Origin of the sequence: Sulfitobacter sp. AS92, from assembly GCF_038900015.1 — a bacterium.
In the GTDB taxonomy this organism is placed as follows: Bacteria; Pseudomonadota; Alphaproteobacteria; order Rhodobacterales; family Rhodobacteraceae; genus Sulfitobacter.
The window spans coordinates 112,037-169,707 of sequence record NZ_JBBMQL010000003.1 but is presented as its reverse complement, the minus strand read 5'-3'; the positions used below and the strand labels follow the sequence as shown (position 1 = coordinate 169,707).

The window sequence follows — 57,671 nt, the reverse complement described above, 5'->3', positions numbered from 1 at the left end:
CGTTGTAAACGATAAGCCCATCGCCCACATTCTCAAAAATGGCGTTAAATCCGCTCTGGGCCGCGCGGATCTGCTCGCGGTTCCGCTCTGAATCGCGCAAGGCTTGGGCCAATTGGGTCGATTGCCGTCGGGCGCGGATTGCCGCGTTGATCACTGTCAAAAATAGGATCGTCGCAAAGCCGCCGAACAACAAGGTACGCTGCCAATAGCTGCGCATGACCGCAGCTTTGCTGCGGGTCACGTCTACATACAGATCAAGCGCCGGGATTGCTTTGCGCGCGCGAAACACCGGCGTATCGGGGTCGCGCGACGCCCGCCCCGCGACAAAGGCGCGTTCACCCTTAGCGGTCACAACCTCGACATGCATGTCCGGTTCAAGCCCATCCGCCGCGAGCAGTTGCGCGTAATAATCCTCGCCCAGAGAAGAAGCTAAAACGCCGCGCACCCGGCCATCTATGCCAATGAGCGGCCAAGCAATTGGCGTAAGACGGCGCCCGGTCGCGCGGGACTTGATTGGCACCCCAACAGTGTATTCATCAACGCCAAGGCCGATCGCAGCCTGAAAGTAGGCGCGATCAGCTAGATAGCGCCCCATCAATGGCTTTGCCGTGGCCCAAAGCACAACCCCATCCGCACCGATAAGCCCCAATGAATCGACCTGTTCAATCGAGTTCACGGCTGCCGCCATTACAGCGCCATATTGCGCCTCGAACCGAACTGGGTTGTCCAAAAGTGCCGTCGATAATTCGTCAATCAGCCCCCGCATTTGCACGTTCGCAACCGACAGGGTGGCATCGACCGCCCGTTCATAGAGTTCGGCAAAATGCTCAAGCTCGATCTCGGCGCGGGTCGTGGCGCGGTTGTAGTCGGCCCAAGTTAGCAGGGCGAGACCCGCGAAATACGTAAGAACAACGGCAGTGATCAGACCCCGGAAAAGAGATTGCGCGCGGGATGGCGTTTCCGTCGCGCCTTTGCTGGTTGGCTCAGTGCTGACCATTCTCTTGTGGGTGTCCTATCTTAGGTAAAACGCAGAAACCCGATCCCTGCGCGCCCGACATTATCGCACTCTCTGCTTTTAAATGACCCGCGCAAGCGATGTGGCAACAGCAGCATAGAACAGCGCGGTTTGGAACGCCTAAATGCGCAAGGCATGACGCGCGCCCCTCTGCCCTCGTAAGCCCATGGTACTTTGCAGATAGCTGCTTCTAAACCGCGGTAGTCTCGGCGTTTTAGCGGCCCCAGTTCCGTCGCGGCCTAAAGCAGATGCTTGAACAGACCGAACAGATCACGCTGCGAGGAAATATTCAGCTTGCGGTAGAGATTGCGGCGGTGAACCTTGCAAGTCTCCGTGGCGATCTCCAGCGTTTTGGCGGCTGAACCGTTGGAGTGACCTTGCAAAACCAGCCCCGCAATCTGCGCCTCGCGTGCAGTCAGGGCAAGGTGCAACACGTCCTTTGCATGATTGCGGATCAGGTCTGTCAACGGCGGGCGCGTGGTAACCGTGCCACCCTGTTGCGGCGGCACCAGCAAACTGCAGTGTTGCGTCAGCAATTCGATCAAAACTGGCGCATATTTACGCAGATAGCGCAGCTCGCCCCGGCGAAATGGCCCTTGGGCATCGCGCCTGCTCATCGACAGATGCGCCACCCCGCCCTGCGCCAATGGTGCCAGCAGCCCGACTTCGTCACACAGGCCCGACCCGCGGTAATATTGCAGGTAGTATTCGCTGGAGAAGAACCGATCGGGCGCAACCTCTGACAGGCGAAAAACGCCGCCCCCCTCCGCGCGTTCTCGATACTGAAAGAACGGGTCAAATGCATAGGTGCTATCAAGATACTCGCTCAGCGCCGTGGGACGCAGGCGGCCCGGCTCGATCCAATCGTCCAAAAGGCCGGGCGGCTGGCCGGGATCAAACCGCATCATAAGGAAGGTGCTAAAAGCAACCCGCGCGCGAAACAGCACTTGATAGGTCTCGAAAAAAGCCGGGGTGCCGACCGCGCGCATGGCGTCGCGGAGCAGGGAAACTTCGCTCGCAGATAGATTGTCGCTCAAAAAATACTCACCTTTCGGGCAATATGGTCAAATTTACTACCCCAGTGGGGGTATATATTGTCGGACCCATTGCCGCAATCATGCGGGTGTGAGCTTGTTTGATCAAATAACGCAGGCCGAACAGACAGGGGGTTCAATGACCAAAGCAATTACTGCGCAGTCGCTGCGCAAGGTATATCCGGGCACACCGCCGGTTGAAGCGCTGGCGAGCATTGACGTTGAGATCAACGACAACGAATTCTTCACGCTGCTTGGGCCATCAGGTTGCGGCAAGACGACCCTGCTCAGGCTGATCGCGGGGTTTGAGCATCCGACCTCCGGCAAGCTGGATATGTTCGGAGAAAGCCTGCTCGACGCGCCCCCTTACAAACGCCCCATCAACACGGTTTTTCAAAACTACGCGCTTTTTCCGCATATGACGGTGTCAGAAAACATCGCTTTCGGGTTGCAGATGCTGGGCACACCAAAAGCATCGGTCAAGGCTACGGTGGGCGAGATGATGGAACTGGTGCAGATGTCACATCTCGCCGACCGTCAAACCGGGCAAATTTCTGGTGGGCAGCAGCAGCGCGTGGCCCTTGCCCGTGCCTTGGCCCCCCGCCCCAAGATCCTTTTGCTGGATGAGCCGCTCAGCGCGCTGGATTTTAAGCTGCGCAAGCAGATGCAGCTGGAGTTGAAGCGACTGCAAACCGAGACTGGCATCACCTTTATCTTTGTGACCCACGACCAAGAAGAAGCGCTGACCATGTCAGACCGGATCGCGGTCATGTCAAACGGCGCCATTCGCCAAATTGGCCGCCCCCGCGAGATTTATGACCGGCCCGCTGACCGCTTTGTTGCTGATTTCATCGGGGATACGAACTTCCTCCCCGCCGAGGTTATTTCAATCACCGGAGAAACCGCCCGTCTGCGCCTCGCCTCGGGTAAAGAAGTAGATGCCCACGCCAATGACGGCACGCAGAGCAAGGTCACGCTGGCGCTTCGGCCCGAGCACGCCGAGCTCACTGCCGACGGCGCGGGGCTGCTTGCAGGCACGCTCCGCGAGGTGGTCTATTTCGGCACCGATACGCATTTTCATGTTACCCTCGACGACGGCAGCGATTTCGTGCTGCGTCGGCAGAACTCTCCAACCGAGGACATCAGCTTTGCAACCGGTGACCGCGTTGGGCTGACTTTCCCCGCCGGAGCCGCGCAAGTGTTGAGGGATTAAGCCATGGCAGAGCTTTCCAACACCGTTTCTCAACGCGCTGCGCGCAACCGCTGGCTGCTGCTGACCCCAGCACTTATCATCCTAATCTTTGCCGCGAGCGGCCCGCTCCTGATCACGCTATTCTATTCCTTCCTCACCCCCGGCGATTACGGCGGCGTGGAGTGGGAGTTCTCGACCGATGCTTGGTTTGGCGTCTTGATGCAACGTGACATCTTTGACGACACGCTCGGCTGGTCTGACGCACATCTGAGCATTCTGTGGCGGTCGGTCAAACTGTCCGTTCTGACCACGATCGCCTGTCTCTTCTTTGGCTTTCCGACCGCCTATTTCATCGCCACCCGGCCCAAGAAACAGCGCGAATTCTGGATGCTGCTGATCATCATCCCGTTCTGGACAAACCTGCTGATCCGCACCTTTGCCATTCTGGAGTTGATCCGCAACGAAGGCACGATCAACACGGTTCTGATGGGCTTGGGCATCATTGATGAGCCGATCCAGATGCTGTTTACCGAATTCTCCATCATCCTCGGCATGGTCTATGTCTATCTGCCGCTGATGGTCTTGCCGATCTATGCTTCACTTGAGCGGTTGGACTTCCGGCTCGTTGAGGCGGGCTATGATCTCTATGCGACGCGGTTCAACGTGCTACGCCGGGTAATCCTGCCGCTGGTGAAACCGGGGGTCATCGCCGGGTCGATTTTGGTGCTGGTGCCGTCGCTGGGTGCCTATGTTATACCGCGCGTCATGGGCGGCGGCAACCAGTTGATGCTGGGCAATCTGATCGAGCTTCAGTTCGGTCAGGGGCGCAACTGGCCCTTGGGCGCCGCGCTGTCGATTACACTGCTGGCCATCGTGATGGTGGCGCTTCTGGCCTATGTCCGCGCGGCGGGGAATGAGGAGGTCCGTCATGGCTAAACGCGGTTTTGACATTCGCAAACTCCGGGGCTTTTCCGGCATCGCCATGGCCTGTTTCGTCATGCTTTACATGCCCATCGTCCTCTTGGTGGTCTATTCCTTCAACGCAGGCACATCCATCGCGATTTGGGAGGGGTTTTCTTGGCGCTGGTATGTCTCGGCATGGGACAATGAGATGGTGCAAGAGGCGACGGTGCGCAGCCTGATTATCGCGCTGTCTGCTGCCGCCATCGCCACGACGGCGGCGGTGCTCGCGGCGCTCGCCACCACCCGCAACCGCAAATTTCGTGGGCAAACCGCAATCTTTGCACTGATCCACCAGCCACTCATGGTGCCAGAAATCGTGACGGCGGTGGCGCTGCTGATCTTCTTCGCCACGATCAAGGTCGCCACCGGCTACACCGGGCTAATGTATCTCATCATCGCGCATTCGGCCTTCTGCATCCCCTTCGCCTATCTGCCGATCCGCGCACGGCTACAGGGCATGGACCTGAGCCTAGAGCAAGCCGCAGCCGATCTTTACGCCACACCGTTTCAGGTTTTCCGCCGGGTGACATTGCCGCAACTTTGGCCCGGCATCCTTGCCGGGGCGATGCTGGCCTTTGTGATCAGCCTCGACGACGTGGTGATTACAGAGTTTGTGAAATCCGCCGGGCAGGATACGCTGCCGACTTACATGCTGGGCCAATTACGGCGGGTGGTGACGCCAGAGATCAACGCGATTTCGACCGTGCTTTTGATGATCTCCGTCTTGATGGTGATCGCCTATACCCTGCTCAGCAGAACCAAAAAATAATCAACCAAAGGGAGCTTAAGATGAAAAAGACACTGACAGCAATCGGCCTTGTCCTCGCCGGGCCAGCCTTGGCCGAAGGGGAACTGAACCTCTACAACTGGGGCAACTACACCAGCCCTGAGATGATCGAGAAGTTCGAGAAACAGACCGGCATCAAGGTCACCATCACGGACTATGACAGCAACGACACCGCGCTGGCCAAGATCAAAGCGGGCGGGCATGGCTTTGACATCGTCGTGCCGTCGGGGACCTATGTGCCGATCTTCGTTGGTGAAGGGCTGCTGATGGAAAGCAAACCCAATGAGATGGAGAATTTTAAACATATGGACCCGCAGTGGGTCGATGTCGAATTCGATCCGGGCCGCAACTACACCGTGCCATGGCAGTGGGGCACCGTTGGTGTGACGGTAAACACGTCGGTCTATAGCGGCGACATCAACACTGCCGCCGTGATCTTTGATCCGCCGGAAGAGCTGAAAGGCAAGATCAACGTCGTGCCGGAAATGAACGACGTCATGGGCATGGCGATTCATTATGCAGGTGGCGAGCAATGCACGGCAGACAAAGAGGTCTTGAAAAAGGTCCGCGACATCATGCGCGCGGCCAAGCCCAACTGGCTATCGATGGACTATGGCAACATCGAGAAATACGCCAAGGGTGACCTCGCCGCTGGGGTGAACTGGAACGGCGCGTCCTTCCGTGCGCGCAACCAGAACGAAGACATCGCCTTTGGCTACCCACAAGAAGGCTACCCGGTCTGGATGGACAACGCCGCGATCCTCGCCGATGCGACCAATGTGGAAGAGGCGAAGACCTTCCTCAACTTTGTGATGGACCCGGAAAATGCCGCGATGTTGTCTGAGTTCGCGCGCTATGCGAACGGCATCAAAGGCTCGGAAGAGTTCATGCCCGAAGACATGAAAAGTGCGCCCGAAGTTGTGGTCCCGGAAGAGTTGAAGGGTGCTGCCTATGTCGCCAAGGTCTGCCCACCCGAGGCGCAAAAGCTCTACACCGCGATCTGGACCGACCTTCAGAAGTAAGCGCAACACCAGTGCAGGCGGGATTTGGTCCGCCTGCACCTCAACGGCCCCACTCAAGACAAAGGAACACCTCCATGCCGGCAGATATTGCCATCCACAACGGGGCCTTGATGACCTTCGATGACGCCCAGCCCAATGCGACCGCGCTGGCCATCAGTGGCGGTAAGATCACCCATGTCGGCACAGACGCCGAGGTGATGGCGCAGATCGGAACCGAAACCCGCGTCATCGACGCGCAGGGCGGCACCGTGTTGCCAGGGTTCATCGACAGCCATGTGCATCTCTTTGGTGGCTCGGTCGAACTGGAATACCTCAACCTTTATGGCGTCAAAGGTTTGGACGAGATGCGCCGCCTGATCCTGCCCTATGCCGAGGCCAATCCTGATGACAAACTGCTGTTTTGTGTGATGGCAGACTACGGCATTCTTGGCACCGGCAGCACACTGACGCGGCAGGATCTGGACACCATCCTGCCCGACCGCCCCCTCGCCATGTTCGCACCTGACCATCACACTGTCTGGGCCAATACCACCGCGCTCAAGGCCGCAGGGCTGCTTGAAGGGGGCGAAGTCGATTCGGGCTCGGAGATTGTGATGGGCCCGGATGGACTGGCAAGCGGTGAGCTGCTGGAACCCGGTGCCTATAGTCCGGTCCTTGCCCTCACCCGCCACGGTGGGCGCGACATGCTGGGGCTGACCAGCGGCAAAGACCCGGTGCCACCCGCGACCGCGCGGCAACGCGAGATGGACAAAGATGTCATCGCCCGCGGCCTGGCCCATTGCGCCGCGCAAGGCATCACCGGCCTGCATTTAATGGATGGCAACCGCTACCAGCTTGAACTGCTGTCCGAGCTTGAGACCGAAGGGCGTTTGATCTGCCGCTGCACCGTGCCCTTTCACCTTAAAGGCACCGACCCCATTGAACGGATCACGCAAGAAGCCCCCGCCATGCGCGCCGATTACCAAGGCGACAAACTGCGCTGCATCCATGTAAAAATGTTCATCGATGGCGTGATCGAAAGCGGCACCGCGCTGATGCTGCGCCCCTACCCCGGCGATCTGGGTGCGGGTGGCAACACCGGTGATGAGGTCTTTACCCAAGAGCATTTTGTTGCGGCATGTGTGGAAGCGGACCGGCTCGGCTTTCAGATCGCGGTCCATGCCATCGGCGATGCCGCCGTGCGGCGCACGATTAACGCTTTTGAAGTTGCGCAAAAGTCCAATGGCAAACGCGACAGCCGTCACCGGATTGAACATATCGAGGTGATGCATCTGGACGACCTGCCCCGCTTATCTGAGTTGGACATCGTCGCTTCGCTGCAACCGGGTCACGCCCCGCTTGGCCATATCTTCCCGCCCGAAGGCGTCACCAACTACCTACACCCCGATCAGATCGCGGGTGCCTATGCGTGGCAAACTATCCGTGAAAGCGGCGCTAAGGTCGTCTTTTCAACCGATTGGCCGGTGATCCCCGTGGATGTCATGCGCACCATCAAGGCCGCGATCGCGCCGCTGGACCTTGGCAAAGAATGGACGGATCAGAGCCAAAGCTTGGAAGACGCGCTGGCAAGCTATACCCGCGACAACGCGTGGGTTGAGTTTGCCGAAGACACTCGTGGCAGGCTCAAACCCGGCATGGATGCCGATGTGGCCGTGTTGAGCCATGACTTGACCCAGTTGCCCCCCGCGCAAATCGCCGATGCCAACGCCCGCGCGACCATCATGGGCGGTGAGCTGACGTTTCAGAGGTGAGTGTAAGTAATATTTAGGCTCAGAAGTCTGCGGAAAGACGTCTGAAATAGGCCAACTCTGATAATCTAGTGACCGGCTGAGAAGGAAAAGACGGGCGCGAGATGTCGCGCCCGTCAGAGGATTAGCTTTCTTTTGCCGCGAGGATCGCATCACCGGTGATCGGCAGATGCCGTACCCGCGCGCCCGTCGCGTTGAAGATCGCGTTGGCGATGGCAGGCGCGATGACCGTGGTGCCCGGCTCCCCAAGACCCACAGGCGCTTCCGTGCTTTCCACGAATGCAACCTCGACATCCGGCACATCGATCATCCGCAGCGGCGTGTAGGAGCCGAGGTTGAGGTCAACGACATTGCCGTTTTCGATCCGCGTGCCTTCGTGCAGCGCCATGGACAGGCCCCAAAGTGCCGCGCCAACGCATTGCGCGTGCGCCCCGTCGGGGTCGACAACCGTGCCGCAATCGAACGCCAGCCACATCTTCTGCACAGCCACCTCACCCGTCTCCGCATCCACCGCCAGCTTGACAGCGGCAGCGGTCCACGTTGGCATGCTGCGCGATTGGCCAAAGGTCGTGGCGATGCCGATTGCCGTGCCCTCGGGCAGGTCGGTTGCGCCATAGCCCGACATCTCGGCCACGCGCTGCAGAACGGTTGCCTGACGCGACGCACCGCCGACCGCGTTGGGCGCGGAGCCTGCGTTGATGCCTTCGGCCTTCAGGTGATCCAAACGGAACTGCAACGGATCGGCACCGACCTTATGCGCGGCCTCGTCCATGAAGCTTTCGACGGCAAAGTTGGTCCAGCCCGGCCCGACCGAGCGCAGCCAACCGGGACGGAAGGTCGCGTTCGCCAGATCGTTCGAGATCGCCCGCACACGGTGTGCGCCGACGGTATACCAGTGATCGGCCCCGTCGATTGCAAAGGGATCGTAAGGCTCTTCGTTGACACCTTTGGGCATGAAGCCCGGTGCCATCACCTGCGTCGGCCAACCGGCGGCGGCGTGGTGTTCCATCCCCGTGACGGCCTTGGCATCATCAAACGCCATGCGCAGCTTCTGCACCGAAGGCGAGCGGATGCTGTCGAACTGGGCGTCTTCCTCGCGGGAGAAGACCAGCTTGACGGGCTTGCCGACAGCCTTGGAGGCAAGTGCTGCAGGCACGATGTAGTCGCCATTCAAACGACGGCCAAAGCCCCCGCCCAGCATATAGCTGCGCATGACGATCTTGTCGGCAGGCACCTCAAGCGCCGTGGACAGCGTGGGCAGGATCAGCGATTGCCACTGGTTGCCCGCATGGGTTTCCCAGATGCCGTCGGCGTTCTGGAAGACGGTCGCGTTCACCGGCTCCATCTGGAAGTGCAGCACGGATTGCGTGGTGTACTCGGCCTCCAGCGTCTCGGCAGCGGCGTCGAAAACGGCGCTCGTCTCGGGCTGTTCGGTGTGCAGGATCGACCCCGCGTCGCCTCCGATCAACTCGCGCGAACGGGCTTGGATGTCATCCTCGGACACATCTGCCGTTTCGCCCGCGGTCCAATCGACGCTGATCTCATAGGTGGCCATCCGCGCTGCGTGGAGCGTTTTGCCCAGCACCACAACCCAGCCCGGCACGGTGCCCGACGGATCATCCAGCACCACGGTCTCAAGGTAGCCTTTGACCTCTTTCGCGGCGCTGTCATCGACAGAATTAACCTTGGAGCCATAGCGCGTCGGCGGCAGCATCGGCACGCCGTATACCATGCCGTCGACCTTGGCATCCAAGCCATAGATCGCCTGACCGGTGGTCTTCGTATCCAGATCAAGCGGATGCACGTCTTGGCCCACAAGGCGCAGATCGGCATGGGGTTTCAACGGCAAGGCTGCCAGTTCGTCTTCGGTGAAGCTCCGGTCGAGCCCTTCGGCCACCAGATCACCGTAGCTGATGCTTTGCGTGCCATCGGTCACAGCACCGTCGCGTGCGGTCAGGCCAGAGGCATCAACGCCCCACTTCGCCGCCGCCGCTTCGATTAGCGCGGTTCGCCCGGCAGCGCCTGCCTGACGGTAGACCGGCCAGCTTTGCCAGATCGACCAGCTGCCGCCGGTGACCATAAGGCCCCATTTCTCGGCTGAATCGACGTGGGTGATATGGACATCCTCCCACGCGACTTCCAGCTCATCCGCCAGAATGCGCGCGATGGCGGTGCCGACGTGTTGGCCCATTTCGGCGCGGATGATGTTGACGTTGACCTGACCGTCGGCGTCGATCCAATACCACATCGACGGCTCGAACGTCTGGCCGTTTGGCATGATCGGCGTGCCATCCGGCACAGCGGGGTTCATCGCGGCGTTCGACGCCTGCGGGAAGCCAAAGGCAACGCCAGCGGCGGTCATGGACACCAAAAACCCACGGCGGGTCATTTGCGATTGAGTGTCGGAGCCTTTCAGGCGGGACATCAGATTAGCCATTGTCGGAGCCTCCCATTGCGGTGGCGGCGTCGCGCACGGCTTGGCGAATACGGGGGTAGGTCATGCAGCGGCAAAGGTTGCCGGTCATCACCGCATCGATGTCTTCGTCGCTGGGGTTCGGCGTGTCTTGCAACAGCGATGCCGCCTGCATGATCTGGCCTGACTGGCAGTAGCCGCATTGCGGCACGCGCAGGTTGCGCCATGCTTCTTGAACGGGGTGATTGCCCCTCTCGTCCAGCCCTTCGATCGTGGTGACCGACAGGCCCTCTACATCCGCGAGATAGGTGATGCAGGACCGTGTGGCGGTGCCGTCGATGTGCACGGTACAAGCGCCGCAGGCACCGATGCCGCAGCCGAACTTGGTGCCGGTAAGACCGATTTCATCGCGGATCGCCCACAACAGGGGCATATCCGGGTCTGCGTCGACAGAGATTTGCCGCCCGTTCAATTCGAATTTTATCATGAAGTGGTTGTCCCTTGGGGTATGCTTTGCCTGAGGGGAGCGCGCGTATAGCTGCCCTGACGTGAGGAGCTGTACATAAGTCTAATGCCCGGCAATGACAGCCGCAGACTGCCCCGGTCACGGAATTGTCAGACCGGGCAAACGCGCGCAAACCCCCGCCTAAAGGTAGCCCCTTCGCGCGTCTTAGACGTGCTGCCCGCCATTGATCTCAATCTCGGTCCCCGAGACATAAGAGCTTTCTTCGCTGCATAGAAAATAGATCGCCCGCGCGACTTCCTCGGGCTGGCCAAGGCGGCGCATGGGAATACTGCGCACAATCTTGTCGGTGCCTTCGCTGAGGATCGCGGTTTCCACCTCGCCCGGTGCGATCGCGTTCACCCGAACGCCAAGCGGGCCGAAATCATGGGCCATCTCACGGGTCAGCGCGGCAAGCGCCGCCTTTGACGTGGCATAGGCCGCCCCGGCGAACGGATGCACCCGGTATCCAGCGATTGAGGTCACATTCACGACCGACCCGCGCCCGGCGGACAGCTCATCCTGAAGCCCGCGCGCCAGCACCACGGAGGCAAAGAAATTCACATGAAACACCTGCCCCCACGTCCGCAGATCGGTGTCGAGCGTGCTAAGTCTTGCGCCGCCCTCCCCCTTTGGCGAAATGCCTGCGTTGTTGACCAGCGCATGCAAAGGGCTGCCGTTCAGGAGCTTCTTAACCTGTGCTACGGCTTCGATGGTCTGGTTGGGATCGCTGAGATCGACCTGCACATGGTCCTGCGCCCCACCGGGCCAAGGGCATTCGGGCGAGAACGCCTGCCGCGAGCACCCAATCACCCGCCAACCCCTGCTGGCGAAGGTCTTGGCCGTGGCGTGTCCGATGCCCCGGCTTGCCCCCGTCAAAAGCAGCGTCTTTTGGTCGTGAGCCTCAGTATCCATCGCTTGATCCAAATCTGGCGTAACGCCTGAAATAGCGCCCTAGTCGGCAGCCGCCAGAGCGCGTTCATATTCCTGCCCCGGAATAGCGTCGAGCAGGCTGCGCGTATAGGCGGTATCGGGGTCGTGCAACACTTTGCTGACCGGCCCCGCTTCGACGATCTGGCCCTTTTGCATGACGATGATCCGGTCGCATATCCGCGCCGCGACGCGCAGGTCATGGGTGATAAAGAGCATCGACAGGTTCAGCCGGGTCTTCAACTCGGCCAGCAGATCAAGCACCTGCGCCTGAATGGACACATCGAGCGCCGAGACGGCCTCATCCGCGATAATGATCGACGGCTCCAGCGCCAGTGCACGGGCAATGCCGATCCGCTGCCGCTGCCCGCCTGAGAACTCATGTGGGAAGCGTTTCATCGCGCTTTCGTCCAGCCCGACGAGTTCGAGCAACTCCCGCGCCTTGGCCTTTGCCTCTTTATCCGGCGTGCCATAGGCGATCAGCCCTTCGGTGAGGATGCGCGACACGCGGGCGCGGGGGTTGAGCGAGGAAAACGGGTCTTGGAAGATCATCTGCAACTTGCGCCGCTGCGCGCGCAGTTCCGCGCCTGACATATGGGCGATGTCGACGTCATCCATCAGCACCCGACCCCCATCTGGATCGAGCAGACGCACCAGACAACGCCCGACGGTGGACTTGCCCGAACCGGACTCTCCGACGATGCCAATCGTCTCGCCTGCGTAAAGCTCAAAGCTCACGTCTTGGACGGCCTTCACCACGCGGCGCTTGCCAAAGAGCGTGCCGGAGCCGGTCGAAAAGGTCTTCTGCAACCCTTCGACCTTCAGCAGCGCTTTGCGCTCCACCTGCTTGGGCGCATCGGTCTGGGTCAGCCGGGGGATCGCGTCGATCAGGGCGCGGGTATAGGGGTGCTGAGGTTTTAGCAGCACATCCTGCGCGGGGCCGGCCTCAACGATCTCGCCCTTTTTCATGACGATCACCCGGTCAGCGATATCGGCCACCACACCAAAGTCATGGGTGATAAAGATCACCGCCATGCCACGCTTGCGCCGGAGATCTTCGATCAGCTTGAGGATCTGCGCTTGGGTGGTCACATCAAGCGCGGTGGTCGGCTCATCCGCGATCAGGATGTCCGGCTCCAGCGCCAAGGCCATGGCGATCATCACCCGCTGCCGCTGCCCGCCCGACAGTTGGAAAGGATAAGCCCGGATCGCCGCTTCGGGGTCGGGAATACCCACCTCTTCCAGCAGCTTCAGTGCACGGGCACGGCGTTCGGCCTTGGCAAGCGCGCCATGTGCCTCAAACACTTCAGCGATCTGCGCGCCGACCCGCATCAGCGGGTTCAGCGCGCTGAGCGGCTCTTGAAAGATCATCGAAATACGGCTGCCACGCAGGCTGAGCATCTCTTTCTCAGACAGGCCAAGGATCGACTGCCCATCAAAGATGATGCTGCCCTTGTCAGGCATAACCCCCTGCGGCAGCAGCCCCATCACCGCATTGGCCGACATAGATTTGCCCGACCCGCTTTCGCCCACGATGCAAAGGATCTCTCCCGGCGAAAGATCAAAGTTGATGTCCTTTGCGGCATAGAGCCGGTCGGCCCCCACCGGCAGAGCGATAGACAGGTCACGGATGCAAAGCAGGGTCATTCGGATTTCCTCGTCAATCGCGGGTTCAGCGCGTCATTCAGGCCTTCGCCGATCAGGTTCAGCGCCAGCACGGTCAGAAGGATCGCCATGCCCGGCAGGAACGACAGCCACCATGCGGTGCGGATCACAGTCCGGGCGGCACCGATCATATAGCCCCAAGACATGATGTTCGGATCGCCCAGCCCCAGAAAGGACAGCGAGCTTTCCAGCAAGATCGCCTGCGCCACCATCAGCGAGGCCAGCACGATAATGGGCGGCAGCGCATTGGGCAGAATGTGGCGGGTGATGATCTGGAAGTTACCAAGACCCGACAGGCTCGCCGCCTCGACAAACTCGCGGGTTCTGAGCGACAGCACCTCGCCGCGCACCAGACGCGCCACCGGGGGCCATGACACGATGGAGATCGCGATGATGACGAAGGTCAAGCTGGGCTGAAAGATCGCCAAGAGCACGATGGCAAGCGCAAAGCTGGGGATGGTCTGAAAGAATTCGGTAAAGCGCATGAGCGCGTCGTCAATCCGCCCCGCGAAATACCCCGCGGCTGCACCCACCGGCACGCCAATGGCCAGCGCCACGATGGTTGAGACCAGCCCGACCAGCAGGCTCACATAAGCCCCATGCGCCAGCCCCGCCAGCACGTTGCGGCCAAGGGCATCGGTGCCCAGCATCAGCCCGTCTTGGGTGAATGGCGGCAAAAATGGGCGCTGCACCATTTTCCACGGGCTTTGCGGGAAAAGGATGGGCGCAAGGATGGCAGCGGCGATGACGAAGGTCAGGATGACCAGACCGATCACCGCACCACGGTTATAGCTGAAACGTTTCCAAAAGCTCATCATGTTGTCAGCCTTATCCGCGGATCAACAATGACATAGATGACATCCGTGATCAGGTTGAACAGCAGCACCATGGCCGCCGAGATGTAAAAGACCCCGAGGATCACGTTGTAATCCCGCTGGTTGATCGCCTCGAACATCAGCCGCCCGATGCCGGGCCATGCGAAAACGGTCTCGGTCAGGATCGCCCCGCCAAAGATTTGCCCCGCCTGAAGCCCGGCCAGCGTGATGACCGGCAACAGCGCGTTGCGCAGGATATGCCGCCGTTGGATCACGCCGCGGGTCAGCCCCTTGGCGCGGGCGGTTTTGACGAAATCGAGCCGCGAGACTTCGAGCATCGAGGCCCGCGTCATGCGCATGTAAATCGCCATGAAGAACAGCCCCAACGTCGAGGCCGGGAGCACAAGATGTTTCGCCACATCAAGCACATGGGCCATACCGGTATAGCCCGCCCCGATGGTCGAATACCCAAAGCCCGGCAACCATTCGAGCCAGACGGAAAACACCAGCGTCGCCATCAGCGCCACCCAGAACAGCGGTGTCGCATAAAACAGCAGCGCGAATGTGGAGATAAGCGTGTCACCCCACCGCCCCTGCCGGGCCGAGGCCGCCACACCGGCGGTCACGCCCAACACCAGCGACAGCACAAAGGCCACGCCGGTCAGCAAAAGCGTGGCAGGCAGACGGTCGCCGATCATCTCTGCCACGGGCATTTGCTGGCGGAAGGAATAGCCCAGATCAAGCTGCACCGCGCCTTTGATGTAGAGCCAAAGCTGCATGTAGAGTGGTTGGTCCAGCCCGAAACGCGCCCGCAGGTCTGCAAGGAATTTCTCGTCTGCCGCCCCAGCTTCGCCCGCCATGACCGCCGCAGGGTCACCCGGTGCCGCATGGATCAGCAGGAAATTGAAGACAAGGATCGCCAGCAGGATAAACACTGCCTTGATCAACCTGCCCAATATGAAACGTATCACGCTATCCGCCTCGTTCTTGTTCTAAAGTGAGCCCAAGCCGCCGAAACGGCTCGGACCTTGAGCGTTGTCGCTCTTTTTATTTGTCGATCCACACGTCACGGAAACCGTCGTTCACACCAAAGGCAGTGTTGACGGGGTTTTTGATGTCACAGCGGTAGATCGTGGGGAAACCCAGTTCCAAGAGCCAAATGTTCGGCACGTCCTCGACGATTTTGTCTTGGATTTCCTTATAGGCGGCCTTGCGCTCTTCGGGGCTGGCCATCAGTGCCGCTTCGGCGAACAGCTTGTCCGTTTCGGCATTTTGATAGTTTGCCACGTTGTTCCAAGGCGAACCGGGAGCGGCATTGTCGCCCATATAGGTCCGCGAAACGCCGAGCGCCGGATCGCCGTATTGGTAGAGGTAGGTAAAGGCGAGATCAAAGTCGCGGTCTGCGACCTTCTGGTTCCAACCCGCCACGTCCGACGGCACAATCTCGGTCGTCATGCCGATCTCGCTCAGGTTTTGTTTGACCGCTTCGGCCCAGCGCTGCCAAGTCTCACCGTAAGGCAAACCCAGAATGCGGATGGTTTCACCATCATAGCTGCTTTCTTCCAGCAGGGCTTTGGCTTTCTCCGGGTCGAAGGTGATGTCCGGCGTCTCGCCATCATAGAAGCGGGTGGAAGACGAAAGCGGCCCGGTCGAGACCTTGCCCAGACCATTCCAAAGCGCGTCCTTGGCGAACTGGCGGTCGACGCCATGCATGATCGCCTTGCGCACCTTCACATCATCGAGCGGCTTGTTGTCGTTGTTCACCCACATCCAAGACAGCGGGCCGAAGTATTCCCAGCCTTTGTCTGTGATGCAGGTGTTGTCCATCGCCTGAATGCGCGCCACGTCGAAATTCTCGACCGAGCCGCCGGGCAGCACATCGACCTTGCCGGTCTCATAGGCCACCGCACGCGAGGCCGCATCGGGGATCACGTGGTAATAAACTTCATCCACATAGGGCTTGCCCTCCATGTAGTAGTCGTCATTCTTGACCAGATGGATGAAGCTGCCCTTCTCCCATGTGTCGAACTTGAAGGGGCCGGTGCCGATGGGCGTGTTGTTCGCCTCGTTGTTGGCGAAATCCGTGCCTTCATAGATGTGCTTGGGGATCATCGGCGCGGTGCCGGGCTCAAAGATACCAATGAAGGGGCCGAAGGGCTGCTTCAGGTTAAAGACAACCGTATATTCATCCGGTGTCTCAATGCTCTCGACATGCTCCATATAGGTGCGCATCCGCGAATGGCTCTCGCGCAGGAACTTATCCATGGAGAATTCGACATCCGCCGAGGTGAACGGCTCTCCGTCATGAAAAACCACGCCTTCGCGAAGCTTGAAGGTATAGGTCTTGCCGTCCTCTGAAATCTCCCAAGATTCAGCCAACTGGCCTTCGGGCTTCAGATCGAAATCATAACGCAGCAGGCTTTCATAAATATCGCCGCCGACCATCTGCGTTGGGCCGTTCTGCACGAGGCCGAGCATCAAGCTGGGCGGTTCTGGCTGGATCACGACGTTCAGCGTGCCGCCGGATTTGGGTGCGCCGTCTTGCGCCGCGAGTGGTCCGGCCATCGCCAGCGCCAAAACGGCTGCCGTTAATTTAGTGGTGTTTAGCATTTAAATCCCCATTGGTTTTTTGTTGAATCCCGCCCATTCAAAGCGTCCGATCTTTTGCCGGCTGATGCATTCGACTGGTACGAGGCCCGCGCGACGCACGGGACTTTGCTCTCTCATTCGTTGGTGGTGAATGATGCGATGTATCTGATGATCCCCTCCTTTGCGTCATCAATGTCAGCGCGCATTCCCGCGGCTGCCGCAGCAGGGTCGCGATTCTCGCAGGCTGCAATAATCGTCTGGTGATGTCTTACCAGCCCGACCTGCTCGCGCGCATAATATCCGGCAATCAGCGGCCCCATACGCAGCCACAGCCCGCTGAGAATGGCCAGCAAGATTGGCATTTCAGCTGCTTCGACCAGCGCGAAATGAAACTCTTGATTGTATTTAACCGCCTGCGGCCAGCGTCCGGCCTGTGCTGCGACCCCGTTTCGCTCCACGATCTTTTCCAGACGGCGGATTTCTTTTGGCCCCACCCTCTCGGCCGCGCGGCCTGCGGCGAAACCTTCCAACTCGCGCCGGATGCTGGCGATCTCAAGATACTGCACCTCTGTTAGCACAGGCACCCGCACATCGCGCATGCTGCGCTGCTCTAGCGCTTCCTCGCGCAGCAGCCGCTGCACCGCGTCCCGCACCGGGGTTGAACTGGTACCCAGCCGCTCTGCCAGCCCCCGAATGGTGACCTTTTCATTCGGCCGCAGCTTGCCACTAACCAAGTCCTGGCACAGCCGCTCATAGATAGCGTCGCCCAATGAAACTTGATTAATTTCGGCCATTGCGCCCTCATTCTCGCCAGTCGATTTTGACTAGTTTTGATGCATGATGCATCATTTCTATTGAGCCTGCAAATTAAAACTGCAATGCTCCGCCGCAATGACATCAGACCACAGGGAATGTGATGAAAGTCTTTTTCGACGAACGCCAGCTTGGCCATGCCCCGACCCATTACTTTCGGCGCGGCGCGGCCATGCCGCATCAAGAACAGCCCCAACGTGCTGAAATTTTACGCGATATGTTAATCAGAGAAGGGTTTGAGATTACCAAACCCCAAGATCACGGGCTTGACCCCATCAAGGCCGTGCACAATCCAAACTACGTCGACTTCCTGCCCGACGCCCACGCCCGTTTCGTCGAAAGCGCAGGCCCAGAGGCGCTGGCCATCCCAACCATGCACCCCGGTGTGCGGCGCGGAAAGGAACCCAAAGACATTCACGGCCAATTGGGTTGGTGGATGACCGACACCTCGACCCCGTTGACCGAAGGATCATGGGACGCGGCCTATTGGTCCGCGCAAACTGCCGTCCAAACCGCCGAGACCGTGGCAGCCGGTGCCCGCGCGGCCTATGCGCTTTGCCGTCCGCCCGGCCACCACGCGATGCGCGATTGCTCAAACGGGTTTTGCTTTTTCAACAACGCCTGCATTGCCGCGCATCACCTGACCCAGACCTATAAGAAAGTCGCGCTGATCGATATCGACGTGCATACCGGCAATGGCTCTCTCGACATCCTCTATGAACGGGGCGACATCTTCTTCTGCTCGCTACATCCCGACCCGGCCACCTACCCCACCTTCTACCTCGGCCACGCCGATGAAACGGGCGAAGGCGACGGGGCGAGCAAATCGCTGAACCTGCTGCTGGAACAGGGCGCAAGCCAAGACGATGTGCTGGCGTTGCTGGATAAAGGCATCGCCGCGATCCGCGATTTCGGAGCCGAGGCGCTCGTGGTCTCACTGGGCTTCGACATGGCCGCCGATGATCCGCTGGCCGCCGTAAATGTCTACCCCGACGGCTTTGCCGAAATGGCGCGGCGCTTGGCGGCACTCAACCTTCCCACAGCATTGATCCAAGAGGGCGGCTACCTTGGCCCGTCGCTGGCCGACAACGCAAAATCCTTTCTTACGACATTCCGCGAGGCCACAGCATGAGCAAGACCCCCAAAGAAATGAATGGCGCAGAAAGCGTGGTGCGCAGCCTACATGCGGGCGGGGTGGAGGTCTGTTTTGCCAATCCCGGTACCTCCGAGATGCAGTTCGTCGATGCACTGGACCGCACTAAGCTGATGCGCTGCGTCTTGGGCCTGTTTGAAGGTGTGGTCACCGGCGCCGCCGATGGCTATGCGCGCATGGCCGGGAAACCGGCGGTGACCCTGCTGCACCTCGCGCCCGGCTTTGCCAATGCCGCCGCCAACCTGCACAACGCCCGCAAGGCACGGGTGCCGATGGTGAACCTTGTGGGCGACCATGCCCTGCGGCACCAGAAATATGACGCGCCGCTGTCGGCAGATGTCGAAGGCGCCTGTGCGCCCTTCAGCGATTGGGTCCGCTCTGGCCGCGATGCGGGTAGTTTTGCCGCTGATGCGATGACAGCGCTGGCCGTGGCGCAAAGCAAGCCCGGCAAGGTCGCCACGCTGATCGCCCCTGCGGACATCGGTTGGGACGCGGGCGGCAAAATGGCCGAGGCCGTGGCCCCCGCCGCCTCTGCCCCGTTGGATGAACGCGCCCTTGATGCGGCGATCAATGCATTGGAGAGCGGCGAGAAAACTGTGCTATTGGTCGGCAGCGCGGTGCTGGAAAACCAAGAGGCAATGGCCCTGCTGCACGGCATCGCAGACAAGACTGGGGCCGACATCCTCGCCCCCACCTCGAACCGCCGAATGGAGCGTGGGCAGGGCCGCTTTGCGATCAACAAAGTCCCCTACCCGATCAACGCGGCCCTTGAATGTCTTGCCCCCTACAGCCGCGCGATCCTGATCGAGACCCCGCCCCCCGTGGCCTTCTTTGCCTATCCCGGCAAACCGAGCCTGCTGCTGCCGGTCGACTGCCACACCGTCACATTGGCGGCGGTTGATGGTAACGGGTCTGAGGCCATCGCCGCGCTGGCGGATCGTATTGGTGCCAAGTCCGCCACACCGCCCCAGCACGAACGACCCGCCGCACCGCAAGCTGGCGGCATTACCTTGCAAAACCTCGGTGCGGCCTTGGCCAATGCGCTGCCGGAAGACGCAATCGTGGTGGATGAAGCCGTATCCTCCGGCGGGGCCACCTTCCCCGCAGGCGACAGTGCCGCGCCGAACACGTGGCTGGCCCTGACCGGCGGGTCCATCGGTATCGGTATCCCCCTCTCCGCCGGAGCCGCCATCGCCTGCCCCGACCGTCCGGTGATCACTCTGCAAGCGGATGGATCGGCGATGTACACGATCCAAGGGCTTTGGACCCAAGCGCGCGAGAACTCCAAAGTCACCACGATCATCCTCGCCAACCAGTCCTATGAGATCCTCAAGGGTGAGTTGCACAACGTCGGTGCCCAACCCGGCCCCGACGCGCTGAGCATGTTGAACCTTGACCGCCCGCAATTGGATTTCGTCGCCATGGCCAAGGGCATGGGCGTGCCCGGCAAACGGGTCGAAGACATCACCGATCTGATGCGCACCATCGAAGAGGCCGCAAAAGAGCCCGGCCCCTTCCTCATCGAAGCGATGCTTTAACCCCCCGAAAGGACCTGCCATGCCCCTCGATCCAGACCTCAAGTCTCGCATCCTTCAGGCTGTCGAAGATGGGTTTGCTGAGCAAGTGAGCTTTACCCAACAACTGGTGCAGACCCCTTCCCAACGCAGCCATGAACATGCGATCCAAGACCTGTTGTTTCGCAGCCTGCAAAGCCGTGGCTACGCGATGGACCGGTTCAAAATGGACCGCGCCGCGATTGAGGCGCATCCCGGCGGCTCGAAATACTCGGACGATCACTCCGACGCGCCCATCGTCGTGGGCATCCACCGTCCGCGCGACGAGACGGGCCGCTCGCTGATCCTACAATCGCATCTCGATGTGGTCCCCGAAGGGCTGCACGACATGTGGGATGACCCGCCCCTGTCGGCCAAGATCGACGGCGACTGGATGTATGGCCGGGGCGCGGGCGATATGAAGGCAGGCGCGGCGGCGAATATCTTTGCCCTAGACGCGCTGCGCCGCATCGGGCTGCAACCAGCGGCGACCGTCTATGTGCAGTCCGTGGTCGAAGAGGAGTCCACTGGCAACGGCGCCTTGCAGACCTTCCTACAAGGCTACACCGCCGACGCGGTTTTTATCCCCGAGCCGGAAGAAGAGATGTTGGTGCGCGCCAATACCGGCGTCATCTGGTTTCAGGTGCAGGTGCGCGGCGTGCCCGTCCATGTGCGCGAAATGGGCGAAGGCGCCAATGCGATTGACGCGGCGACCCGGGTTATGACCGCCCTGCGCGAGATGGAGGAAGACTGGAACGCCGAGAAAGGCGACCACCCCCACTTCGAAGACGAAGCGCATCCGATCAACCTCAACATCGGCAAGATCGAAGGCGGCGATTGGGCGTCCTCCGTGCCGTCATGGTGCAACATCGACTGCCGCGTTTCCATCTATCCGGGCCGCAGTGCCGAGGACGCCGCGCGCGAGATTACCGAGCGCGTCAAAGCCTTTGCCCAAACCGACAGCTTCCTGTCCAACAACCCGCCCGAAGTGGTCTTTAACGGCTTTCACGCCGAAGGCTATGTGCTGGAGCCGGGCAGCGAGGCCGAAGCGGTGCTGGAACGCGCCCACGAAGACGCTATCGGCGCGCCGCTGCAATCCTTTATGACGGCGGGCTATCTCGATACGCGGGTCTATGCGCTGTATAACAAAATCCCCGCGCTTTGTTACGGGCCGAAGTCGCGCAACATCCACGGGATCAATGAATCCGTCAGTCTCAGTTCGGTGAAAAAGATCACGCAGGCCATGGCGCTCTTTATCGCGGAATGGTGCGGAACCGAGGACATCACCCCATGACCGAGGTCGGGATCACGCCTCAGGGCGGCTTGCCCCCCTTCCTCAGCGGCGCGCTGATCGAAGAGAGCGGCGAAAAGACCGATCTTCTAGCGCAAGACCCGCCCGCCTTTGACGCGGCACTCGCGGCAGAGGTCGCCTTGCAACGCTATGGCATATCGGGTGAGATCAAGCCACTGGCGGCGGAAAAGGATGCGAATTTTCTAATTACCCTGCCAAGCGGCGAAGAGGCGCTGCTGAAGATCACCAATGCCGCCGAAAAGTGTGCCGTGACCGATATGCAGACCGCCGCATTGATGCATCTGGCCGCCGCTGATCCCGACCTGCCCGTGCAGCGTATCTGCGCCAGCCTGAGCGGCCAGGCCGCCGAGGTGGCCACCGCCGCCGATGGTCAGTCGCATGTCGTGCGTTTGATGACCTTCCTTGGCGGCACTGTCCTCAGCAATGCCACGCCCCAGCCCGGCCTTCACCGCGCTTTGGGGGATTTTCACGCGCGGGTGGCACTGGGTCTGCGCGGTTTTTTCCATCCGGCTGGCGGGCATTTTCTGCAGTGGGATATCAAACAGGCGGGCCATCTGCGCCCCCTGCTGGCGGATGTGCAAGACGCCGCATTGCGCGCCCAACTGGGGCGCATCCTTGATCACTTCGATGCGGAAGTCGCGCCGCAATTGCCGCATCTACGGGCACAGGTCGTGCATAACGACTTCAATCCGCACAACATTCTGGTCGATGGGCCGGAGGCGCAGCATCCCGTTGGCCTGATTGATTTCGGCGACATGGTGCATACCCCGCTGGCCTGCGATCTGGCGGTGGCATGTTCCTACCAACTCGGTCAAGGCGCGGACCCGCTGCAAGATGTCTGCGAGATGGTCGCAGGCTTTGCCAAACGCTTGCCACTGGAGCTGGATGAGATCGCGCTGCTGCCGAGCCTGATCCGGCTGCGCCACGCCACCACATTGGCCATCGGCGCATCCCGCGCGCGGCGCTATCCCGATAACGCCCCCTATATCCTGCGCAACGCCGCCGCCTCTCAACGTGGGCTGGCCGCGTTGGACCATGTCGGCGATGCCGCCGCGATCGAAACACTGCACCGCGCTGCGGGAACGGAGTGATCCCATGACGATGATCAACGCCTACGACAGCGCTCGGGCGGACGCCCTGAGCCAAGCCGACCGCGCCCTGATCGACCGCCGTGCCAAGGCGCTCGGCCCCGCTTACCGACTATTCTATGACCAGCCGCTGCACATCCAGCGCAGCGAGGGCATTTGGCTCTGGGACAAGGACGGGCGCAAATACCTTGATGCCTATAACAACGTCGCCTCGGTCGGCCATTGCCACCCCCGCGTGGTCGAAGCCATCACCCAGCAGTTGGGCGTGTTGAACACCCACACCCGCTATCTACATGAAAATGTCGTGGCTTACGCCGAACGGCTGCTGGCCACGATGCCCGAAGCACTCGGCCATGTGATGTTCACCTGCACCGGGTCCGAGGCGAATGACATCGCCCTGCGCATCGCTCGCAGCTATACCCGGCGCGAAGGGGTCATCGTCACCCGCCTTGCCTATCATGGGCTGACCGAGGCGGTGGCGGAACTGTCCCCTTCCTTAGGCGATTTCACCCCGCGCAGCCCGCGCATTCGGCTGATCGACGCGCCCGACACGCTGCGTATCCCGGCTGCAGAACAAGGCGCTAAACTCGCCGCTGATCTGGCCCGAGCGATTGCCGAGATGCGCGCCGATGGGATCGAACCTGCGGCCTTTATCGTCGATACGATCTTCTCCAGCGATGGTTTGCACCCCGACCCAGCGGGATTCTTGCAACCGGCGGTCGAACTGATCCGCGCCGAAGGTGGGCTTTTCATCGCGGACGAGGTGCAAGCCGGTTTTGCCCGCACAGGGGATGCCTTCTGGGGGTTTCAGCGGCATGGGTTGGTGCCCGATTTGGTTACCATGGGCAAACCGATGGGCAATGGCTTCCCCCTTTCCGGCACCGCGATGCGGCCGGAACTGGTGAAGGAATTTGGTGAGAAGGCACGCTATTTCAATACCTTCGGTGGCAACCCGGTGGCCGCTGCGGCAGGCATGGCGGTGCTCGACGTGATCGCGGATGAGGGATTGCAGAACAATTCCGCAAAGGTCGGCGGTTTCCTGAAAGACGGTCTGCAAGAGATCGCCACGCGCTATCCTGAGATCGGTGATGTACGCGGCGCGGGGCTGTTTCTGGCGGTCGAATGCGTCACCTCGCGCGAGACCAACGCGCCTGACGCTGCTCGGGCAAAGTTTGTCGTCAATCATCTGCGGGAGAATGGCGTTTTGATCAGCGCCACAGGACCGGGCGCGAATATCCTGAAAATCCGCCCGCCGCTTGTGTTACAGCAGGCAGAGGCGCAGGTGTTTCTTGATGCGGTAGAGGTCGCCCTTGCCGCTGCTGGGGCCGAAGGCATTTAGCGCCAAACAGCCTGCGCCCTCACCGCCTCTCGCGCAATTCCCGCTCCCGCTCTCGGGCATTGGTGAGCCATTCGGGGCCCATCTGCGGCATGGAAGCCAAGAGGCGCTTTGTATAATCCTGCTACGGCGCGCCAAAGATATCCGCCTGTCTTGTTCGACGACGCGGCCATTTTTCCGCAAGATCACCTTAATGGCAGTCGCCTCAACCGTGGCCAGATCACGGGTGATGACGATGAAGGTCGGCTTCAACATGGGCTGCAAACGGACCAATAAGCGCAGTTTGTTTTGGGCTACCTGATTAAATCCTTCCGCACCCATCAATCCAACGCCCGCGCGGGTGGCCGAGGACAAGCACTCATCAATGTTGACACCACTACAGGCTTAGGAGCAATCCCCCAAGCCTGTAGCGAACTGTTAAATAATGCTTTTCCCATCGCGGCGCGCTTTGCGCCACTCCTTCCAGAAAGCACGCAACAAGAAGAACAGCACAGCCGCCACGATAACCGGAAAAATTAGTACATAGATCGTCAGAAAAGTCGGAGACATGGGTCTTCCTTTCGTTAAGCGGTAGGTGTGGCGTTGTCGAAATTGCTGGTCTCAGCACTGATGCGGTCGAAATCGAACCTTTCGCGTCCGGTCCACGACAGGGCCACGCAAAGGATCATGCTCACGGCATAGGCCAATAGCGACGCGGTTAGCACGGGATACTGATGCAAAAAGCCAATCCCGAAGGGCAATACCGCAAGCGCGGCGATCAACCCGGCAGCGATACCCGCGGTCCGACCAAGAAAGCCAAAGATCATAAGTCCCGCAATCACGCCGACGCCGACGACGGCCAGAAAGTCAGTTACAAATGCTGTCGCCCCCTCCAGCGCGATCCAACCAAAACGTACGGGGAAGAAGGCAGCCAGCGCCGCGATGACTGAGATCGAGAAGGCTCGGTTGGTGACCTTATCCCAGTAAAAGCTCGCGATCACCGGGAACACCAATGCCCCCCAGATCGCACCAACCAGTACCAACAGCTCCAGAATGTTGAACTTGCTGGATGCAAAGAACAGTGCTGCAACCGTCGCCGCGATCATGGTAATCCGCCCCACCAGCAGCAGAAGCCGCGGACTTGCATTGCCGTTCTTGGCGATGTTGCGCCCATAGATATCCGTCATCATGATCGAAGACATCGCCGCCAGATCCGAGTCCGCGGTTGAGGCAAGTGAGCCAATCACCATGACAAAGAAAACGCACAGTAGGATTGGACCCAGATACATCGACGCGAGCTGTGGGATGAGGTTGTTGGTATCGCCGTCCATCGGCTCTACCCCGAGGTAAAGCGCCAGCACACCAAGGATACCGACACCGATCACAGTCGCCCCATATCCGATTGTCGCGGTCACAAAGGTTTGGCGAATTTTGTCTTCGCGCACGGCAAAAAGGCGCTGCGCGATGGTCTGGTTGCCGATGGCATAGGCCAACACCGCTGCGATATAGGGCGCGCCTTGGTTAAAGAAGGCGTCGGAGGAAAAGAAGCTTTGTTGCGATGCCGTAAGGTTGACCGCACCGGCTGAGAAAATCTCAGGCCCGCCTGCGGCGAAAAACACTGCGGGAACGATGATAACTACGGCACCCAGCATGGCGCAGACTTGAATAAAATCGGTCAGGATCGACGCGCGCACCCCAGACCACAGCGTATAAAGCAGCACCCCGGTGCCGATCATCAAAATGCCTGCGCTAAACGAAACAGGCGAGAGCATCGAGATTAGCGCACCACCTGCGATGAAGTTGGACGTAAGGCTCAACAGGCTGCCCAGCAAATTGGACCCCGCAAGGATCAACTGGCTGGATCGCCCGTGACGCGCGTGCAGGATTTCGGCCAGCGTATGCGCGTTCGGCGCGATGCTGCGAATACGGCGTCCGAATGGGTATATAAAAAGGATCATCAGCGCGCCCCAGAGGCCATAGTGAATTGGCCCGGAGATGCCGTAGGTGTAGCCCGACGTGGCCGAGGCATAAAGCGACGCGGCCCAGATCCAAGTGGCGGTCATAGAGGCCGCAGAGATGCCAAAACCGACCTCGTTCCCCGCTGTCATATAGTTGTCAGCGTTCTCACGCTTGCGCCCGATGCTGAGCGACAAAAGAAACGTACCCCCAAAGAAAAAGAAGATCAGTAAAAGTATAAGCGGTGTTCCGAGGGTGTTCAGTTCCATAAGTCCTTGCCATGTTGTTGTCGCAAGCGGTCACTGGCGTTGCCGAGCACGACATCGCTTGATCAATTGCCACAGACCGCGGCTTGTTCGGGGTCGGCGCTTTGGGCACCTTCATGTCGCCCAGGTGGCGGCACGATACGCGCAGAATGCTGCGCTGACCTCAGCCTCTGTCGGGCGAGATCGGGTGCGTGTTAACGTGAATACATTGGAGATACAAATCGGTTAACCTACGGCATATACCGGAGAATTTTTCAGCATGAGCCGTGCGGGGCTTGTTGCCTGCCGCGAACCTACGATTTGCATTGCTGTTTAGGTCATGGTTCTTAGCTAGCAAATTACGGTACCGTCGGGTGTGATGGCACGCAAAAATACCTTCAGGCACCTGTCCTAACAGGCTGCGCCCCAACGCCAACTTATAGACTACCGACCATAATTTTTCATCCGTTCGCGGCTGGGTGATCTGGCAAAACTGGACCCATGGCAGAACCAAATCTGTCAGTGCGTAGAACCACACGCGGCTAAAGGCCAGCCTTTTTGGGAGGAGATAAAAAGACTGGCCTGGTGCTTTGGCCTACTCTGGGAGGAGCGAGGGCCAGCACGTTACGTATGCCCTGACGCGTAGCATTGGCGTCATTGGCAAATTTCTTCCCCGTCAATCAGCCGCGTGATCATCCGTCATGAGTTTTAGCGCGTATTGCGGGATGTCGGATCGCGTGATGCCAAGAGATTTCAACTGATCGTCCCTTAGCTCTACCAACGTCGACAGCAGCCGTGCCATTTGGAACGCTTGAACAACCCCCACCGCTTTGGCGATTAACCAGACTGCACAGGCGACAATCAAGGATGCCACGGCCTGCGCCTGTCCGTGCAGGAATGCCTTCAGGCGCACGGTGCGGGGCGCGGATGCGTCTATATGATAACTAGCAGTCATGGGCGGCCTCCATAGCCAATCGTTTGATGCTGCAGCGCGGAATTCCAAGATCACCAAGTCCGCGATCAGATACCCGGGCGAGTTCGGCATAGGTGCTGCGGTAACATTTGCGCCGGGCGTGGGATTTCTTGAGCGCGTCGTACCTTTGCCTAAAGTTTAGTCGCCAAGCGCCCATTTTGCCGTGAAGCGGATTAGATTTAAGCATTGTTGTCATGGTTCAAGTTCCCATCTTGCTGCGGCGCAGTATTTGTGCCGCACTGCAGAATTAAGCGCATTTGGTAGCGCTCTCAATTTAGCAAATCGGCATAGGCACCATGCCATTTGGGAACAGGACGACAGCGACATGGATATCTCCGCACAAATGCTGATCTTCGCGGCCGTCGTGGATCACGGCAGTATTTCAGCAGCCGCCCGTGCCATGGGGCAAACGCCTTCGGCGGTCAGCAAACAGATTGGCCTGCTTGAAAACCAAGTTCACTACCGCTTGCTGAACCGGTCCAGAACCGGTGTGTCAACGACGCAGGAGGGCCAAGCCCTCTATGAAAAATGCCATGCGATGGAAGAGAAATTTAGAGAGGCCGAAGCGCTTATTCAGAGCCTTGACGGGTCGCCACGCGGCAAGCTCAAGATTGTCTCCAGCGTCGCCTTTGGCAAATCCCAACTGCTGCCCATGTTGCCAAAGTTCTTGGAGACATTCCCAGAAATCCAAGTGTCATTGGACCTGACCGACCGGGATGTCGACGTGGAGAGCGATGGGTTTGATGTCGCCCTCGGATTTGCCGAACAGTGGCGGAACCCTGATATGATTGTCCGGCGCATCATGCAAAGCCGTCGCGTTCTTTGTGCGTCTCCTGCCTATCTAAAACGTTGCGGTACGCCGGTCACTTTCGACGCACTTGCCGAACACAATTGCCTGCAGATTTCTGGTAACCGAGGGCGCAATGCCTGGAACACGGCAGAAGGTTTGGGGGCAAAGGGGCTGTTTGAAGCCAAGGGTAATTTTGAAGGCAACAGCACGGATGTGATATTTCGCGCAGCGCTCGCCGGCATCGGTATCGCGCGCCTTCCTTGCTATATGACCGATCCCAAATTTGCCGCGGGGGAATTGATCCACGTTTTGCCGGAGTACTCGCTTCCGAATACGGATATCGCCATCATGTTCGCAGATACCCGCAACCTTGCACCAAAAACCCGGGCATTTATTGACTTCACGGTCAGCTATTTTCGCGCAGGACAGAGCAAGGGTGACAGCCCCGTATCGCGAGAAACGCGCCGTCTGGCCGCGCCTGTATCAGAGTATTGATCGACGCGCGCCCATTGCGGCAAGGGCACAATTTCAGCGCGCCGCTTTCAGGCGGGTTGCACATTAGGTAGCCCCGACGGGACTTGCGACGTCTCAGCCCGCCCGGCGCGCCCTTAAAGAACAAGCGTCTGGAATAACCGACCCAACTGGAGAATACCCCTTCACTGCGAGCGTGGTCGGAGCGAAGGGGAATCCTCCGCGGGTGTTTAGGTCGACAGCCGGTTCGAGATGCGCAGTGACGGCTCTCAGGTTGCAGAAGGCAGCGTGCCGATCATGACCGAGCGGTCGTTCAGTGCTAAAAGTCTTACCCTCAAAGCTGACCGCCCATTTTGTGGTCGGCGCAGTCGTCCTCAGCACCGGCGCGCGGCGTCGGCACTTGGCACTTGGCACTTGGCACTTGGCACTTGGCGGCAGAGGAATTTTAGCCAAGCTGATGGACAAGCGGCGGCCCGTTCATTCCCCTTCGGTTTAGCATGGTCTACAACAGCAAATGATTGACAGTTCCAGCTGCAAACCGCACCACCTGTGTATGAGAGTTTGGTTCTTCATTACCGCGCTGGTCTGGGCGCAGGCGGCATGGTCCGAGCCGCCGGACCGTCAGTGTTCCAGCACCAAGTGGGGGCAATCCCATTGTATCCGTAGCGCCCATTTCGTTTACGATACTTGCAATGCCATCGCTGTGTTCTCCGAACGCCACGGACTGAACACCGACTTTTTCGCACGCCTGATTTGGCAGGAAAGCCGGTTTGATCCTAATGCGCTAAGCCAGGCGAATGCCCGTGGTATCGCACAGTTCATCCCCTCAACTGCCGCTCTGCGCGGTCTTAATGATCCCTATAACGCCGCTGACGCGCTGGAACATTCCGCGCAGTATCTGGCCGAAATGTCGCGCCGTTATGGCAACGAAGGGCTGGCTGCAATCGGCTACAACGGCGGCGAGCGACGGGTCGAAGGCTTTTTGCAAGGGGGCGGCTTGGCTGGTGAGACAATCGCTTACGTCCCCATCATCACAGGGTCCTACGCCGAAATATGGCGCGATGCACCGCCAAAGAACCCAGACTTCCGCCTGTCCAAAACCGAAGACTTTCTGCCCGCCTGTTACGCCATGGGCAAGGGCCGCCGCCTGACCCCGCTGAAACTGCCGGAACCGCCGCTGAAACCTTGGGGCGTGCAGATCGCCTTCGGCAAATCAAAGACGCTGGCGCAGGCCGCCTATGCGCGGCGCGTGGCGATGTGCCCCTCTACCCTCGCGGGCGAGAGGGCAGATTACATCAAGGTCAAACACCGTGCCAGCGGGCAAAAGGGTTTCGTTATGGCCCGTGTCGGGCGCAACAGCCGCGCAGCGGCGGATAAGCTTTGCACAACAGTGCGGGCTTCGGGCTGCCCTTGCGCCGTCTACGCCAATAAATAGAAATGCCCGCTGTTTCCGCTGTGCGCTGAATGGACGACGCGACGCTTTGATGCCGTGCACGCAGATTTCCAAATCAGGGGGCATGCAGCCCTTTGAAACCTCTAGGACCTCCGACCAAATTATTGAGAGGCATGAAGGAAGCGGGCGATCTGCCTCCGCAGATTGGCTGGAATTACCCGTACAATTAACGCCGCAGAAAGAAATGCGGCCAGTGCGAATGCCCAAGCGATGGCCCAAACCGGCCCGTCAGCCATCACCTCAACAGCGAAAGCAAAAATGAAAGCCACGAGGCTGGAAACCGACGCAATCAGGGAGGACGCCAAACCTGCAAGGTTGCCAAGGGGTCTCATCGCCAAAGCGTTCAGGTTTCCAAACAAAAGGCCAAGAGCGAAGAACCCCAGCCAGCCGAAGCCCAGAAAAATCCCGAACGTTGGGTGGCCATTGGTGAGTGCGGCTGCAGCCAACAACAAGGTTCCCGAAAGGGCGAGCAATGCCAGACCCATCAGAACCGGAGCCTCCATCCCCGTGCGCCCTACAAACCGGCTGTTGAGAAGAAGTGCCGCCCCCGTGCCCGTGGCGAAGAGTGCAAAGAACGCGGGCATCAATGTCGAAACGCCGTAAACCGCAGTGAACAGCTCTGCCGCCACTGCAAAATAGGTAAGCTGCGCGCCGAAAATCAGTCCGGTTGCGATGATGACCGGCGTCACATCAGAACGCGCGAGCACGGCCCGAGTGTTCGTTACAAGTGCGCGAAACTGAAGAGGGACCCGATTTTCGACCGGGAGCGTTTCAGGGTGACGCAGCCAAAGCCAAGCACCGAGCCCCACCGCCATCACCAGATAGGCCCAAAACACACCGCGCCAGCCACTCGTGGCTGCAATTGCGGCCCCGATGGCGGGCGCGACCATCGGGATGAAAATCAGCAAGGTAAAGATTACGGACATAACCTGCGCCATATCGGTTCCGGCATATCTATCGCGGATCATCGCGCGCGTTCCGATCTTCGGCCCAGCAACGCCAACCCCTTGCACGAAACGCCCCAATACGACCGCTTCGTAGGTGTCGGCTGTCCCTGCCAAGATCGTGGCAAAAGCGAAGATAACAAGCCCTGCGATCACAGCGGGGCGCCGTCCTGTTGCGTCTATGATCGGGCCGATCAAAAGCTCTCCGAGCGCCATCCCAAGCACGAAAACAGTAACAATCTGCCCGCCGGAATAAGGAGGTATCAATGCGAAATCGGCTTCGATCATCGGCATCGCGGGCAGCACCCCGTCGATGGCCAATGCGGTCATCGCCGTCAGCGCGACATATAGGGCAAAGCGCTCAGTCCTGTGCAACGGTTTGTCCCAAAATCGTTCTTTTAAATAATATCAGCCTCAGCTTAGCGGCTTTGGGGCGAGGCTGCAGCATCCGTTTTTGTTGGCTAGGGGTCGTACCTCGACTGGTACGCCTGCAGCTCAGCAGCGAATGACGCGACAAGCGCTTGGTCTGCGGGACTTTTCGCATCTCCCGTCTTTAATGCATGTGCGATGATCCGCGCTTCAGAACCTCCCATCACCACACACACACATCTCATTTGGGGGGCAGGTATTCCGCCCTCAGCAACCGCTTGTGCAGTTTTCCCGTCTCCGTCCGGGGTAAACTGCTGCGAAACTCGATACTGCGTGGGCATTTAATCGACGACAGCCTTGATCGGCAAAATTCAAATAAGACTTCACGCAATGCGTCTGACGCTTCGGTTTTGGGGATAAGCTGCACAACCGCATGGACCGCTTCTCCGAAGTCCTCGTGGGGAATGCCAATCACTGCCGCATCAAGAACGGCTGGATGGTTCAATAAAGCGTCTTCGGTTTCTTGCGGATAAACGTTTACGCCACCGGAGATAATCATAAATGATTTTCTGTCGGTTAGATAAAGATAGCCCTGTGCGTCGACCCTGCCGATGTCCCCCAAGGTCGTCCAGCCTTTCTGATTGGTGGCGCGCCGGGTCTTTTCGGGATCTTTATGATAGGCAAACTGGTGGCCGTTCTCAAAGAATATCTCGCCTTCCTCCCCGGCAGGAAGCTCTTCTCCCGCCTCGTTGCAAATGTGGATGACCCCCAGTTTTGCCCGACCCACTGAGCCGGGATGGTCCCGCCATTCGCCGCTGGTGATGGCAGTAAAGCCATTGTTCTCAGTGCCTGCATAATACTCGTGAATGATATCACCCCACCAAGCCAGCATCTCGCGCTTTGTCTCAACCGGACAGGGCGCAGCAGCATGGACGGCCATTTCCATCGACGATAGGTCGTATTTCCGGCGCGTCTCTTCTGGCAGCTTGAGCAACCGCACAAACATTGTCGGCACCCATTGGCTGTGGGTAATCCGGTATTGTTGGGTAAAGCGCAGTGCCAATTCGGCGTCGAAGCGATCCATGATGACGGCAGTGCCCCCCGCTTTGATCGTCACCATCGAATGGCGCAACGGGGCTGCGTGATAAAGCGGCGCGGTCGAAAGATAACGGGCCTGCGGGCCGTAGCCGAAAAGAGTGGTCAGCAAGTCGACCAGCATCGTTCGTGTGCCAATCGGCGCGGGTTCAAGCTCCCATTTGATCCCCTTGGGACGTCCCGTCGTGCCCGATGAATAGAGCATATCAAGCCCCTGCGCCTCATCCGGGATCGGGGTTTCGGGCACGTCCGCGATGGCCGCGTCCCAACTGCAAAGCCAGGGGTCGTCCGTGCCAACCACCATGAAATCGCATGCGTCGCCAAGATTTGCACGCAGCGCCGGGACCAGCCCGGAATAGCGTCCACTGGTGATCAGCAGCCGCGCATCACAGTCGCCAAGAATATAGGCTACCTCGTCCGGCCCTAGATGGGTGCTGATGGTGGTATAATACACCCCTGCCCGGTCGGCGGCGAAACAGATCTCCAGCATTTCCCGCCGGTTTTCCATAAGGATGGCCAAATGCATCCCCGCTTTGATCCCCATCCTCCGCAGCACATGCGCGCCTTGATTGGCCCGAGCTTCGAGCGTTCCAAAGCTGACGCTTTCACCAGTTGCGGCCATGACGAAGGCTGCCTTATCCGCCGGATGATGGCGAGGCTGCCAAGAAGTATCAATGTGAGACATGTTAGAACTCGATTAGGGTTTTGCCAAAGTGACCGCCGGCGCGCAGATGCGTTAGCGCCTCTTTCAGCTGCTCGAACTTAAAGGTCTCGCCCAGAACGGGACGCATTTCATGCTGGGCCATGGCGCGCAGCATCGCTTCGAACCCGTCGCGGTGGCCCACAGTGACCCCTTGGAGACGGACCTGCCGGGCAACAATCGGGCCCAGCGAGGCTTCGATGTTCAGACCCGATAGCACACCGATCATCGACAATGTGCCGCCCGGCCGCACGGCCCGCAAAGACAGGGGCAGCGTTTTCGCCCCGCCCAATTCGATGATGTTGTCATAGCCACCGCGGTCGGCGGTGATGGGCCGACTGGCGCGTGCCCAGTCTTCTTCGCTGCGGTAATTGATCGTCGCGTCGGCGCCCATTTCAGAGACTTTCGCGAGTTTGTCGTCGCTGGAGGAAATCACCGTGACATGCGCCCCCTGCATCTTGGCAAAGGCCAAGGCGAAGAGCGCAACACTGCCTGTGCCTTGGACCAGCAACTTGTCCCCGGCGCGGGTCTGGCCGTGGGTGACCACCGCGCTCCATGCCGTGACCGCGGCACAGGGCAAGGTCGCGGCCTCGGCGTCGGTCAAGTAGTCGGGGACTTTCACCACCCCTTCCGCAGACAGGCAGATGCGGTCGGCCATGACACCGTCGAGTGGCCCCCCGAGGGCCGAGGAAAACCGCTCAGGCGTGGGCGTACCGCCGGTCCAATTCTGAAAATACGTTGGGCAAACCCGATCGCCGATAGCCACACGGGTCACGCCCGCGCCGATTTCGACCACCTCGCCCACACCGTCGGATACGGGGATCAGGGGCAATTCACCTGTCGCACGGCCATAGCCCCGTTCAGGCACGATAAGATCACGCGAGTTGAGCGACGCCATCCGCATCTCAACAATGACCTGCCCTGGTCCGCACCTTGGCTCATCGCGCTCGGTCAAACTGAGGTTGTCGAATCCCCAGTCGCCTTCAATTTGGAATACACGCATGGTTCAGGTCTCCTTTCGGGCGGTCAAACGTGCCACCCTATCTTTGAGGATATTTGTCGCCCCATCGGTGAAGCCCGCGATCTGCGCGGCGGCGATGTGGCGGGTAAAGGGGTGCTCCGGGCGCAAACCTTCGGCCCCCATCAGTTGCAAAAGCCTTGGAAGATGAGTCTGCGCACAGCTAACCGAACCGATCTTGGCCTCGGCAGCCGCAAGCTGGGCATCCGCGCCTTGTGTCACCTTTTCGACAGCCTGCCGCGTGGCAGTGCGGGCCTGCATTAGAGCGGTCTGTGCCGCCTCGAACTCTGTCTGCCAGCGCGGAATGGCGTTCAGCGGCTTACCGAAGCTGCAACGTTCAGCGCCATAGGCCGCAGCGCTATCGAGTGCCGCTTGCATCATGCCGTCGCACATTGCGGCGACATAGGTCCGCGCGACATTGATCTCTTGCAGGATCGCTTTGAAAGCCGTGCCGGGTGCAGCGAGCATGGCTTCAAGTGGCAGTTTGACCCCCGAAAGGTGAAATCCTCCGGTGCCCAGACTGGTCTGCGCAAAGGCACTGTCGATGGCATAGCGGGTGACACCCGGCGCATTCAGATCAACGAGGAAGGCTGCGATGCCACTGCTGTCGCCCACCTCTGCGCATTGGGCATAAACGATCGAAAGCCCCGCCTGCCGCCCGTTGATGATCCATGCTTTTTCGCCTTCCAACTCCCAGCCGCCCGCAACCTGCCGCGCGGTGGTTCGGATGGCGGCGAAATCGCTGCCGGTACCGCGCTCGGTCAAAGCAGTGCAGGCATGCATCCGGCCAGAAAGCAAAGCGGGCAAATACCGTGCGGCGGCGGCATCCTGTCCCGCTTCACAGAGCCTCAGGGCGATGTTGTGGGTGTTGACCAGGGACATCGCAAAACCGAAATCCGCTCCGGCCAACACCTCCAAGGCTGCAGCGCGGGTGGCAAAGCCGAAGCCCTTGCCCCCCTTTTCCTCAGGCACCTCGACGCCCAGAAGGCCTAAAGCGGCGGCCTCTCGGTAAAGTGCGGGGTCCGGCGCGGCCCCTATGGACCATGCGGCGGCCTCCGGGGCCACACGGCCCCTGGCGAAGTGCGTGACCTGATCCAGAAAGGCTTGGCTCATGTCCGGCCCCGACGTTTTTCCATCAGATCACGGGCGATACCGGCGATGCCGCGCGGCATGAAGATCGTCGCCAGCACCAGCACCAGTCCGTAGAGGATCAGCCGGAAACTATCGGCAAAGCGCAGATATTCGGGCAGGAAAACCACGAAGAACGCGCCGATGATTGGCCCGGCAATGGTGCCCGACCCGCCAATGATTACCGCGAGGATCGCATCAAGCGACTGCGCAATACCGAAGATCTCCGGATTGATGAAGCTTTGGTAATGCGCATAGATCGCCCCGGCGAGTCCTGCGAACATCGCGGAGGTCACGAAGGCGAAGAGCTTGTACTTCCAAGCCGCGATGCCCACCGCGCCGACGAGATCCTCGTTCTGACGGATCGCCACAAGGATCTGCCCAATCCGCGAACGAACGATCAATGCCGCCAACCCCGTCATCAGTGCCGCGATGATCAATACGAAGTAGTAATACGTCTCCCGGTCGCGCCAATTGAACAGCGCATCCTTACCGCCGGGCTTCGGGATACCGGTGATGCCAGCCTCGCCTTGGGTCAGCTCGTGGAAGTTCATCAAGACGATAAAGATCACCATGTTGAACGCCAGCGTGACGATGGCAAAGTAGTGCCCTTTGACCCGCAGGCTGGGATAGCCCGTCAGCAGCGCGAAGAAGGCAGTAACGAAGGGCGCGAGGATGATCGTTAGCCAGACCGGCAGATCAAAGTGCATGCCCATCAGCGCCGTCGAATAGGCCCCAATCCCCATGAACCCGGCCTGCACGATGGAAACATAGCCGGTGTAGCCTTGGATCAGGTTTTGCCCTTGCGCTGCGATGACCCAGATCAGGGCCAGCACGCTCAGGTGAATGTAGTATTTCACGGAGATCAGCTGCGGCAGCAACACGAAGCCAATCAATGCCAGACCGTAAAGGATGAAGGTACGATTGCGAGCCATTATGCTTTCCCCATCAGGCCTTGAGGCCGGAACAACAGAACGCTGATCATCACGACGAATGCGATCACGTCCTTATAAGCGGATGAAATGAAACCAGCGGCGAGCGCCTCGGTGATGCCGAGCACGAGGCCACCCACCACGGCGCCGGGGATCGAGCCCAGACCGCCCAGAATGAGCACGGCAAAGCCCTTGACCACCAGCCCCTCACCGATGCCCGGCGCAATCGCAAAGAGCGACCCCACCATGACCCCGGCACAGACACCAAGCGCTGTGGAGATCGCGAAGACCACCAGTGGGATGGTTTTTACGTTAACCCCCATAAGGATCGCGGCGTCGCGGTTCTCGGCCACGGCGCGGATCGCTTGGCCTGTTTTTGTCTTTTCCACAAAGACCGTCATCGCGGCAATCAAAAGCGCGGCAGCAAGGATCACGTAGAGCCGAAGCTCGGGTATGGTGACGCCGCCTATATTAAACACGCGGGAGAAGTCGGTTGGGATAACCACTTGTTCATGCCCGAAAAGCTCAAGGTTGATCCCCTCGACCATCATTGTCAGGCCAAGTGCCACAATAAAGGCGTTGATATGATTGGCATCTCGTACCGGGCGATAGGCCAGCAGTTCGATCAGCACGCCAAGCACGAGGCCAACCAAAAGCGCGATCAGGATCGCCAGCAGCAAAGGGATGCCCCAACTGGTGACGAAAAAGAATGTCAGATAGCCCCCGAACATAGAGACTGATCCATGGGCAAAATGCGCAATGCCGAGGATACCGAATACCGTGGTCAGCCCCAGTGCGATCAGCACATAGACACCCCCGATGGCGATGCCGTTAATAATCTGTTGAAATACCTCAACCATGCCGCACCCTGCGAATTAAAGGAGATAAAAGAATGGGGCGCAGGAAACCTGCCCACGCCCCGCCCGGGGAGGGATTAGTCGTCCAACGTGCTCAGGAAAGCCGAGTACGCGGCGGCGTCAGACGGCAGGTCTTGCACAAAGACCCAGTTGCCGCCCTGCCATTGAAAGGCGCCGTTGGAAGTATAGGCCTGCCCGTTTTCATCGAACATTTTGTCATTGACGGGCAGGTATTGCATGACAACCTCATCCGGCACCGCAATTTCGCGCAGCGCTTCGGCAACGGCCTCGGTGTCCTCTACGGTGCCGGCGGCCTCAATGGCATCCTTCAGCGCATAGGTCTGGTCATAGGAGTATGGTGAGCTTGGCGACGGCGCGATGCCGAACTCCTCGGTATAGTTCGCGTGGTAAGCTTTCCCGTTTTCGGATGCGGAGAGCAGCGTCAGCTCGGTCGGGCGCAGGTCCCAGACGCCTTCCATCTGCTCGGAAGTGGCCACGCGGGTGAACTGATCTTCACTACCGGACGTGAAGCCATAGCGCGGCACGTCGATGCCCAGTTCGACCGCCTGACGATAGATAAAGGCCGCCGGTTCCACATAGCCGACCACGAGGATCGCGTCAGGCTCTTGGCCGCGAATTTTGGTCAACTGCGGAGACATATCGCGGTCTTTCAGGCCAAAGGCCTCGCGGCTGACGATCTCTCCGCCCGCTTTTTCCAGTTCCTTTTCAAAGGCGTCGACGTAGCTGGCGTAGAACCCTACATCGAGCGCACCCAACACGGCGACGCGTTTGTGGCCCTTTTCGGCGACAAAGGTACCAGCCGCCGCACCAGTATAATCTGCTGGCGGACGCGTGCGTGTGAGGTTCGGGATTTCACGGGTCGTGATCGAACGCTCAGCCGCATTGCCCACCAGCATCACTGCATCTTCATATTCGATGAAAGAGGCCACCGCCCCGGTCGCTCCCGAGCAGCAGAAACCAAGAATATACTTAACGCCGTCTCGGTCGATCAGCTTGCGCACGGCATTAGAGGCCTCGGTTGGGTTGGCCTTGTCGTCATAGGCGATGACGTTGAGCATGTAGTTGTCTTCGCCGACCTTGATCCCGCCGCTGGCGTTGATCTCTTTCGCGGCCAGTTTCACCGCATTGGTCTGCGGCAGCCCGTAAACGGCCCCGCCCCCGGTCAGCGCGTCGCTGACCCCGATGTCCAGTGTCTTTTCTTCGGCCCATGCGGCACCCGCCGTCATGGCCATTGCAGCGGTAAATGCTGTCAGTCTCATGTTCTGTCTCCTCCCAGAAACGTTTGGTATCAGTGGCCCAGATACGCCTTTGCGACATCTGGATGTGATTGCAGCTCTGCGCCCGTCCCGCTCAGCACGATCTCTCCGGCTTCGAAAAGATAGGCCCGATCCGCAAGGCGCAGCGCCATGGCCGAATTCTGTTCGACCAACAGGATGGTTTTCCCCATCTCTTTGACCCTCGCGATGGTCTCCCCCACCTCCGCGACGATTTTCGGGGCAAGCCCCAACGATGGTTCATCAAAGATGCACAGCTTGGGCCGCGCCATCAGCGCCCGGCCAATCGCCAACATCTCTTGCTCCCCACCCGACAACGTGCCCGCCGCTTGGCCAGCGCGGTCGCGCAGGATAGGAAACATGTCCATCATTTCTTCAACATCGGCTGCCTGCTCCGCGTCCTTGCGGGGATAGGCTCCCATCTTGAGGTTCTGCAGCGTTGTCATCTGCGGAAAGACCTGACGCCCTTCGGGGCACATGGTGATCCCCGCCTTAACGATGGAGTGGCCGCTTTGATTGGTGATATCTTGGCCCTCGAACTCGATGGTTCCCGCCTTGGCCGGAACCAGCCCGCAGATCGCCTTGAGTGTGGAGGACTTGCCCGCGCCATTCGCGCCGATCAGAGCCACGCATTCGCCTTGGTTCACCTGCAAGTCGATGCCGTGGATGACTTCGATCGCGCCGTAGCTGACGTGGAGGTTGGATACGTTCAACATGTCAGGCCGCCTCGCCGAGATATGCGTCGATGACGACGGGATTGTTGCGGATTTCCTCGGGCGTGCCCTCGGCGATTTTCTGGCCAAAGTTCAGCACAACGATCCGATCGCAGACCTCCATGATCAGCGCCATGTGGTGTTCAATCACCAGCACAGATGTGCCCAGATCGCGGATCTTCTTGATCAGGTCGCTTAGGGTCTTGCGCTCGTGTGAGACAAGCCCGGCTGCCGGTTCATCCAGCAAGATCACCTTGGGATTTGAGGCCAGCGCCGTGGCGATCATCAAGAACCGTTGCTGCGCCGAACTGATGGTGCCGACGCGATGATCCTGTACTGGTGTCAAGTCGGTGATCTCAAGAATTCGGTCGACGCGGTTGGCCAGTTCCTTTTCCTCGCTCGACTTCCGGCCGATACCAAATACGGACGACAGCGGATGTGAAGTGCGGGTCACGTTGCATCCCAGCACAACATGGTCGCGTACGGTGAATTCTGTGAAGGTACTGGCCGTCTGGAAAGTCCGCGACAGGCCACGCGCCACACGATCATATTCCGGAAGATTGTCGATCTTGGCGCCGCCCAAGGTAATCGCGCCGGATGTGATGGGAAACAACCCCGCCAGACTGTTGACCGTGGTCGATTTTCCAGAGCCGTTCGGCCCAATCAGGCCGAGGATCTGCGCCTCGTTCACATCAAAGGACAGGTCTCGGATCGCATGCACGCCGCCAAACGACTTGCACAAAGATTCGACCCTTAAAACAGGTGTCGCCATAGTAAATTCCCCTCCCCGCTCCTCCTGCGGTTTGAGGAGCGTAGCGAGGTGACGCGGCTCAGGGCAAATTCAAAGATTTTTCTTTATTATCGAAAAATTAGATGATTAGCTGAACCGAGAATACCAGCGACTTGGAAACACCCCCAATGAGAATGATCCGGAATATCAAATCAGTTCAGGTATTTAGCCTTGCCGCCGAGACGGGGAACGTCACCCGCGCGGCCCAGCTTTTGAACATCAGCCAAAGCTCTGTAAGCTATCATATCAAAAAATTGGAATCTGACCTCGGCTACCAACTTTTTCACCGTAGCAAGCAAGGACTGTCTCTTACCGAAGAGGGCATTGATCTTGCGCGGCACGTCGCGAAAGGGTTGGAGATGATTCAGATTGGGATAGACCGCGTACAGACACAAGCAGGGACGATCCGTATCGCACTCCTGCCGATGTTTTCCAGCCGATGGCTCTCGGCGCAACTTGGGAGCCTGATTGAACAGTATCCTGATATGCGGCTGTCGATGCACAACCACAATAACAACTACGCCTACATGCCCGACCCCGGAAATTTCGCAGACGTCGGAATTCAGTGGGGGACTGGCGGTTGGAAAGGTTTTGAGGTTCATCGACTTTGGCCAGAAAGATTGACGCTGGTTTGCAGCCCTGCATATCTTGAAAACCATTCCGTCAAGACACCAACAGACGTAACCCGCTGCACCTTGCTGCATGTCGACGATACCGGCATGTGGGAGGAATGGTTTGCCCTGAACAAGGTGACGCTTGAGCGAAACCAGCCGCAAATGATGTTAGAAGACCGTCACTTCCAGCTCAGTTCGACCATCAATGGATTGGGCATATCGCTCTTCGCATCTTGGGTCGTGCAAGAGGAGTTGCAAAGCGGGGCGTTGGTCAGCCCTTTTAACTGCAGCTTTGACACCTCATATGCATATCACCTGATTTTGCCGCCGTTGAAGGATACATCTTACGCTGTACGACAGTTTCGTGATTGGCTCCTTCAGAGCGGATCGATGGCAGAAAACCCCCATGCCACAGCGCCAGAGGATAGGCCGTAAGCCGGCAGATGTTTGACCAGGGCCGCATAAATGTCAGCCACTTTTGCCCTTTAGCTTTGGGAGGGTTCGGGAAAATTCATTCTGTCACTGACCCTCGACACGCAATATCCCGGCGAGGGTGAAATTGTATTTGAAGATTGGGCGCGCGCACTTTGAGGTTGGGTTAAATAGGTGCCAGATTGCCCGGGGTTTCTGGATCAGCCGAGACCGTGCCGCCGACATGTTGGCGTATCTTAAGTCGCTCGGATCACACCGTACTGCGCCGATCTCGGGGTTCCCGTACTCGATCTTTACACAGATTTGGTTGACTATTGGATGATCAGCTTACCTTCTGCACTGCCTGCTCAACTGCGTTCATTGCAACCAAAGATTGAACAGATACTGACCATAGCAATCGCAGAGCGTTCCCCTAAGAGGGTAGCGGGCATCCGCGCGACCGAGTAGCGTAGCGCTTAGAAAAGAACGGTGAAGACTATATGGCACTAGCAGAAACAGCAGGGCTGGCCCCCGTCTTGGCATTTGCTCTTGTGGGCGCTCTGGGTGTGGGGAGCCAATGGTTGGCGTGGCGTCTGCGGATGCCATCGATTGTGCTGATGCTGCTTGCCGGGCTGATTGTTGGCCCGGTGTTGGGCATTCTCAACCCGGCAGAACAATTCGGGGATATGTTGGGGCCGGTAATTGCCATTGCGGTGGCCATCATCCTTTTCGAAGGCGGGATTACCCTGAATTTTCACACGCTGCGCGACGCTGCGACCGGCGTCAAACGGCTGGTGGTTTTAGGAGCGCCGCTTGGCTGGCTCGCCTCCGCCTTGACGCTGCATTTCGTCGCCGGGTTAAGTTGGGCCACGTCGGCGGTGTTTGGCGGGATCATGATTGTCACGGGCCCAACGGTCATCGCGCCTTTGTTGCGGCAAGCCAAATTACAAAAACGCCCCGCTGCCCTGCTGCAATGGGAGGCTATCGTCAACGATCCGGTTGGCGCATTAGCGGCCGTGCTGGCGTTCCAAGTGGTGATGGTGCTTGAAACCGCCAGTTCCGCTGGCGGGGCGGCACAGGAATTGGCCATTGGCATTGCTGTGGCAACGCTGCTTGGCATTGCGGGCGGCTGGGGCATCGCCCGCGCCTTCCGTCTGGCCTATGTGCCTGAATATATGAAGGTTCCGGTGCTTTTCGTCGTCCTGCTCGCGGTCTTTGCCCTGGCGGACTTCGTGTTGCACGAATCTGGTTTGCTTGCGGTCACGATTATGGGCATTTGGATCGCCAATGCACATTTGCCCAGCTATACAGAGTTGCGGCGTTTCAAAGAACAGGCGACGGTCCTTCTTGTCTCGGGCGTCTTCATCCTTCTCGCCGCCAATATGAGCTGGGCCGCGCTACGGTCGTTGGACATGACCGCTCTTCTATTTGTGCTTGCGGTAATCTTGATTGCCCGGCCTTTGCCGGTGCTTATCGCCTTAGCCTTTTCTGACGTGCCGTGGCGCGAGCGCCTTTTGGTTGCATTTACCGGCCCCCGCGGCGTGGTGTTGGTTGCGGTTGCGGGGCTGTTCGGCGAGCGGCTGGTTGAGATCGGGATCACCGATGCTGCCAGCATTGCCCCCCTCGCCTTTGCGCTTGTTGCGGCAACGGTCGTTCTGCACGGATTCACACTGACACCCTTGGCACGGCTGCTTGGGCTTACCGCGTCCGCAAGTCCGGGCGTTATCATCTTGGGCGGATCTCGCTGGTCTGTCGCCTTGGCTGAAGCGCTCAAGAAAATGGATTTGCAGGTGATCATTGCTGATCCAAACCATGCCCATCTGCGCAGTGCACGAGATGCCGGAGTGCAGACGTTCTTTGGCGATATTCTGTCAAAAGAAGCCGAAGAACGGCTCGACCTGGTGGCCTATGACAAGATCATCTGTGCCACCGACAACGACGCCTATAACACACTCGTCGCCACTGATTTGGCACCAGAATTCGGTCGGGAGAACGTCTTTCAGTTGAAACGTGTTCGAGAGTCCAGCGCGCGCCACGCTTTGCCAGCCACATTGGGCGGTCAAGCGATTGGCGGGGACAAGACCTATTTTGAAGCCAATGCGCTTATTTCCGACGGATGGGAATTTCGTGTGACCGGATTATCGGAAGAGTTCACCCTAGAACAATGGCGCGTGAAGAACCCCGAAGCGATCCCAATTGCCGAACTTGAAAAGGGCGGCGAACCACGTTTCTTGCGGCCGGACTCCGCGCCGAGAAATTCCACCGATGTAGAGCTTCTATCGCTATCGCCACCCAAACCGGTGCAACGTGAAAGCTGACCCGGCGCTTTTTATGAGAGCAATATCAGTCGGCTCTATTCACCCAAGCCCACGCGCTCTCAGCCGCGAAATCCGGCTGCGCAAAATCGGACAAGATGGTCAACTTGCGTGCTCTCTGCACCGCTAGCCGCACCCAAGGAAATCATCCGATTTTGCGACGTCAGCAGCGAGAGCATGGCCGAGACCGAATAAACAAAGCCTTCCACAGTTTGCTGTCTCGACCGCTCGGGTAACAGCTCACTGATTGCGGTGATGAAGACCTCGACCACCGGGTCGAAACACTCCTTAGACACATCCACCCAACGAACATCGACCGACACATAGGCCACGAGCCGCGCATAATCGCGCCAGCGCGGGTCTTTTGCAGACAGGTCAAAAAACGGTCGGATGAAAGCGCCGAGGACGCATTCTAGGGACGGGTCGCCTTCGGAGAGGACGCGCTCAAGCGCCTCGAGCCGTTTGGTCGACAGGGTTTCGGCCCGGCGCGCAACGGTTCGCTGAAACAAGAGCGCTTTGCCGCCGCCATGGTGGTGAATCGTTCCAACAGGCTCACCAGCTTCCGTGGCTATTTCGCGGATTGTGGCCCCGTCGAATCCTTTCTTGGCAAACACCTTTTCGGCGGCGTCGAAAACGCGCAGTCGCGTCGCCAGCGCCCGCGCGGACAAGGCTCTCTTTCGTTTTGATTCAGGGGGTTGCGATACCGTCATGAATAAACCTTGCCTTAGATTGAACGTTTGTTCAAGCTACTCAACAACAAGGGAGGACGCGATGGGAGACGCGCAGGGACGGCTTGCCCTAATCGGGGCGGGGCCGATGGGATTGGCCACAGCAAAGTTATTGGTCGAACATGCGGTGCCTTTTCAGGGGTTTGAGCTTAATTCGGACGTGGGCGGCCTGTGGGACATCGATGCCCCTCGCTCGACCATGTATGAGACCGCGCATCTGATTTCTTCCAAGAAGATGACAGAGTTCGCGGACTTCCCGATGCGAGAGGACGTGGCCGAATACCCCTCCCACCGTGAGATGCGGCGGTATTTTCAGGATTTCGCGGCCCATTTCGACCTCAATAAGCACTATCACTTTGGCGCCGAGGTGGTTTCTTGCACCCCTTTGGGCGGCCCTGATGACGGCTGGCGGATTGTATGGCGCAACGATGCGGGAGAGCACGTCGAGGACTTCGCTGGATTGCTGATCGCAAACGGCACCCTGGCTGAGCCCAACATGCCGACCTTTAAGGGCACCTTTACCGGTGAGATGATCCATTCTTCCGACTACCGCCGCCCAACCCAATTCTCTGGGAAACGCGTGCTGGTCATCGGCGCGGGCAATTCCGGCTGCGATATTGCTGTTGATGCGATCCACCACGGCGCGTCTTGCGACCTGTCCATGCGGCGGGGGTACTATTTCGTCCCGAAATACGTCTTTGGCAAACCGGCGGATACGATGGGCGGCGCGATCAAACTGCCCATGACGCTTAAGCGGATTGTAGATGGTACGATCCTTAAGTGGTTTGTGGGTGATCCACAAAAATACGGCTTTCCAAAGCCTGACTACAAACTTTACGAAAGCCACCCGGTCGTGAATTCACTGGTTCTTTATCACGCAGGGCACGGCGATCTAAGCATCCGCCCCGACATTGACCGGTTTGACGGCAAGACCGTGCATTTCAAAGACGGGACGCAGACGGATTACAATATGATCCTCGCCGCGACAGGCTACAAGCTCGACTACCCGTTTATCGAAGACACGCTGCTCAACTGGCAGGGTAACGCACCGCATCTCTACCTCAATTGCATGCACCCTGAACGCGACGACATTTTTGTGCTGGGCATGGTCGAGGCGTCTGGCCTTGGCTGGCAAGGGCGGCATGAACAGGCCGAGATGGTCGTGCGCTATATCAAGGGGCTGCGCGAGGGATCAGAAGATGCACGCCAGCTGCAGCAGACCAAAGCGCAGGGCTATGAGCGCGAAACCGGGGGCATGAGTTATATCGACCTGCCCCGAATGGCCTATTACGTCGACAAAGCAACCTACCGCAAAGCTGTGACCCGTTGGATCGACAAACTCAGGGGGCGACAGGCATGATTGACGAGGCCGTACTCGACTTCTCTGCCGGATCGCTGACACTGCTCAACGCCATCCTCGCGATTGTGATGTTTTCTATCGCGATTGATCTCAAGCCGCGGGATTTCAAGGTCTTGGCGCGCGCGCCCAAACCGCTGATTGTTGGTCTAGGCGCACAGTTCATCGTGCTGCCGGTGCTGACTTTCCTGCTGGTGTTAGTGGCCCAACCACAGGCCTCTGTCGCTTTGGGTCTGATCCTTGTAGGGGCCTGTCCGGGAGGCAATATCTCAAACTTCATCACCCACCGCGCGGGGGGAAATGCCGCGCTTTCGGTGTCGATGACTGCTTTTGCCACCGTCGGCGCGATCATCATGACACCGATCAATATCGCCTTTTGGGGAAGCCTTTACGCACCTTCGGCAGCCATTCTGCGGGAGACGTCGATTGATCCGGTTAGCATTGCAATAACGATCAGCCTGATGCTGATCCTGCCGCTGATCCTTGGTGTGACATTGAACACGCGCCGCCCGGACATCGCGACAAAAATACGCCGGCCTCTGCAATGGCTGTCGATGGGCATTTTCATCGCCTTTATCGGTCTTGCGCTTGCGGCCAACTGGGGATTGTTCCTTGCCTACGCTGGCAGCATCGCGGGGCTTGTCGTCGTTCACAATGCCTTGGCTCTGACCGGCGGCAATCTGACCGCGGCACTCTTCGGCCTATCCCCGTTTGACCGCCGGGCAATCACAATTGAAACCGGCATTCAGAATTCAGGTCTGGGGCTGGTTCTTATCTTTGGCTTTTTTGGCGGACTTGGCGGCATGGCCATCGTCGCGGCATTCTGGGGCGTCTGGCATGCGATTTCCGGCCTTGTGCTTGCCAGTTTTATGTCCCGCACCAAGGCATCGGCATGACGCGGATGTTGATCACCGGCGGCGCGGGAATGGTGGGCCGCGCGCTGGCAGAGGCCTTGCAGGGCGGTGATATCATCGTAACAGACCTCGCGCGCGGAGGCTTGCCCGACCACCTGCCCTTCGCGCGGATGGACGTGACAGAGAATGATCCTGATCGGATTATCGGACAGCAGCGCCCTGAAGTCGTGGTGCATCTCGCGTCCATCGTGACCCCGCCACCGGGCATGAGCCCCGCGGAGGCATTCGCCGTTGATGTGACGGGCACGCGTAATGTGCTTGCCGCCTGCCTAAAGCACGGAGTCAAACGCCTTGTCGTGACCAGTTCAGGCGCGGCCTATGGGTATCATGCCGACAACCCCGTCCCGCTGACCGAAGACCAACCCTGTCGCGGCAATCCAGAGTTTGCCTATGCAGACCACAAGCGACAGGTCGAAGAGATGTTGGCGCAAGCGCGCGCGTGCCATCCCGAATTGGAACAGGTGGTCTTGCGCGTTGGCACAGTCCTCGGTGCCGGGACGGACAATCAGATCACATCCCTGTTCCGCCGCAAGCGGCTGCTAGCGATCAAGGGCTGCGACAGCCCCTTTGTGTTCATCTGGACGCAAGACCTTGCCCGGATTGTCGAACGTGCGGCGACAGAGGGACCAACTGGCATATACAACGTGGCCGGGGATGGCTGGCTCTCGGTCGACGCGCTGGCCGCAACCTTGGGCAAACCCATCTTACGCCTACCGGCTTGGGTGCTAAAGGCGGCCCTTGGGGTGGCAAGGCCTTTGGGCCTGTCACAATACGGGCCTGAGCAGGTACGCTTTTTGCAGTACCGCCCTGTGCTCAACAACAACCGGCTGAAACAGGTGTTCGGCTATACCCCTGAACTGAGTTCCGCCGACGTATTCGACCTGTGGCGGCGGGAAGCAGGGCTATGAAAACCGCTGTCATCTCAGGGGGAAACGGTGGATTGGGCCGGGCCTTGGCCGATGAGCTTGAGGCAGAGGGCTGGCATTGTGTGCTGATGGATGTGAGCATCACGGGCCTGCAGGCCACGGCGCGCCGCACGCCTATTAAAGTGGACCTTACTGATACTGGCGCGCTGCACGCCGCGGCGGCAGACATCACTGCCACGCGCCCCTCCATCGACATGGTGATCTACAACGCCGGTGTGACGCAGATCGCCCCGTTCGGGGAAACGACCGCAGACAGTCACCGCCGGGTGTTCGAGATCAACTATTTCGCCGCCGTTGAGATGGCCCGCGCTTTTCTGCACCCGCTCCGGCAAAGCCGTGGCACGCATCTGGCAATCTCATCTGTTGCTGGTTTTTCGCCGCTCTATGGCCGCACCGCTTATGCCGCGTCGAAACACGCGTTACAGGGCTTTTTCACGACCCTGCGGTCCGAAGAGCGCGCGTTCGGGGTTCGCTGTCTGATCGCAGCCCCAAGCTTTGTCGCAACAAATGTGGGCCGGGCTGAACGGGGCGACGACGCAATCATGCGCCCCGGTGCTGCAGCGGACAGCATGGATCAAATGACCCCTGAGGATGCAGCCAAGATAATCCTGCAAGGGGCATTGAAGGGGCGTGCTTTTATACCGGTGGGCCGCGTCGCGCGTTTGGCGGCATTGCTCGTTCGCCTATCGCCCTCACTTTACGAGTGGGTCATGGGCCGCAATATGCACGCCCGAGAGCCGACAAAATGATGCGCTCGTCGTAGATTTCGCCCCCTAACTTTTCTTAGCCGCGCACCCATCTCAGCCAACACTTTCCCCCGATGGCCCCGCCCTATGACATCACGTCGCAGACCGCCGCGCGCACTGGCGTTGCAGCATCCATGGCGATATCACCTCCCTATGACCGCCGCTTCGCGCATATCTTCGCTGTGGGTTGCTTTGACCCTATTGCTGGTTCTGGCCCTTGCCAGCCTGCCTTTCGCGCACCGCGCGACCGCGCAGACACAGCAAGACCCGGCATTCATCGCCTTTATCCAAGCTGGCGGTACGCTAAGTGACCTTTGCGATGGCCCGCTCGACGGTCAAAGCCATGCCGCATTGGATTGCGAAGCCTGCCGGATCGTCAATGCGTTGATGCTGCCCGCGCGGGCAGATGTTTTGCTGCCCTCAGAGCAGGCAGGCTTTGCCGCGCCTCAGGCTGTGCGCCCGCGTTGGATTCCGCGCAGCCCTGCCGGAACGCCCCCACCCCTTCGGGGTCCGCCGATGATCTGATTTGTCGCCCTTACAAGCACTTAATCAGACATTGGAAATTCACATGAAAACTTTCTACACCGCAGCTTTGGCTGCTCTTCTCGCGCTGCCAGCCGCCGCGCATGAATATACCGCAGGGGACATTGTCGTCGATCACCCGATGGCATTTGAAACCCCGAAAACCGCCCGCGTCGGTGGCGGCTACTTGACGATTACCAATGGCGGAGACACCGCTGACCGTCTGGTCAGCATCACCGCCGAAGGCTTTGACGAAGTGTCGATCCATGAGACCACGACCGACGACATGGGCGTGGCGCGCATGTCGCATGTTAAGGGCATCGAACTGCCCGCAGGCGAGACGGTTACGCTAGCGCCCGGCGGGCTCCATATTATGTTTATGCGCCTTGACGGTGATCCGTTTGAGGTCGGTGAGAAAATCCTCGCGACCCTAACCTTTGAGAAGGCTGGCACGCTCGACGTTACCTTCAACGTTGAAAGCCGCCGGGGCCATAATGCGGATGAGATGGAACACTCAAACCATGAGATGAACCACTAAGCCCGTCGATCCCAATGAGGCGCCGCAAGGCGGGGACCGGCCCGCTACAGCGCCACTGCCTCTCGGGCAGTGGCGCTGTTGTCTGTGGCGCTCGCGGCCCATGCGCGGGGCAGAATGCCAGAGCGCCAGCAAGGCGAACTGACCATGATCCCACGTGTTTGTTCTGGCTTTTATAGAGCGCCCAATTGCGCTGGTCGTGGCGGTTTGGCGTCTCTGCAGGCGGGCGCTGGCCCTCGTGCTAGACCCGCCAGCTCAAGACCCGCCGCTCAATCGCCGCGACCACCGAAGACACAGCAACACCAAGCAGCGACAGGATCACCACACCCGCAAACAAACGCTCCAGATCATACAGACTCCCGGCCTGCAAAATATACGCCCCGATCCCGTATTCCGCGCCCAGCATTTCGGCGGCCACCAGTAGAATAATCGCAATCGTCAGCGAAATCCGCAGCCCCGAAAGGATCCCCGGCATCGCACCGGGTACCACGATCTTCGACACGATCGACCACCAGCCGAGGCCAAAGCTTTGCCCCATACGGATTAGCACCCGGTCCACATTGTCCACCGCGGCATAGGTGGCGACCACCGTGGGCGTGAAAGTGCCAAAGGCGATGAGGGCATATTTGCTCATCTCATCAATGCCAAACCAAATGACAAACAGCGGCAGCAGCGCGATCTTGGGAATGGGAAAGATTGCCGCCACCAAGGGCACCAGTCCCGCGCGGGCCAAGGAAAACAGCCCGATCAATACGCCGATCCCGATCCCCAGTGAAGCACCAATTAGCGCGCCTATGGCCAAACGAGACAGCGAGGGGCCGAGATGTTTGAACAGCATTCCCGACTGATAAAGCTCTTGAAACGTCAGCAGCACATCGCTGGGTCGGGGCAATGTCAGGGCCGAGATAAAGCCGCTGCGCGTGCCCCATTCCGCCAGCAGGATCAGCACGACAAAAACCGCAAGCCCTACGCCGCGCCGCGTGCCGGGCTGAAACCCACCGCCGCGAAAAGTGACTTCGCGGGCATTCACATCTGTCATCTCAACCATCGATCAACTCCGCATCCGCCGCCGCAGCCTCATCGCGCATCAACCCCCATAGGTGCTGTTGCTGTGCCTCCAACACCGGATCGCCATGGCGGCGCTCGGCCAAGGGCATGTCTAGCTCCACCACCTCGCGCAGCTCACCCGGACGGCGCGAGAGCACGACGATCTTATGCCCCAGCCGCACCGCTTCGGCGAGGTTGTGGGTCACGTAGACCGCCGTGAACGGCTGCCGCGTCCAGAGTGCCACGAGGTCATCCATCAACAATTCGCGGGTCTGACTGTCGAGCGCGCTTAGCGGCTCATCCATCAGCATCACCGCCGGGTTGACCGCCAGCGCACGGGCAATCGCCACGCGCTGCTTCATCCCGCCCGAAAGCTGTTTGGGCAGCGCATCTGCGAAATCGGTCAGCTTGGTTCGCGCCAGCACATCGGCGATGATCGCCTCACGCTGCGCCTTGCCCAACCCGTGGTCCTCAAGCACCAGCGCGACGTTGCCGCGCACCGTGCGCCACGGCAGCAGGGCGAAGTCCTGAAAAATATAGGTCAGCGGGTTCAGACAGCCCTCGGGCGCGTCGCCCATTTGCAACACACGGCCTTCGCTGGGCCGCTCCAACCCGCCAAGCATGCGCAACAGGGTGGATTTGCCGCATCCCGAGGGGCCGACGATGCAAACGATCTGGCCAGAGGGAATGTCGAGCGTGATGTCACGCAGCACTTGGGTATCGCCATAGTAATGGCTGACGGAGGAAAGCTTGAGGTCCATGCCGCCCTTTTCCGGCAAAAACGCTGTGCATGCAATGCGCGATCCGCGCGCAGGGGCAGCCGCCCTTCGCCAATGGCGCTCTTAAGGCTGCTCTCCTTCTTTGCCGCTCAGCCCATCGACCGCAATCCCGGCGGTAAAGCCATGCACCAAGGTCGACACAAGGATCGCAAACCCAACCATCGCCCAAAGGGGCTCCTCGTTCAAAAACTCAACCTTTCCAGCGGCATAGGCAAGGTAGTAGATCGAGCCGATGCCGCGTATGCCATAGAGTGCTATGATCCAACGGGGGCGCTGCTCAAGAGGTGAGCCCAAAAGCGACAGCCACCCCGCCAATGGGCGGACAACAAAGATCAGCGCCAGCACGATCACCGCGCCGGCAAGGGTCAGGTCGGCTAGCAAGGCGGGCAGCACCGCGCCAATCGCCACCAGCAGCAGCGCTGTCAGCGCGTGTTCAACGGCGGCGGTAAAGTCATGCAAACGGCGGTGGAATTCGTGGTCCGCCTCAACCCGCCGGATCACCAAACCGGCCACCGCCACGGCGATAAAACCATAGCCTTCGACCAATTCCGTGGTGCCATAGCATAAAAGCACCCCCGCCAAGGCCACCACGCCGGAGGAGGTCTCGGCCAGAACCGCCTTGCGCGGCACGACGAACAACACCTGCCCCAATGCCCAACCGCCTGCCGCGCCCATGGCAGTGCCGACAGCAATGCGCCAAAAGACGTCACGCGCCAGCCACTCTATGCCCCAAGACGCCGGGGCCAAGCCCTCGGCCGCGACCAGAATCCCGAGGTAGACGAAGGGAAAGGCCAAACCATCGTTCAGCGCTGCCTCTGTGGTCAGGGCAAAGCGCACAGGATGCTCGCCCCCTTCCTGCGGCGGGCCAACCTGCACGTCGGCGGCCAAAACCGGATCGGTGGGTGCCATCACCGCGCCCAGCAAAATCGCCCCGGCTGCGGTCATCCCGGCAAAGGCCCAGCCCATTACGGCGACCGACAAGATCGTCAGCGGCATGGTCAGCGCCAACAACCGCGCAGTCGGCCCCCAGCGGGACCAATCGGAAAGCTTGTCGATCCGCAGCCCCGTCGCGAAGAGCGCGACGATCACGCAAAGCTCCGAAACGATTTCCCATGGAAATGGGGTGGCGCGCGGGTCGGGGAAACTCGGCATCCCGGGAACAAGGGCAAAAACGCCCATGCCTAAAAGTATCAAAAGCCCCGATGCCGCAGGCTCTCGCCGACTGAAAAAGCGGGGCAGCCAATGGGCAAGGATCACCACGGCCCCAACGGCCCCCAAAGCGAAATGATAACCGTTCAGGGCGAAAAAACTGCCGTCGCTCACTGCACATCCCCTTTTATGGTCAGGGGCTTGGCCCTGCATCAGCACCAAAGGTATCTTGGCGCGGCTGCATTGCCAGTGATGCCTGCCGGAATCCCAACCTGCGGGAGCAAAAGATAGAGGCGCGCCCGTGGGGGACGCGCCTTTCCAAAGCAATCATATCACGCGGGTGAAGCGTTTAACTGCCCATCGTCTCGACATAAGAGGTGTCGATCAGCGTCTCCAACGTGATGTCGGCATCGACCAGCCCTTCGGACTGAAACCACTCCAACTGATCCCGCACCGAAGCGACATTGAGCATCGCACCTTCGTTCAGGCGCATGGTGCCGTTGATGATCGACGGCGCTGCCTTGTCGCGCGGGCGGTCGGTGTAGACATATTTATGGATCAGATCGACCATCTCATCCACGCCCGCATCTCCGCCGTCCTTGGCGATCATCGCGGCGTTATAATCGGCGACACCTTTAGAATACCCGGCGAGGAAATTCTTGGTCATTTCCTGTTCGTCACTGGCATTCTTGGTCGAGGTAAAGACCGTGGTGACCTGATAATCCGGCAGATAGGTCGCCACATCGCCGATGATATGAACGGCACCTGAGCCTGCCAGCGGCTTGGCGATATGCGGCACGATGGACCACGCATCGATCTGCCCCGTCTTCAGCGCGCCAATGACTGCGCCGACTTTTTGCAGCGGCTTGAATTTGAGGCTGATCCCCTCGGCCTCAGCCATTTTGGCGCCCATATAATGGAAGGACGACCCGGCCTGCGTCATGCCAAAGCTTTTGCCATCCAGCATGCCCGGTTCGGTGATCCCCGCCTGATAGGCGGCGTCGGAGACAAGGAACTTCTGCCCGTCGATGCCCTGCTCTTCTTGCAATGCGCCACCGATAACCTTGACCGCGCCCTTTTGCGCTAAGGACACCAGACCGCCCGAGATCGCGGTTACAGCATAATCCACATCGCCGCTGGCAATCGCTACGGCCATCGGCTGCGCGGCCTCGAAAAAGCGCAGTTCAACGTCCAACCCAGCCTCTTTGAAATAGTCCCGCTCGAAAGCGACAAAGCTGCCCGCGTGGCTGGTGAAACGCAGCGCGCCCACGGTGATCTTGCGGTTCTGCGCCAGCGCCGGTGCCGCCAGCCCCACGGCCGTTGCGGCGCCCAAAGTTGCGATGGCCTGACGGCGGTTGAACAGGGTCATAATCTCACTCCTCCAATTTTGCCGCAGCATGGTAGGCGGCTATGCCGAAAGTCAAGCGAGAGCGCCCTCAGCGGTCACAACCAGGACTGGCATCTCATTTCAAAGCATGGCATCGATTTGCCATGAAGCTCTTTTCATCCAAGTCCCGCCCCATGCACTTCGGCCCCTTCCCATTGGAGCGGCTGCGCCGGTTGCATGCACCCCATGACCAACTGCCGGACGCGCCCATGCCGGTGCTGCGTTTTGAACGGCCCGAGACGCCCCAAAGCATCTGCAACGCCATGGCGCCTTTTCAAGCGATGATGGACGTGCTGCGCGACGGGCCGGTCAACAAGGCGGGCGCGGTGATCCCCGAAAGCCCGGTGGAACGCGCCAACCACCTCAAATCTTTCGGTTATTACAACGATGCCTCGATGATGGGCGTCTGCGCTCTGCCACAAGAGGCGCATCTAGCCACGCCCCGGCGCAGCGAAGGCACCGCGCAATTGGCCGAAGGTCTGCGCAACCGCCAGACCAAGACGCTCGCCGCCGGGGTCGATGTCATCATGGCGAACCTGCGCGATGCGGTGGACGCGCCCGAAACCGCGATCGACAGTCACAGCCACGCGCTGGTGATCCTCACCGCCTACCCCCGTGACCCGCACGCGGGTGAGCCAGGCAGCGATTGGATCATCGACGCCCAAGCCGAGCGCGCCTGCCTACGCGGCACCGAGAATGCCACGGTGCTGGCCGAATACATCCGTCAGTTGGGCTTCGCGGCCAAGGTGCATTCAGGCACCACCGCCGATGTGAACCTCGGCCAATTGGCCGTGGCGGCGGGGCTGGCGGTTTGGGAAGACAACACATTGCATGCCCCGTGGATCGGCGCGCGTTTCGGGCTGGCGGTTGTTACCACCGACATGGTGCTTGCGCCTGATATGCCGCTGCGTCCGCTCGCCGAGCAGCCGTGGTCGGTGCTGAAAGGCCCGCACTGGCTTCTTGGCACCCACGGCGGCGTCAGCGCCCGCGATGTCGATCCTTATGCACGGCGCGATTATGCCGAAGGCCCGCACCCTTTCGAGACGCTTAAACGGGTGGACGAACCGACAACCTATATCGACGCGCCCAACGTCCCGCGCGTGCCGAAACGTGGCGATCTTTTCGCACGCGGGCAGTTCGGCGATATGGGGCCGAAGGTGCAAAACGCCATGAAAGGCGGGCACCATGTGGTGAAATCCGCCCCCTCCGCCGCGCAGCGCCGCTTGCTGGGTGCGCTGATCCTGCTGCAAGACGGCCCGGTGAACGACGCCGCGCCCGCGATGACGGACAGCGCCCGCAATGCCGCGAACCTCAAGGCGGCAAGCTATTTCCTCGGCGCCGATGCAGCCGGCCTCTCGGCCTGCCCTGATTGGACTTGGTACAGCCATGACGCCACCGGCACCCCGATCACCCCGCCGCATGACCAAGCGCTGAGCCTTATCATCGACCAAGGCTTTGACACGATGGAGGGGTCTTCGGGCGACGATTGGATCGCCGTCTCGCAATCTATGCGGGCCTATCTAAGGTTTTCGATGCTGGGTGGCGTGATGGCCCAGCACCTGCGCAACCTCGGCCATTCCGCCAAAGCGCATACGGTGATGGATGGCGATGTGCTGCAACCGCCGCTGCTGTTGCTGGCGGGATTGGGCGAAGTGTCGCGGATTGGTGAGGTAATTCTGAACCCCTTCCTCGGCCCGCGCCTGAAATCCGGCGTGGTCACGACCACCCTGCCGGTAGCCCACGACAAGCCCATCGACTTCGGCCTGCAAAGGTTCTGCGAAGCCTGCAACAAATGCGCCCGCGAATGCCCCTCGGGGGCGATCACCGCCGGGCCGAAACGCATGTTCAACGGCTATGAAATCTGGAAATCCGACAGCCAAAAATGCGCCACCTACCGGATCACCAACCAAGGTGGTGCGATGTGTGGGCGTTGCATGAAGACCTGCCCGTGGAACCTTGAGGGGCTGTTCGCCGAAGCGCCTTTCCGTTGGGCCGCCTCCAACGTCCCCGCCGCCGCACCTCTGCTGGCCAAGCTGGACGACAAGGTCGGCAAGGGCCGTCTGAACCCGGTCAAAAAGTGGTGGTGGGACATCGAGCGCAAACCCACGGGCCAGTTCGACACGCCTGCCCAGCCGGTGAACGCCCGTGACCTGCAACCCGATCTCGACCTCAAATTCGAAGACCAGACCCTCGCCGTCTACCCCGCTCCGCTGGCCCCGCACCCTTGGCCCTATCCTGACCCGATGAACCGCGAGGCTGGGATCAAGGCCCATGCCGCACTGATCAGCGCCGACGCACACCGCCGCAAGACAGCAGCGGGCGACACCGACCATCTGCATCTTTATAAAGGCGGCAGCGACACCCCGGTCCTCGACCTGCGCATCACCGAAGTCACCCGCCTGAACGCCACCACGGCGCTTTATGACATCGCCCACCCCGAGGGCCATGACCTGCCCGCATGGTCCGCTGGCGCGCATCTTGATCTGGTCGTCGCGCCGGAATTCCTGCGCCCCTATTCGCTGCTGGGCGACCCGTCCGACCGCAAACGCTACCGCATCGCGGTATTGCGCGAGGACGCGGGCCGGGGCGGCTCGGCGCTGCTGCACCGGGTTTTTAGCAAAGGGCGGCGCATTTTTGTCGGCAAGCCGGTGAACCACTTTGAACTGGTCGAAGGTGCGCCCCATTCCCTGCTCATGGGCGGCGGCATCGGCATCACGCCGATGATCGCCTTTGCCTATCGTCTGCACGCCCTTGGGCGGCCCTTTGACCTGCATTATTCCGCCTCTACCCGCGAAGCCGCTGCCTTTGCTGAGGAACTCGCGCAAGCGCCTTGGGCCGACCGGGTGCATCTGCATATCTCATCTGAGAACACCCGCGCCGACCTATCTGCAATCATGCAACGCGCAGTACCGGGCGCTCATGTCTATACCTGCGGGGCGGATGCATACATGCAAGCGGTCATGGCCGCCGCCGAGGTTGCGGGCATCCCCGAAGACGCCCGGCATCTGGAGTATTTCTCGACCCCCGAGGTGCCGGACTATGTGAACCACCCCTTCACGCTGAAACTCACCTCGGGCCGCGAAATTCACGTCTCGAAGGACGAGACCGCCGCCGACGCCCTCATCGCAGCAGGCGTGCCAGTGGACCTGAAATGCAGCGATGGCATCTGCGGCGTCTGTAAATGCGGGCTGCGCGGCGGCGAAGTCGAACACCGCGACTTCGTGCTTTCCGCCAAGCAGCGCGAAGGCGCGATCATCCTCTGCCAGTCCCGCGCGGCCCAGCCCGGCGGAGTGGTGGAACTCGATCTCTAACCCCTTTCGCAAAGAGCGCGCAGCCGTTAAGAGAAGCCAACCTCTGCAACAAAGGGCTGCCCCCATGACCTTCGACCGTTCGATCAAGATCGCCCCCTCCATCCTCGCCGCTGATTTCGCCAATTTTGGTGCCGAATGCGAAGCCATTGAGGCGCAAGGCGCGGACTGGGTGCATGTGGATGTGATGGACGGGCATTTTGTGCCCAACATCACCTTCGGGCCCGCGATGTGCGCGGCGATCCGGCCCCATATCAAGGGCGTGATGGACGTGCATCTGATGATCTCGCCCGTCGATCCCTATATCGACGCTTTCGCCAGGGCCGGGGCCGATGTGATCACCGCCCATGTTGAGGCTGGCCCGCATATCCACCGCACCCTGCAAGCGATCCGTGGCGCGGGCGTAAAAGCCGGTGTTGCGCTGAACCCCGGCACGCCAGCAAGTGCTGTGGCAGATATCCTCGACATGACCGATCTAATCTGTGTGATGACAGTGAACCCCGGCTTCGGCGGGCAAAAGTTCATCGACATGACCGCCAAGATCAAAACCCTGCGTGAGATGATCGGCGACCGTCCAATCCACATCGAGATCGACGGCGGCGTCGACCCAAAGACTGCACCACTGGTGGCACAGGCCGGGGCCGATGTGCTGGTGGCAGGCTCGGCGGCATTTAAGGGTGGCTCTGTCAGCAATCCCGCGCCCTACGGCGACAACATCCGCGCGATCCGCGCCGCAGCCGAAGGCACCTACGTCTAAGAACACCTCGGGGCGCGGAGCACCCGCGTCCTACCTGCTTATGTCAGTTGATCGGCAAAGGCCGTCAGCAAACGATGCTTGAGGATCTTGCCCGTGGGCGCTGCGGGCAGATCGGTCGCGATGATGATCTGCGAAGGGCGTTTGTAGCCGGTCAGCCGTTCTTTGACGAAGCCGCGCAACTCTTCCACCGTCACATCGTCGCCGGGGGCGACCTGTACAAAGGCCAGCACTTCCTCATCCCCGTCGCGCTGCCGTCCGACCACCGCCGATTGCACCACACGCGGGTGATCGTTCAGCGCGGCCTCGACCTCGGGCGGATAGACGTTAAAGCCGCCGTGGATGATCAGCTCTTTCGAGCGTCCGAGAATGTGCAGCCGCCCATTCTCGTCGAGCTTGCCCAGATCGCCGGTGTGCAGCCACCCTTCGGCGTCGATCGCTTTGTCGGTCTCTGTCGGGTTGCGGTAGTAGCCCTTCATCACATGGGGGCCGCGCACCAGCACCTCCCCTTCGCCTGCGCCATTGCCGCCGGGGGCTTGAT

Annotated in this window: 50 protein-coding genes (2 of these 50 running past the window's edge); 22 read left to right on the top strand and 28 right to left on the bottom strand. The window is 59.8% G+C overall.

Annotated features, from left to right (window positions below; all coding sequences use genetic code 11):
• Nucleotides 1–997 carry the start of an ATP-binding protein gene (locus tag WNY61_RS06940; RefSeq protein WP_342850749.1) on the bottom strand. 1,004 nt of this gene lie to the left of the window's left edge, so 997 of the gene's 2,001 nt are visible here — the first part of the coding sequence; its start codon is at nt 995–997; the stop codon falls past the left edge of the window.
• 257 nt (nt 998–1,254) lie between these two features.
• A complete protein-coding gene (locus WNY61_RS06935) occupies nt 1,255–2,052 on the bottom strand; it encodes a helix-turn-helix transcriptional regulator (protein ID WP_342850748.1) in 798 nt (265 codons plus the stop codon).
• A 136-nt stretch (nt 2,053–2,188) separates the two neighbouring features.
• Between WNY61_RS06935 and WNY61_RS06930 the strand changes: the two genes are divergently transcribed.
• From WNY61_RS06930 to WNY61_RS06910, 5 genes are all read left to right on the top strand, one after another.
• Nucleotides 2,189–3,262: an ABC transporter ATP-binding protein gene (locus WNY61_RS06930; protein ID WP_342850747.1), complete on the top strand. Its 1,074-nt coding sequence runs from the start codon at nt 2,189–2,191 to the stop codon at nt 3,260–3,262.
• Between the two features lie 3 nt (nt 3,263–3,265).
• A complete protein-coding gene (locus tag WNY61_RS06925) occupies nt 3,266–4,177 on the top strand; it encodes an ABC transporter permease (protein ID WP_342850746.1) in 912 nt (303 codons plus the stop codon).
• A complete protein-coding gene (locus WNY61_RS06920) occupies nt 4,170–4,973 on the top strand; it encodes an ABC transporter permease (RefSeq protein WP_342850745.1) in 804 nt (267 codons plus the stop codon). Before WNY61_RS06925 ends, WNY61_RS06920 begins: the two co-directional genes overlap by 8 nt.
• A 20-nt stretch (nt 4,974–4,993) precedes the next feature.
• On the top strand, nt 4,994–6,013 hold the full coding sequence (locus tag WNY61_RS06915) for an extracellular solute-binding protein (RefSeq protein WP_342850744.1): 1,020 nt from the start codon (nt 4,994–4,996) through the stop codon (nt 6,011–6,013).
• Between the two features lie 74 nt (nt 6,014–6,087).
• Nucleotides 6,088–7,764: an amidohydrolase gene (locus WNY61_RS06910; RefSeq protein ID WP_342850743.1), complete on the top strand. Its 1,677-nt coding sequence runs from the start codon at nt 6,088–6,090 to the stop codon at nt 7,762–7,764.
• Between the two features lie 121 nt (nt 7,765–7,885).
• On the opposite strand, the gene WNY61_RS06905 is transcribed toward WNY61_RS06910, so the two are convergent.
• From WNY61_RS06905 to WNY61_RS06870, 8 genes are all read right to left on the bottom strand, one after another.
• Nucleotides 7,886–10,186 (bottom strand): molybdopterin cofactor-binding domain-containing protein, encoded by a 2,301-nt coding sequence (locus WNY61_RS06905; RefSeq protein ID WP_342850742.1) that lies wholly within the window; start codon nt 10,184–10,186, stop codon nt 7,886–7,888.
• A gap of 4 nt (nt 10,187–10,190) precedes the next feature.
• Nucleotides 10,191–10,661: a (2Fe-2S)-binding protein gene (locus tag WNY61_RS06900; RefSeq protein WP_342850741.1), complete on the bottom strand. Its 471-nt coding sequence runs from the start codon at nt 10,659–10,661 to the stop codon at nt 10,191–10,193.
• A gap of 183 nt (nt 10,662–10,844) precedes the next feature.
• A complete protein-coding gene (locus WNY61_RS06895) occupies nt 10,845–11,591 on the bottom strand; it encodes an SDR family oxidoreductase (RefSeq protein WP_342850740.1) in 747 nt (248 codons plus the stop codon).
• A gap of 39 nt (nt 11,592–11,630) precedes the next feature.
• On the bottom strand, nt 11,631–13,253 hold the full coding sequence (locus tag WNY61_RS06890; protein ID WP_342850739.1) for an ABC transporter ATP-binding protein: 1,623 nt from the start codon (nt 13,251–13,253) through the stop codon (nt 11,631–11,633).
• On the bottom strand, nt 13,250–14,089 hold the full coding sequence (locus WNY61_RS06885) for an ABC transporter permease (RefSeq protein ID WP_342850738.1): 840 nt from the start codon (nt 14,087–14,089) through the stop codon (nt 13,250–13,252). Before WNY61_RS06885 ends, WNY61_RS06890 begins: the two co-directional genes overlap by 4 nt.
• Nucleotides 14,086–15,057 carry an ABC transporter permease gene (locus WNY61_RS06880; protein WP_342850736.1) on the bottom strand — a complete coding sequence of 324 codons (972 nt, stop codon included), beginning with the start codon at nt 15,055–15,057 and terminating at the stop codon, nt 14,086–14,088. Before WNY61_RS06880 ends, WNY61_RS06885 begins: the two co-directional genes overlap by 4 nt.
• 76 nt (nt 15,058–15,133) lie before the next feature.
• On the bottom strand, nt 15,134–16,696 hold the full coding sequence (locus WNY61_RS06875) for an ABC transporter substrate-binding protein (RefSeq protein WP_342850734.1): 1,563 nt from the start codon (nt 16,694–16,696) through the stop codon (nt 15,134–15,136).
• Between the two features lie 113 nt (nt 16,697–16,809).
• Nucleotides 16,810–17,469 carry a GntR family transcriptional regulator gene (locus WNY61_RS06870; RefSeq protein ID WP_342850733.1) on the bottom strand — a complete coding sequence of 220 codons (660 nt, stop codon included), beginning with the start codon at nt 17,467–17,469 and terminating at the stop codon, nt 16,810–16,812.
• A gap of 122 nt (nt 17,470–17,591) precedes the next feature.
• Here WNY61_RS06870 and WNY61_RS06865 point away from each other — a divergent pair, with 122 nt between their 5' ends.
• Genes WNY61_RS06865 through WNY61_RS06845 form a run of 5 tightly spaced genes read left to right on the top strand, consistent with a single transcriptional unit; the run spans nt 17,592 to nt 23,933 of the window.
• Nucleotides 17,592–18,620: a histone deacetylase family protein gene (locus WNY61_RS06865; RefSeq protein WP_342850732.1), complete on the top strand. Its 1,029-nt coding sequence runs from the start codon at nt 17,592–17,594 to the stop codon at nt 18,618–18,620.
• A complete protein-coding gene (locus WNY61_RS06860; protein ID WP_342850730.1) occupies nt 18,617–20,179 on the top strand; it encodes an acetolactate synthase large subunit in 1,563 nt (520 codons plus the stop codon). Before WNY61_RS06865 ends, WNY61_RS06860 begins: the two co-directional genes overlap by 4 nt.
• A gap of 19 nt (nt 20,180–20,198) precedes the next feature.
• Nucleotides 20,199–21,488: an ArgE/DapE family deacylase gene (locus WNY61_RS06855; RefSeq protein WP_342850729.1), complete on the top strand. Its 1,290-nt coding sequence runs from the start codon at nt 20,199–20,201 to the stop codon at nt 21,486–21,488.
• Nucleotides 21,485–22,597, top strand: coding sequence for a phosphotransferase (locus WNY61_RS06850; protein WP_342850728.1), 1,113 nt, complete (start codon nt 21,485–21,487; stop codon nt 22,595–22,597). Before WNY61_RS06855 ends, WNY61_RS06850 begins: the two co-directional genes overlap by 4 nt.
• A 4-nt stretch (nt 22,598–22,601) precedes the next feature.
• Entirely contained in the window at nt 22,602–23,933 is a 1,332-nt protein-coding gene (locus WNY61_RS06845) for an aspartate aminotransferase family protein (RefSeq protein ID WP_342850727.1), read from the top strand.
• 414 nt (nt 23,934–24,347) lie between these two features.
• On the opposite strand, the gene WNY61_RS06840 is transcribed toward WNY61_RS06845, so the two are convergent.
• From WNY61_RS06840 to WNY61_RS06830, 3 genes are all read right to left on the bottom strand, one after another.
• Nucleotides 24,348–24,479, bottom strand: a complete 132-nt coding sequence (locus tag WNY61_RS06840) for a putative transporter small subunit (protein ID WP_342850726.1) — start codon at nt 24,477–24,479, stop codon at nt 24,348–24,350.
• A 14-nt stretch (nt 24,480–24,493) separates the two neighbouring features.
• On the bottom strand, nt 24,494–26,134 hold the full coding sequence (locus WNY61_RS06835; RefSeq protein WP_342850725.1) for a sodium:proline symporter: 1,641 nt from the start codon (nt 26,132–26,134) through the stop codon (nt 24,494–24,496).
• 652 nt (nt 26,135–26,786) lie between these two features.
• The gene (locus tag WNY61_RS06830) at nt 26,787–27,065 is read right to left on the bottom strand and encodes a hypothetical protein (protein ID WP_342850723.1); all 279 of its coding nucleotides are present in this window, start codon (nt 27,063–27,065) and stop codon (nt 26,787–26,789) included.
• A gap of 247 nt (nt 27,066–27,312) precedes the next feature.
• On the opposite strand from WNY61_RS06830, the gene WNY61_RS06825 reads away from it, so the two are divergent.
• Entirely contained in the window at nt 27,313–28,368 is a 1,056-nt protein-coding gene (locus WNY61_RS06825) for a LysR family transcriptional regulator (protein WP_342850721.1), read from the top strand.
• A gap of 490 nt (nt 28,369–28,858) precedes the next feature.
• Nucleotides 28,859–29,779, top strand: coding sequence for a lytic transglycosylase domain-containing protein (locus WNY61_RS06820; RefSeq protein WP_342850720.1), 921 nt, complete (start codon nt 28,859–28,861; stop codon nt 29,777–29,779).
• Nucleotides 29,780–29,898: 119 nt separating this feature from the next.
• Here the strand turns inward: WNY61_RS06820 and WNY61_RS06815 are convergent, their stop codons facing one another.
• From WNY61_RS06815 to WNY61_RS06775, 9 genes are all read right to left on the bottom strand, one after another.
• Entirely contained in the window at nt 29,899–31,116 is a 1,218-nt protein-coding gene (locus WNY61_RS06815) for an MFS transporter (RefSeq protein ID WP_342850719.1), read from the bottom strand.
• 235 nt (nt 31,117–31,351) lie between these two features.
• Entirely contained in the window at nt 31,352–32,890 is a 1,539-nt protein-coding gene (locus WNY61_RS06810; RefSeq protein ID WP_342850718.1) for an acyl-CoA synthetase, read from the bottom strand.
• 1 nt (nt 32,891) lies between these two features.
• The gene (locus WNY61_RS06805) at nt 32,892–33,908 is read right to left on the bottom strand and encodes an NAD(P)-dependent alcohol dehydrogenase (protein ID WP_342850717.1); all 1,017 of its coding nucleotides are present in this window, start codon (nt 33,906–33,908) and stop codon (nt 32,892–32,894) included.
• Nucleotides 33,909–33,911: 3 nt separating this feature from the next.
• Nucleotides 33,912–35,036, bottom strand: a complete 1,125-nt coding sequence (locus tag WNY61_RS06800; protein WP_342850716.1) for an acyl-CoA dehydrogenase family protein — start codon at nt 35,034–35,036, stop codon at nt 33,912–33,914.
• The gene (locus WNY61_RS06795; RefSeq protein WP_342850715.1) at nt 35,033–35,986 is read right to left on the bottom strand and encodes a branched-chain amino acid ABC transporter permease; all 954 of its coding nucleotides are present in this window, start codon (nt 35,984–35,986) and stop codon (nt 35,033–35,035) included. Before WNY61_RS06795 ends, WNY61_RS06800 begins: the two co-directional genes overlap by 4 nt.
• On the bottom strand, nt 35,986–36,843 hold the full coding sequence (locus WNY61_RS06790) for a branched-chain amino acid ABC transporter permease (protein ID WP_342850714.1): 858 nt from the start codon (nt 36,841–36,843) through the stop codon (nt 35,986–35,988). The genes WNY61_RS06795 and WNY61_RS06790 overlap by 1 nt, the downstream gene beginning before the upstream one ends.
• 74 nt (nt 36,844–36,917) lie before the next feature.
• Entirely contained in the window at nt 36,918–38,120 is a 1,203-nt protein-coding gene (locus WNY61_RS06785; protein ID WP_342850713.1) for an ABC transporter substrate-binding protein, read from the bottom strand.
• A 29-nt stretch (nt 38,121–38,149) separates the two neighbouring features.
• On the bottom strand, nt 38,150–38,851 hold the full coding sequence (locus WNY61_RS06780) for an ABC transporter ATP-binding protein (protein ID WP_342850712.1): 702 nt from the start codon (nt 38,849–38,851) through the stop codon (nt 38,150–38,152).
• A gap of 1 nt (nt 38,852) precedes the next feature.
• Entirely contained in the window at nt 38,853–39,590 is a 738-nt protein-coding gene (locus WNY61_RS06775; RefSeq protein WP_342850711.1) for an ABC transporter ATP-binding protein, read from the bottom strand.
• Nucleotides 39,591–39,751: 161 nt separating this feature from the next.
• Between WNY61_RS06775 and WNY61_RS06770 the strand changes: the two genes are divergently transcribed.
• Complete coding sequence (locus WNY61_RS06770) at nt 39,752–40,687, top strand: LysR substrate-binding domain-containing protein (RefSeq protein WP_342850710.1); 936 nt, start codon at nt 39,752–39,754, stop codon at nt 40,685–40,687.
• 476 nt (nt 40,688–41,163) lie between these two features.
• Nucleotides 41,164–42,981 carry a sodium:proton antiporter gene (locus WNY61_RS06765; RefSeq protein ID WP_342850708.1) on the top strand — a complete coding sequence of 606 codons (1,818 nt, stop codon included), beginning with the start codon at nt 41,164–41,166 and terminating at the stop codon, nt 42,979–42,981.
• Nucleotides 42,982–43,040: 59 nt separating this feature from the next.
• Here the strand turns inward: WNY61_RS06765 and WNY61_RS06760 are convergent, their stop codons facing one another.
• The gene (locus WNY61_RS06760) at nt 43,041–43,646 is read right to left on the bottom strand and encodes a TetR/AcrR family transcriptional regulator (RefSeq protein ID WP_342850707.1); all 606 of its coding nucleotides are present in this window, start codon (nt 43,644–43,646) and stop codon (nt 43,041–43,043) included.
• A 103-nt stretch (nt 43,647–43,749) separates the two neighbouring features.
• Here WNY61_RS06760 and WNY61_RS06755 point away from each other — a divergent pair, with 103 nt between their 5' ends.
• The 6 genes from WNY61_RS06755 to WNY61_RS06730 all read left to right on the top strand — a co-directional run bounded on the left by WNY61_RS06755 (nt 43,750) and on the right by WNY61_RS06730 (nt 48,709).
• Entirely contained in the window at nt 43,750–45,066 is a 1,317-nt protein-coding gene (locus WNY61_RS06755) for an NAD(P)-binding domain-containing protein (protein WP_342850706.1), read from the top strand.
• Nucleotides 45,063–45,959, top strand: coding sequence for a bile acid:sodium symporter family protein (locus tag WNY61_RS06750; RefSeq protein ID WP_342850705.1), 897 nt, complete (start codon nt 45,063–45,065; stop codon nt 45,957–45,959). The genes WNY61_RS06755 and WNY61_RS06750 overlap by 4 nt, the downstream gene beginning before the upstream one ends.
• Entirely contained in the window at nt 45,956–46,885 is a 930-nt protein-coding gene (locus tag WNY61_RS06745; RefSeq protein WP_342850704.1) for an SDR family oxidoreductase, read from the top strand. Before WNY61_RS06750 ends, WNY61_RS06745 begins: the two co-directional genes overlap by 4 nt.
• The gene (locus tag WNY61_RS06740) at nt 46,882–47,652 is read left to right on the top strand and encodes an SDR family NAD(P)-dependent oxidoreductase (protein ID WP_342850703.1); all 771 of its coding nucleotides are present in this window, start codon (nt 46,882–46,884) and stop codon (nt 47,650–47,652) included. Before WNY61_RS06745 ends, WNY61_RS06740 begins: the two co-directional genes overlap by 4 nt.
• A 150-nt stretch (nt 47,653–47,802) precedes the next feature.
• Entirely contained in the window at nt 47,803–48,174 is a 372-nt protein-coding gene (locus tag WNY61_RS06735) for a hypothetical protein (protein WP_342850702.1), read from the top strand.
• 43 nt (nt 48,175–48,217) lie between these two features.
• A complete protein-coding gene (locus tag WNY61_RS06730; RefSeq protein ID WP_342850701.1) occupies nt 48,218–48,709 on the top strand; it encodes a copper chaperone PCu(A)C in 492 nt (163 codons plus the stop codon).
• Between the two features lie 238 nt (nt 48,710–48,947).
• Here the strand turns inward: WNY61_RS06730 and WNY61_RS06725 are convergent, their stop codons facing one another.
• The 4 genes from WNY61_RS06725 to WNY61_RS06710 all read right to left on the bottom strand — a co-directional run bounded on the left by WNY61_RS06725 (nt 48,948) and on the right by WNY61_RS06710 (nt 53,050).
• A complete protein-coding gene (locus WNY61_RS06725; protein WP_342850700.1) occupies nt 48,948–49,754 on the bottom strand; it encodes an ABC transporter permease in 807 nt (268 codons plus the stop codon).
• Complete coding sequence (locus WNY61_RS06720; RefSeq protein WP_093928146.1) at nt 49,747–50,514, bottom strand: ABC transporter ATP-binding protein; 768 nt, start codon at nt 50,512–50,514, stop codon at nt 49,747–49,749. The genes WNY61_RS06725 and WNY61_RS06720 overlap by 8 nt, the downstream gene beginning before the upstream one ends.
• A gap of 81 nt (nt 50,515–50,595) precedes the next feature.
• On the bottom strand, nt 50,596–51,855 hold the full coding sequence (locus WNY61_RS06715) for a cation:proton antiporter (RefSeq protein ID WP_342850698.1): 1,260 nt from the start codon (nt 51,853–51,855) through the stop codon (nt 50,596–50,598).
• A 175-nt stretch (nt 51,856–52,030) separates the two neighbouring features.
• A complete protein-coding gene (locus WNY61_RS06710) occupies nt 52,031–53,050 on the bottom strand; it encodes an ABC transporter substrate-binding protein (protein ID WP_342850696.1) in 1,020 nt (339 codons plus the stop codon).
• 122 nt (nt 53,051–53,172) lie between these two features.
• Between WNY61_RS06710 and WNY61_RS06705 the strand changes: the two genes are divergently transcribed.
• A complete protein-coding gene (locus WNY61_RS06705) occupies nt 53,173–56,379 on the top strand; it encodes a 4Fe-4S double cluster binding domain-containing protein (RefSeq protein ID WP_342850695.1) in 3,207 nt (1,068 codons plus the stop codon).
• Between the two features lie 64 nt (nt 56,380–56,443).
• Nucleotides 56,444–57,133: a ribulose-phosphate 3-epimerase gene (gene rpe, locus WNY61_RS06700; protein WP_342850694.1), complete on the top strand. Its 690-nt coding sequence runs from the start codon at nt 56,444–56,446 to the stop codon at nt 57,131–57,133.
• 38 nt (nt 57,134–57,171) lie between these two features.
• Here the strand turns inward: rpe and WNY61_RS06695 are convergent, their stop codons facing one another.
• Nucleotides 57,172–57,671: the end of a class I adenylate-forming enzyme family protein gene (locus WNY61_RS06695; protein WP_342850693.1), read on the bottom strand. It continues 1,000 nt past the right edge of the window; 500 of the gene's 1,500 nt are visible here — the last part of the coding sequence; its start codon lies beyond the right edge, outside the window; it ends in the stop codon at nt 57,172–57,174.

Excerpts from the sequence above, each read along its gene's own strand:
- WNY61_RS06930 (WP_342850747.1), top strand. The coding sequence starts at position 2,189 with ATGACCAAAGCAATTACTGCGCAGTCGCTGCGCAAGGTATATCCGGGC.
- WNY61_RS06925 (WP_342850746.1), top strand. The coding sequence starts at position 3,266 with ATGGCAGAGCTTTCCAACACCGTTTCTCAACGCGCTGCGCGCAACCGC.
- WNY61_RS06920 (WP_342850745.1), top strand. The coding sequence starts at position 4,170 with ATGGCTAAACGCGGTTTTGACATTCGCAAACTCCGGGGCTTTTCCGGC.
- WNY61_RS06915 (WP_342850744.1), top strand. The coding sequence starts at position 4,994 with ATGAAAAAGACACTGACAGCAATCGGCCTTGTCCTCGCCGGGCCAGCC.
- WNY61_RS06910 (WP_342850743.1), top strand. The coding sequence starts at position 6,088 with ATGCCGGCAGATATTGCCATCCACAACGGGGCCTTGATGACCTTCGAT.
- WNY61_RS06905 (WP_342850742.1), bottom strand. The coding sequence starts at position 10,186 with ATGTCCCGCCTGAAAGGCTCCGACACTCAATCGCAAATGACCCGCCGT.
- WNY61_RS06900 (WP_342850741.1), bottom strand. The coding sequence starts at position 10,661 with ATGATAAAATTCGAATTGAACGGGCGGCAAATCTCTGTCGACGCAGAC.
- WNY61_RS06895 (WP_342850740.1), bottom strand. The coding sequence starts at position 11,591 with ATGGATACTGAGGCTCACGACCAAAAGACGCTGCTTTTGACGGGGGCA.
- WNY61_RS06890 (WP_342850739.1), bottom strand. The coding sequence starts at position 13,253 with ATGACCCTGCTTTGCATCCGTGACCTGTCTATCGCTCTGCCGGTGGGG.
- WNY61_RS06885 (WP_342850738.1), bottom strand. The coding sequence starts at position 14,089 with ATGATGAGCTTTTGGAAACGTTTCAGCTATAACCGTGGTGCGGTGATC.
- WNY61_RS06875 (WP_342850734.1), bottom strand. The coding sequence starts at position 16,696 with ATGCTAAACACCACTAAATTAACGGCAGCCGTTTTGGCGCTGGCGATG.
- WNY61_RS06870 (WP_342850733.1), bottom strand. The coding sequence starts at position 17,469 with ATGGCCGAAATTAATCAAGTTTCATTGGGCGACGCTATCTATGAGCGG.
- WNY61_RS06865 (WP_342850732.1), top strand. The coding sequence starts at position 17,592 with ATGAAAGTCTTTTTCGACGAACGCCAGCTTGGCCATGCCCCGACCCAT.
- WNY61_RS06860 (WP_342850730.1), top strand. The coding sequence starts at position 18,617 with ATGAGCAAGACCCCCAAAGAAATGAATGGCGCAGAAAGCGTGGTGCGC.
- WNY61_RS06855 (WP_342850729.1), top strand. The coding sequence starts at position 20,199 with ATGCCCCTCGATCCAGACCTCAAGTCTCGCATCCTTCAGGCTGTCGAA.
- WNY61_RS06850 (WP_342850728.1), top strand. The coding sequence starts at position 21,485 with ATGACCGAGGTCGGGATCACGCCTCAGGGCGGCTTGCCCCCCTTCCTC.
- WNY61_RS06845 (WP_342850727.1), top strand. The coding sequence starts at position 22,602 with ATGACGATGATCAACGCCTACGACAGCGCTCGGGCGGACGCCCTGAGC.
- WNY61_RS06840 (WP_342850726.1), bottom strand. The coding sequence starts at position 24,479 with ATGTCTCCGACTTTTCTGACGATCTATGTACTAATTTTTCCGGTTATC.
- WNY61_RS06835 (WP_342850725.1), bottom strand. The coding sequence starts at position 26,134 with ATGGAACTGAACACCCTCGGAACACCGCTTATACTTTTACTGATCTTC.
- WNY61_RS06830 (WP_342850723.1), bottom strand. The coding sequence starts at position 27,065 with ATGACTGCTAGTTATCATATAGACGCATCCGCGCCCCGCACCGTGCGC.
- WNY61_RS06820 (WP_342850720.1), top strand. The coding sequence starts at position 28,859 with ATGATTGACAGTTCCAGCTGCAAACCGCACCACCTGTGTATGAGAGTT.
- WNY61_RS06810 (WP_342850718.1), bottom strand. The coding sequence starts at position 32,890 with ATGTCTCACATTGATACTTCTTGGCAGCCTCGCCATCATCCGGCGGAT.
- WNY61_RS06805 (WP_342850717.1), bottom strand. The coding sequence starts at position 33,908 with ATGCGTGTATTCCAAATTGAAGGCGACTGGGGATTCGACAACCTCAGT.
- WNY61_RS06800 (WP_342850716.1), bottom strand. The coding sequence starts at position 35,036 with ATGAGCCAAGCCTTTCTGGATCAGGTCACGCACTTCGCCAGGGGCCGT.
- WNY61_RS06795 (WP_342850715.1), bottom strand. The coding sequence starts at position 35,986 with ATGGCTCGCAATCGTACCTTCATCCTTTACGGTCTGGCATTGATTGGC.
- WNY61_RS06790 (WP_342850714.1), bottom strand. The coding sequence starts at position 36,843 with ATGGTTGAGGTATTTCAACAGATTATTAACGGCATCGCCATCGGGGGT.
- WNY61_RS06785 (WP_342850713.1), bottom strand. The coding sequence starts at position 38,120 with ATGAGACTGACAGCATTTACCGCTGCAATGGCCATGACGGCGGGTGCC.
- WNY61_RS06780 (WP_342850712.1), bottom strand. The coding sequence starts at position 38,851 with ATGTTGAACGTATCCAACCTCCACGTCAGCTACGGCGCGATCGAAGTC.
- WNY61_RS06765 (WP_342850708.1), top strand. The coding sequence starts at position 41,164 with ATGGCACTAGCAGAAACAGCAGGGCTGGCCCCCGTCTTGGCATTTGCT.
- WNY61_RS06755 (WP_342850706.1), top strand. The coding sequence starts at position 43,750 with ATGGGAGACGCGCAGGGACGGCTTGCCCTAATCGGGGCGGGGCCGATG.
- WNY61_RS06750 (WP_342850705.1), top strand. The coding sequence starts at position 45,063 with ATGATTGACGAGGCCGTACTCGACTTCTCTGCCGGATCGCTGACACTG.
- WNY61_RS06745 (WP_342850704.1), top strand. The coding sequence starts at position 45,956 with ATGACGCGGATGTTGATCACCGGCGGCGCGGGAATGGTGGGCCGCGCG.
- WNY61_RS06740 (WP_342850703.1), top strand. The coding sequence starts at position 46,882 with ATGAAAACCGCTGTCATCTCAGGGGGAAACGGTGGATTGGGCCGGGCC.
- WNY61_RS06735 (WP_342850702.1), top strand. The coding sequence starts at position 47,803 with ATGACCGCCGCTTCGCGCATATCTTCGCTGTGGGTTGCTTTGACCCTA.
- WNY61_RS06730 (WP_342850701.1), top strand. The coding sequence starts at position 48,218 with ATGAAAACTTTCTACACCGCAGCTTTGGCTGCTCTTCTCGCGCTGCCA.
- WNY61_RS06725 (WP_342850700.1), bottom strand. The coding sequence starts at position 49,754 with ATGGTTGAGATGACAGATGTGAATGCCCGCGAAGTCACTTTTCGCGGC.
- WNY61_RS06720 (WP_093928146.1), bottom strand. The coding sequence starts at position 50,514 with ATGGACCTCAAGCTTTCCTCCGTCAGCCATTACTATGGCGATACCCAA.
- WNY61_RS06710 (WP_342850696.1), bottom strand. The coding sequence starts at position 53,050 with ATGACCCTGTTCAACCGCCGTCAGGCCATCGCAACTTTGGGCGCCGCA.
- WNY61_RS06705 (WP_342850695.1), top strand. The coding sequence starts at position 53,173 with ATGAAGCTCTTTTCATCCAAGTCCCGCCCCATGCACTTCGGCCCCTTC.
- rpe (WP_342850694.1), top strand. The coding sequence starts at position 56,444 with ATGACCTTCGACCGTTCGATCAAGATCGCCCCCTCCATCCTCGCCGCT.